At 63.4% G+C, this 46,085-nt stretch carries 49 protein-coding genes; 16 read left to right on the forward strand and 33 right to left on the reverse strand.

The genetic code is table 11. The features are described 5' to 3' along the window. The first annotated feature begins 46 nt into the window (after positions 1 to 46). Together VIM98_RS02255 and ppk2 are read left to right on the forward strand one after the other, a co-directional pair. Positions 47 to 2,146 (forward strand): tetratricopeptide repeat protein, encoded by a 2,100-nt coding sequence (locus VIM98_RS02255; RefSeq protein ID WP_331991464.1) that lies wholly within the window; start codon positions 47 to 49, stop codon positions 2,144 to 2,146. Beyond that, positions 2,143 to 2,934 carry a polyphosphate kinase 2 gene (gene ppk2, locus VIM98_RS02260; RefSeq protein ID WP_331991465.1) on the forward strand — a complete coding sequence of 264 codons (792 nt, stop codon included), beginning with the start codon at positions 2,143 to 2,145 and terminating at the stop codon, positions 2,932 to 2,934. Before VIM98_RS02255 ends, ppk2 begins: the two co-directional genes overlap by 4 nt. On the opposite strand, the gene VIM98_RS02265 is transcribed toward ppk2, so the two are convergent. Genes VIM98_RS02265 through VIM98_RS02275 form a run of 3 tightly spaced genes read right to left on the reverse strand, consistent with a single transcriptional unit; the run spans position 2,924 to position 4,970 of the window. After that, positions 2,924 to 3,190 (reverse strand): acylphosphatase, encoded by a 267-nt coding sequence (locus VIM98_RS02265; protein ID WP_331991466.1) that lies wholly within the window; start codon positions 3,188 to 3,190, stop codon positions 2,924 to 2,926. The two genes, ppk2 and VIM98_RS02265, sit on opposite strands and share 11 nt — an antisense overlap. Position 3,191: 1 nt before the next feature. Then, complete coding sequence (locus VIM98_RS02270) at positions 3,192 to 3,674, reverse strand: TlpA disulfide reductase family protein (protein WP_331991467.1); 483 nt, start codon at positions 3,672 to 3,674, stop codon at positions 3,192 to 3,194. A gap of 15 nt (positions 3,675 to 3,689) precedes the next feature. Beyond that, complete coding sequence (locus VIM98_RS02275) at positions 3,690 to 4,970, reverse strand: YihY family inner membrane protein (protein WP_331991468.1); 1,281 nt, start codon at positions 4,968 to 4,970, stop codon at positions 3,690 to 3,692. A 286-nt stretch (positions 4,971 to 5,256) separates the two neighbouring features. On the opposite strand from VIM98_RS02275, the gene wrbA reads away from it, so the two are divergent. Both wrbA and VIM98_RS02285 read left to right on the forward strand, forming a co-directional pair. Beyond that, positions 5,257 to 5,859: an NAD(P)H:quinone oxidoreductase gene (wrbA, locus tag VIM98_RS02280; protein ID WP_331991469.1), complete on the forward strand. Its 603-nt coding sequence runs from the start codon at positions 5,257 to 5,259 to the stop codon at positions 5,857 to 5,859. Then, positions 5,856 to 6,197, forward strand: coding sequence for a DUF2069 domain-containing protein (locus VIM98_RS02285; RefSeq protein ID WP_331991470.1), 342 nt, complete (start codon positions 5,856 to 5,858; stop codon positions 6,195 to 6,197). Before wrbA ends, VIM98_RS02285 begins: the two co-directional genes overlap by 4 nt. Before the next feature lie 10 nt (positions 6,198 to 6,207). Here VIM98_RS02285 and VIM98_RS02290 read toward each other — a convergent pair whose 3' ends face one another. Both VIM98_RS02290 and VIM98_RS02295 read right to left on the reverse strand, forming a co-directional pair. Next, positions 6,208 to 6,993, reverse strand: a complete 786-nt coding sequence (locus VIM98_RS02290; RefSeq protein WP_331991471.1) for a thioesterase family protein — start codon at positions 6,991 to 6,993, stop codon at positions 6,208 to 6,210. A 19-nt stretch (positions 6,994 to 7,012) separates the two neighbouring features. Next, positions 7,013 to 8,656: an acyl-CoA dehydrogenase family protein gene (locus tag VIM98_RS02295; RefSeq protein ID WP_331991472.1), complete on the reverse strand. Its 1,644-nt coding sequence runs from the start codon at positions 8,654 to 8,656 to the stop codon at positions 7,013 to 7,015. Between the two features lie 120 nt (positions 8,657 to 8,776). On the opposite strand from VIM98_RS02295, the gene VIM98_RS02300 reads away from it, so the two are divergent. Then, the gene (locus tag VIM98_RS02300; RefSeq protein ID WP_331991473.1) at positions 8,777 to 9,262 is read left to right on the forward strand and encodes an asparaginase domain-containing protein; all 486 of its coding nucleotides are present in this window, start codon (positions 8,777 to 8,779) and stop codon (positions 9,260 to 9,262) included. A gap of 162 nt (positions 9,263 to 9,424) precedes the next feature. On the opposite strand, the gene VIM98_RS02305 is transcribed toward VIM98_RS02300, so the two are convergent. Then, positions 9,425 to 11,287 carry a S53 family peptidase gene (locus VIM98_RS02305; protein ID WP_331991474.1) on the reverse strand — a complete coding sequence of 621 codons (1,863 nt, stop codon included), beginning with the start codon at positions 11,285 to 11,287 and terminating at the stop codon, positions 9,425 to 9,427. Positions 11,288 to 11,861: 574 nt separating this feature from the next. Beyond that, entirely contained in the window at positions 11,862 to 12,419 is a 558-nt protein-coding gene (gene sufT / locus VIM98_RS02310; RefSeq protein ID WP_331991475.1) for a putative Fe-S cluster assembly protein SufT, read from the reverse strand. Positions 12,420 to 12,518: 99 nt separating this feature from the next. On the opposite strand from sufT, the gene VIM98_RS02315 reads away from it, so the two are divergent. Continuing rightward, positions 12,519 to 13,106 carry a hypothetical protein gene (locus tag VIM98_RS02315; protein ID WP_331991476.1) on the forward strand — a complete coding sequence of 196 codons (588 nt, stop codon included), beginning with the start codon at positions 12,519 to 12,521 and terminating at the stop codon, positions 13,104 to 13,106. A 9-nt stretch (positions 13,107 to 13,115) separates the two neighbouring features. On the opposite strand, the gene VIM98_RS02320 is transcribed toward VIM98_RS02315, so the two are convergent. Further along, a complete protein-coding gene (locus VIM98_RS02320; RefSeq protein ID WP_331991477.1) occupies positions 13,116 to 14,546 on the reverse strand; it encodes an NAD(P)(+) transhydrogenase (Re/Si-specific) subunit beta in 1,431 nt (476 codons plus the stop codon). Then, a complete protein-coding gene (locus tag VIM98_RS02325) occupies positions 14,546 to 14,854 on the reverse strand; it encodes an NAD(P) transhydrogenase subunit alpha (protein ID WP_331991478.1) in 309 nt (102 codons plus the stop codon). The genes VIM98_RS02320 and VIM98_RS02325 overlap by 1 nt, the downstream gene beginning before the upstream one ends. Positions 14,855 to 14,992: 138 nt before the next feature. Here VIM98_RS02325 and VIM98_RS02330 point away from each other — a divergent pair, with 138 nt between their 5' ends. The 3 genes from VIM98_RS02330 to VIM98_RS02340 are packed head-to-tail and all read left to right on the forward strand — an operon-like array spanning position 14,993 to position 16,499. Beyond that, a complete protein-coding gene (locus VIM98_RS02330) occupies positions 14,993 to 15,580 on the forward strand; it encodes an RNA polymerase sigma factor (RefSeq protein ID WP_331991512.1) in 588 nt (195 codons plus the stop codon). Further along, positions 15,577 to 15,993: a hypothetical protein gene (locus VIM98_RS02335; RefSeq protein ID WP_331991479.1), complete on the forward strand. Its 417-nt coding sequence runs from the start codon at positions 15,577 to 15,579 to the stop codon at positions 15,991 to 15,993. The genes VIM98_RS02330 and VIM98_RS02335 overlap by 4 nt, the downstream gene beginning before the upstream one ends. Before the next feature lie 2 nt (positions 15,994 to 15,995). Continuing rightward, positions 15,996 to 16,499: a DUF3106 domain-containing protein gene (locus tag VIM98_RS02340; RefSeq protein WP_331991480.1), complete on the forward strand. Its 504-nt coding sequence runs from the start codon at positions 15,996 to 15,998 to the stop codon at positions 16,497 to 16,499. Positions 16,500 to 16,571: 72 nt separating this feature from the next. Here the strand turns inward: VIM98_RS02340 and VIM98_RS02345 are convergent, their stop codons facing one another. Then, positions 16,572 to 17,672, reverse strand: a complete 1,101-nt coding sequence (locus tag VIM98_RS02345) for an NAD(P) transhydrogenase subunit alpha (RefSeq protein ID WP_331991481.1) — start codon at positions 17,670 to 17,672, stop codon at positions 16,572 to 16,574. A gap of 129 nt (positions 17,673 to 17,801) precedes the next feature. On the opposite strand from VIM98_RS02345, the gene cdd reads away from it, so the two are divergent. The 5 genes from cdd (at position 17,802) to VIM98_RS02370 (ending at position 20,831) form a co-directional block, all read left to right on the forward strand. Next, positions 17,802 to 18,221 carry a cytidine deaminase gene (cdd, locus tag VIM98_RS02350; protein ID WP_331991482.1) on the forward strand — a complete coding sequence of 140 codons (420 nt, stop codon included), beginning with the start codon at positions 17,802 to 17,804 and terminating at the stop codon, positions 18,219 to 18,221. A 64-nt stretch (positions 18,222 to 18,285) separates the two neighbouring features. Next, complete coding sequence (locus tag VIM98_RS02355; protein ID WP_331991483.1) at positions 18,286 to 18,855, forward strand: nitroreductase; 570 nt, start codon at positions 18,286 to 18,288, stop codon at positions 18,853 to 18,855. After that, positions 18,852 to 19,748, forward strand: a complete 897-nt coding sequence (locus VIM98_RS02360; protein WP_331991484.1) for a 5'-3' exonuclease — start codon at positions 18,852 to 18,854, stop codon at positions 19,746 to 19,748. The genes VIM98_RS02355 and VIM98_RS02360 overlap by 4 nt, the downstream gene beginning before the upstream one ends. Positions 19,749 to 19,781: 33 nt before the next feature. After that, positions 19,782 to 20,333 (forward strand): NUDIX hydrolase, encoded by a 552-nt coding sequence (locus VIM98_RS02365; RefSeq protein ID WP_331991485.1) that lies wholly within the window; start codon positions 19,782 to 19,784, stop codon positions 20,331 to 20,333. Positions 20,334 to 20,468: 135 nt separating this feature from the next. Further along, positions 20,469 to 20,831, forward strand: coding sequence for a hypothetical protein (locus tag VIM98_RS02370; protein WP_331991486.1), 363 nt, complete (start codon positions 20,469 to 20,471; stop codon positions 20,829 to 20,831). 213 nt (positions 20,832 to 21,044) lie between these two features. Here the strand turns inward: VIM98_RS02370 and VIM98_RS02375 are convergent, their stop codons facing one another. The 11 genes from VIM98_RS02375 to VIM98_RS02425 form a co-directional block, all read right to left on the reverse strand. After that, positions 21,045 to 22,391 (reverse strand): hypothetical protein, encoded by a 1,347-nt coding sequence (locus VIM98_RS02375; RefSeq protein WP_331991487.1) that lies wholly within the window; start codon positions 22,389 to 22,391, stop codon positions 21,045 to 21,047. 327 nt (positions 22,392 to 22,718) lie between these two features. After that, positions 22,719 to 23,024: an STAS domain-containing protein gene (locus VIM98_RS02380; protein WP_331991488.1), complete on the reverse strand. Its 306-nt coding sequence runs from the start codon at positions 23,022 to 23,024 to the stop codon at positions 22,719 to 22,721. Between the two features lie 12 nt (positions 23,025 to 23,036). Then, complete coding sequence (locus tag VIM98_RS02385; protein WP_331991489.1) at positions 23,037 to 24,203, reverse strand: methyl-accepting chemotaxis protein; 1,167 nt, start codon at positions 24,201 to 24,203, stop codon at positions 23,037 to 23,039. Positions 24,204 to 24,229: 26 nt separating this feature from the next. Further along, positions 24,230 to 25,327, reverse strand: coding sequence for a chemotaxis response regulator protein-glutamate methylesterase (locus VIM98_RS02390; protein WP_331991490.1), 1,098 nt, complete (start codon positions 25,325 to 25,327; stop codon positions 24,230 to 24,232). Positions 25,328 to 25,405: 78 nt separating this feature from the next. Next, positions 25,406 to 26,050: a chemoreceptor glutamine deamidase CheD gene (gene cheD / locus VIM98_RS02395; RefSeq protein ID WP_331991491.1), complete on the reverse strand. Its 645-nt coding sequence runs from the start codon at positions 26,048 to 26,050 to the stop codon at positions 25,406 to 25,408. Continuing rightward, the gene (locus VIM98_RS02400) at positions 26,047 to 26,925 is read right to left on the reverse strand and encodes a protein-glutamate O-methyltransferase (protein WP_331991492.1); all 879 of its coding nucleotides are present in this window, start codon (positions 26,923 to 26,925) and stop codon (positions 26,047 to 26,049) included. The genes cheD and VIM98_RS02400 overlap by 4 nt, the downstream gene beginning before the upstream one ends. Positions 26,926 to 26,928: 3 nt before the next feature. After that, positions 26,929 to 28,653 (reverse strand): methyl-accepting chemotaxis protein, encoded by a 1,725-nt coding sequence (locus VIM98_RS02405; protein WP_331991493.1) that lies wholly within the window; start codon positions 28,651 to 28,653, stop codon positions 26,929 to 26,931. A 36-nt stretch (positions 28,654 to 28,689) separates the two neighbouring features. Continuing rightward, positions 28,690 to 29,214 carry a chemotaxis protein CheW gene (locus tag VIM98_RS02410; RefSeq protein ID WP_331991494.1) on the reverse strand — a complete coding sequence of 175 codons (525 nt, stop codon included), beginning with the start codon at positions 29,212 to 29,214 and terminating at the stop codon, positions 28,690 to 28,692. Positions 29,215 to 29,427: 213 nt separating this feature from the next. After that, on the reverse strand, positions 29,428 to 31,395 hold the full coding sequence (locus VIM98_RS02415; protein ID WP_331991495.1) for a chemotaxis protein CheA: 1,968 nt from the start codon (positions 31,393 to 31,395) through the stop codon (positions 29,428 to 29,430). Between the two features lie 5 nt (positions 31,396 to 31,400). Then, entirely contained in the window at positions 31,401 to 31,763 is a 363-nt protein-coding gene (locus VIM98_RS02420; protein WP_331991496.1) for a response regulator, read from the reverse strand. Between the two features lie 21 nt (positions 31,764 to 31,784). Further along, complete coding sequence (locus VIM98_RS02425; protein WP_331991497.1) at positions 31,785 to 32,093, reverse strand: STAS domain-containing protein; 309 nt, start codon at positions 32,091 to 32,093, stop codon at positions 31,785 to 31,787. Between the two features lie 181 nt (positions 32,094 to 32,274). Between VIM98_RS02425 and VIM98_RS02430 the strand changes: the two genes are divergently transcribed. Further along, entirely contained in the window at positions 32,275 to 33,447 is a 1,173-nt protein-coding gene (locus tag VIM98_RS02430) for a flagellar hook-length control protein FliK (protein ID WP_331991498.1), read from the forward strand. Then, positions 33,444 to 33,701 (forward strand): flagellar biosynthesis protein, encoded by a 258-nt coding sequence (locus VIM98_RS02435; RefSeq protein WP_331991499.1) that lies wholly within the window; start codon positions 33,444 to 33,446, stop codon positions 33,699 to 33,701. Before VIM98_RS02430 ends, VIM98_RS02435 begins: the two co-directional genes overlap by 4 nt. Positions 33,702 to 33,841: 140 nt before the next feature. Here the strand turns inward: VIM98_RS02435 and VIM98_RS02440 are convergent, their stop codons facing one another. The 12 genes from VIM98_RS02440 to flhB all read right to left on the reverse strand — a co-directional run bounded on the left by VIM98_RS02440 (position 33,842) and on the right by flhB (position 45,933). Next, positions 33,842 to 34,222, reverse strand: a complete 381-nt coding sequence (locus VIM98_RS02440) for a DUF2802 domain-containing protein (protein ID WP_331991500.1) — start codon at positions 34,220 to 34,222, stop codon at positions 33,842 to 33,844. A 3-nt stretch (positions 34,223 to 34,225) separates the two neighbouring features. Further along, entirely contained in the window at positions 34,226 to 34,699 is a 474-nt protein-coding gene (locus VIM98_RS02445) for a chemotaxis protein CheW (RefSeq protein ID WP_331991501.1), read from the reverse strand. Between the two features lie 2 nt (positions 34,700 to 34,701). After that, positions 34,702 to 35,697, reverse strand: a complete 996-nt coding sequence (gene motD / locus VIM98_RS02450; protein ID WP_331991502.1) for a flagellar motor protein MotD — start codon at positions 35,695 to 35,697, stop codon at positions 34,702 to 34,704. Further along, positions 35,694 to 36,434, reverse strand: coding sequence for a flagellar motor protein (locus tag VIM98_RS02455; protein ID WP_331991503.1), 741 nt, complete (start codon positions 36,432 to 36,434; stop codon positions 35,694 to 35,696). The genes motD and VIM98_RS02455 overlap by 4 nt, the downstream gene beginning before the upstream one ends. Before the next feature lies 1 nt (position 36,435). Further along, on the reverse strand, positions 36,436 to 38,319 hold the full coding sequence (locus VIM98_RS02460; protein WP_331991504.1) for a chemotaxis protein CheA: 1,884 nt from the start codon (positions 38,317 to 38,319) through the stop codon (positions 36,436 to 36,438). 11 nt (positions 38,320 to 38,330) lie between these two features. Further along, a complete protein-coding gene (locus VIM98_RS02465; RefSeq protein WP_331991505.1) occupies positions 38,331 to 38,966 on the reverse strand; it encodes a protein phosphatase CheZ in 636 nt (211 codons plus the stop codon). After that, positions 38,963 to 39,370: a chemotaxis response regulator CheY gene (gene cheY / locus VIM98_RS02470; protein WP_331991506.1), complete on the reverse strand. Its 408-nt coding sequence runs from the start codon at positions 39,368 to 39,370 to the stop codon at positions 38,963 to 38,965. Before cheY ends, VIM98_RS02465 begins: the two co-directional genes overlap by 4 nt. A gap of 72 nt (positions 39,371 to 39,442) precedes the next feature. Further along, entirely contained in the window at positions 39,443 to 40,213 is a 771-nt protein-coding gene (locus VIM98_RS02475; protein WP_331991507.1) for an RNA polymerase sigma factor FliA, read from the reverse strand. Then, on the reverse strand, positions 40,210 to 41,169 hold the full coding sequence (locus VIM98_RS02480) for a MinD/ParA family protein (RefSeq protein ID WP_331991508.1): 960 nt from the start codon (positions 41,167 to 41,169) through the stop codon (positions 40,210 to 40,212). Before VIM98_RS02480 ends, VIM98_RS02475 begins: the two co-directional genes overlap by 4 nt. Before the next feature lie 19 nt (positions 41,170 to 41,188). Continuing rightward, on the reverse strand, positions 41,189 to 42,544 hold the full coding sequence (flhF, locus tag VIM98_RS02485; protein WP_331991509.1) for a flagellar biosynthesis protein FlhF: 1,356 nt from the start codon (positions 42,542 to 42,544) through the stop codon (positions 41,189 to 41,191). 144 nt (positions 42,545 to 42,688) lie between these two features. Then, positions 42,689 to 44,779, reverse strand: coding sequence for a flagellar biosynthesis protein FlhA (flhA, locus tag VIM98_RS02490; RefSeq protein WP_331991510.1), 2,091 nt, complete (start codon positions 44,777 to 44,779; stop codon positions 42,689 to 42,691). 14 nt (positions 44,780 to 44,793) lie between these two features. Further along, entirely contained in the window at positions 44,794 to 45,933 is a 1,140-nt protein-coding gene (gene flhB, locus VIM98_RS02495; RefSeq protein ID WP_331991511.1) for a flagellar biosynthesis protein FlhB, read from the reverse strand. Between the last annotated feature and the right edge of the window lie 152 nt (positions 45,934 to 46,085).

The following is a 46,085-nucleotide window of genomic DNA, read 5'->3' on the forward strand; positions in this document are numbered from 1 at the left end:
GGCTTGCGAGCTTGGCGGCGCGGCATCCTTCGGTTAGCTTGCGCGCATGAACCGTACCGCCGCTCCTCTCGACTCCCGCCAGCACCTGGCTGATCTATTCGCACGCGGGGCCGTGGCCGACGCGGCCGTCGCCGCCGAGGAATTGCGCCGACAGTTTCCGGACGATGCCGAGTACGCGCGCCTGCATGGCCTGGCCTTGTTCCAGCTGGGCCGCAAGGACGACGCGCTGGCCGCGCTCAAGCATGCCATCGAACTGAAGCCAGACCACATCGATGCATGCTGCAATCTTGCCACCGTGATGCAGGAAAGCGATCAGGTCAATGCAGCGATCGAACTACTGCGCGGCACGCTGAAAAAATCGCCGGGCCATCCCGCCGTGCTGCTGACCCTCGGCAACGCACTGATGGCCGCCGCTCGCTATGGGCAGGCGCGCGAGTCCTACGCCATGGCCACGCATGGCGCACCGGAGCACCCCGGGCTGCGCCTGAACCTGGCCGCGGCGGAACTGGAATTGGGCAACGCGCCCCAGGCGCTCAAGCACGTCGAAGAAGCCTTGCAGCTGGAACCCCGCTTCGACGGCGCTTATGAACTGCTCGGCATGGTTTATCGCGCGCAGGGGCGTCGCGCCGACGCGGCACAGGCCTTTCTGAAGGCCGAGCAACTCGTGCCGGAGAATCCGCGCTATCCCCTGCAAGCCGGCATCGCCCTCGACGACGGCGGCCAACTGGAAGAGGCCGTGCAGGCCTATACCCGTGCGTTGCGCCTGGATGCCTCCTCGGGCCTGGCCTTGAGCCAGCTGGTATTCGCCAAGCGGCGTCTATGCGACTGGATCGGTCTGGATGAACTGAGCGCGCGCCTGCACCGTGCGGTGGCTGAACAACGACCGGGCATCACGCCCTTCTCGTTCCTGGCCGAAACGGCTACGCCAGCGGAACAGCTGCGTTGCGCCAGCACGTTTGCCAAACAGACCGAATCGCACACCGAGGCCTTGCGGCGTCAACTGGCCTTCAGCTACCCGAGCCTGCGCGCCACGGCAGCATGGCGCGTCGGTTTCGTCTCCAATGGCTTTGGCGATCACCCGATCGGCCGACAGATCGTTGCCCTGATCGAGGCATTGCGAAGCGACGATCTGGATATTCACTTGTTTGCCACTGCGCCCAGCGACAACGGTGCGATTCGCACACGCCTCGAACAAGCCGCAACCGTGCATGATGTCACTCGGCTCGGTGCCGGCGAAACCGCTACGCGCATCCATGCCGCGGATATCGAGATACTGTTCGACCTGCGCACGCTTGGCAGCGGCTCCAACGTCGACCTGTTCGAGCTGCAACCAGCGCCGATCCAGGTGAACTGGCTGGGCTTTCCTGCCACCTCGGGCGCAGCGTGGATGGATTACCTGCTGGCCGATACCGTGGTGCTGCCCACGCACATGCGCAAGCACATCAGCGAAAAAGTGGTTCGTCTGCCGCGCAGCTTTATTCCTTGCGATCCTTCGGCCGACATGGCGCCACCGCTATCTCGCGCCGAATGCGGCCTGCCTGAACGAGGCACCGTATTTGCCAGCTTCAACGGCAGCTACAAGCTCGACCCGGTTACCTTCGCCCGCTTCATGCTCGTACTGCAACACGTTCCGGAAAGCGTACTTTGGCTGCAGGCGGGCCCGGAAGGCAGCGAGCGTCGCCTTCGCGCCGCTGCGCAGGCGCTGGATATCGATCCCGTTCGCCTGATTTTCATGCCACAACTACCGCATGCGGATTACCTTGCCCGCTATGCCCACGTCGACCTGTTTCTCGACACCGCGCCCTATAACGCCCAGGCCACCGCAATCGACGCCTTGCGTGCCGGTTGCGCTGTGCTGACTCTTCCCGGGGCCAGCTTCGCCGGCCGTATCGGCGCAAGCTTGTTGTTCCATGCCGGGCTCTCCGAACTGATCGCCGAAGACGAGGAGGCCTTCGTCGGCATGGCGGCCGAGTTGGGCAACGACCCGGCCGCGCGAGATGTCATTCGCCGCCACCTGAAACAGTCGCACACGCTGTTCGATATCGTGGGTTATGCCGGGGATTTCCGCCGCGCGATTCAGGCCATGAGTGCACGCCATCGCATCGGCCGCCCCGCGGCGGATATCGACCTGGGAGGATTGTTGTGAGCAAGCGCACCAAGGATTACCAGCAGACACTGGACGAATTGCAACTGCAACTGGCCGAACTCAATCGCTGGCTGCGCCGCAATGGCAAACGCGTGGCGGTGATCTTCGAAGGGCGCGACGCGGCTGGCAAGGGCGGCACGATCAAGCGCATCACCGAAAGCATGGACACGCGCGATTACCGCATCGTCGCATTGTCCAAGCCGACACCTGCCGAAGCTACGCAATGGTATTTCCAGCGCTATATCTCGCACCTGCCAGCGGCCGGAGAATTGGTGCTGTTCGATCGCAGCTGGTACAACCGCGCGGTAGTCGAGCCGGCCATGGGGTTTTGCACGACAGAGCAAACCGAGGCGTTCCTCGAACACGCACCCGTTTTCGAGAAACTACTCACCGACGATGGGATCGTTCTCATCAAGTATTGGCTGGCTGTGGATCAGGAAGAGCAGGAGCAGCGATTCAAAGACCGCGCCAAGGATCCGCTCAAGCGCTGGAAACTATCGCCGGTGGATATTGCGGCGCGCAAGAAATACCGCGAGATCGGCCGTCTGCGCGACACCATGATCGAACGCACGCACACAGTCAACGCGCCGTGGTTCGTGGTGGATTTCAATGACCAGAAACGCGGCCGTATCAATCTGATCCGCCACCTTCTCACGCAACTCCCGCACCACGACGAAAAGATCCCCGCCGTAAAGCTGGACAAGCTCAAGCACAAACCACGCAGCGAGGATGTCACGGACAAGGCATTGTGGGTGCCGGACAGCTTCGGCGAAAAAACTAACGCGTAGCGAATCCCGTCAGGGGTTCGCACGACACGGCGTGCCTCGCCACGGCGCGCACCCGCGCCGCGGGCGGCCCCTGCCACAGCCATCGCTCCAGGGTATCGAGCGCATCGGCCCCGCCGCAGGCCAGCACTTCGACACTGCCATCATCCAGATTCTTAGCGTAACCGGTAAGACCGAGGGCCAGCGCCTGCTCGCGGGTGCTGGCCCGATAGAACACGCCCTGCACTCGTCCACTGACGATGAAGAGTGCGCAGCTCACTTTATTTCTTACCCAGTCCGATCGCTTCGCCGAGCGATTGCTCGTTGACCGTACCGACAAAACGCTTCGCCACCTTGCCGTCCGGAGCGATCAACCAAGTGGTAGGCAGGCCGCGCGGCTCGTCGAAATCGGGAAGCGGCTTGTCCAGTGTCACCTGTGCCACCGGATAGACCACCGGGTGCTTGACCAGGAAGGCCTGGATATCCGCCTTCTCGCTATCGTCGTAAGCCAGGCCGATAGCCGCGACCTTGTCCTTGTGCTCGGCGACGAACTTGGAGATATCCGGCATTTCCTTGATGCATGGCACGCACCAGGTTGCCCAGTAATTGACGATCACCCATTTGCCGCGCTCGGCGGCGAGGTCGAAGGTCTTGCCGTCGAGCGTGGCGACCTTGAGCTTGGGCTGCACCGGCATATCGGCGCGTGCGGATGGCATGGCCGACAGACATGCCGCGGCAAATACGAGGGGGGCAAGCAACTTCATGGAGAACGTGATCCTTCAGGTTTCGGCGTCGATCGCGCAGCACTTCGACGATGGGGATGGGGGGTAGGCCGTTTCAAGTCGGGTGCCCAGTTCGCCCGCCAGCGACTGCGCCACGCGCTCCAGCACCGCAACCAGTTCATCGGGCAGCGCCAGTCCGAGCGCTGCCACTTTTTCCATCGGGCGTAATGGCAACCGATAATTGCTGTGACTATACACCCGCAGCAGGTCGGCACTGTCCAGACTGCGGCTAAGCAGCCAGCCGCCGCTCTCGCTGCGACGAATCAGGTCCGCCCGCAAGAGATCGTCGAAATAATCCGCGATCGCCGTCGTATGGAGATACGGTGCCTGCGCACGAATCGTTGCCGGCTCGACATCGCAACCGCCTCGCTGCGCATCGATGAAGAATTTGAGTACCACCAGCAGGCCGAGGAATTCGTCGCCCTGCGGCAAGGCTTCGCTCGGTTTTTGGTAATCGAACGCAGAAATCGACGCGGCGATCGACGCGCCTAGAATCACGATGACCCAAGAAAGATAGATCCATAGCAACAGGATCGGCAACGCCGCCAAAGCCACACCGTAGATCTGCTGGTAGGTCTGCGCATTACGCACGAACAGCGTGAATCCCCAGCGCACCACTTCGAACAACACAGCGCCGACCAGCGCTCCGATCGCCGCCTTGCGCCATGGCACGCGGCGATTGGGAATGACCGTGTACATCAACAAAAGAATCAGGAAGGTCAGCACGAACGGCAACGTACCGAGCAGGCGTGTGCCGATGTCCTGAAACTGCCCGACTGCACCGTTGAGCAACGGCAGGGCCGTCGCATACGAGATGACCGCTATCGCACCGACCATCAGGATCGGGCCCAGCGTGAGCGCAGCCCAGTACAGCAACAGGCGCGGTATCCAACGTCGCGCGCGTGATACCCGCCATACGCGATTGAGCCGCTCTTCGATGCTGATCATCATCGAGATCGCACTGAACAGCATGACCAGGATACTGATCCCGGTCAGCCCGCGCGCATGGGTGGCGAAGCCTTGCAAGGCACTTTGCACTTCGTCGCCAGCGGCGGGCACGAAATTGCGAAACACGAAATCGAGCAAGGTCTCGCGAGCGCCTTCGAACATCGGGAACGCCGCAAACACGGTCAACACCGCCACCGTCAGCGGCACCAACGAAACCAGGGTCGTATACGACAGCGCGCCGGCAGTTTCGAAGCATTTGTCGTCGATGAAACGCTGCCACATGAAGCGGCCGAAACTCAGCACGTGGGCGCGGTCAATACGGTAGGCCATGAGATGGGTCCTTCATCGATGAACCTTGAACGGTTCGCCTTCTGCGAGAGGACTTTAGGCGATTTGGGATGAATCGCAACCTGGAGGCAGTCGAGAGGCTAGGGATGAGTAGTGGAGGCACAAGCCCGAACAATGGATCCCAGCTTCAATATTGCGACGAACGCTTCGCGGACCTGGCGTTCGCGGTCACCTCGCATTTGTGCGCCGTCGCTACTCGCCCCCTCGTCGCTCCCCTGAACAACCCCGACCGGTACACTAGTCCATCGATCCCGCACGACACACAACCATGAGCCAAGAAATCCTGGTGCTTTACTACAGCCGCAGCGGCCATACCGCGCAGTTGGCACGCCTTATCGCCCGCGGCGTGGAGGAAGTTCCCGGCATGCGGGCGCGGTTGCGCCAGGTACCGCCCGTGGCGCCGGTGACCGAGGTGGCCCAGCCACCCGAGCCGGAAGATGGCGCACCTTACGCCAGCCGGCAGGATCTGCACGATTGCGCCGGCCTGGCCCTTGGCAGCCCCACCCGCTTTGGCAATATGGCCGCGCCGCTGAAGTACTTCCTCGATAGCACCGGCGCCGAATGGGCCAGTGGCGCCCTGGTCGGCAAGCCGGCTGCGGTGTTCACCGCGACAAGCACCATGCATGGCGGACAGGAGTCCACCCTGCTTTCGATGGCGCTTCCCCTGCTCCATCACGGGATGTTGTTACTGGGTCTGCCGTTTACCGAATCGGCATTGAACGCCACGCAAAGCGGCGGCACACCGTATGGCGCAAGCCATGTCTCCGGCGCACAAGGCGAACGTGGTATCAGCGAGCACGAGCGCGAGCTGGCGCGTGCGCTCGGCCGCCGCCTGGCCGAGACCGCGCGCAAACTGGCAGCATCGGCATGAGCCCCTTGCCGGCGACGTATCGTGTCGGCTTGGCGGCATGGGCCGGCCTGCTCGTGCTGCAACTGGCATGGTATTTCTGGCTGTTTCCGCCACAAACCATGCCGCTATGGCTGGTTGCCTGCCTGACGGCGCTGCCTTTGCTGCTGCCCCTGCTTGCCCTGAGGAATGTACGGCGCGCGCTCTTATGGACAGGCATCCTGAGCCTGTTCTATTTCAGCCACGGCGTGGCCGAAGCGTGGAGTTCGAGCACCGAACGCTGGCTGGCATGGCTGGAGATCGCGCTCACGCTGCTGTTGATCGGCACGCTTGGCGCCGGAGTACGACGCAAGCGTGCATGAGCGCCGTGCGTCAGCCGAATACCAACATGCTTTGATGTCCCAGCGCGACCGGCTCGCCATCCGGCCCCCACAGCACCAGGCTCTGGCTGGTATAGCCGTCCATCGCCGCATCCAGCCGTGCATCGACCAGCCAGCCCTCACATGAGTAATCGCGTCGATCGCTGACCAGTTCCAGCATCCACGTCAACGAGCTGCCGGGTGCGGGCTGCTTCAACATGGAAAGCCCGATCGGTGGCATGAAGTCGGCGAATACGACAATGCGCGTCTCGTCGACTGGGCCTGCATCCTTCAAGTCCAGCGCAACCGAGCTTTCTGTGCTGCTGCCACCGGAGAACGGCAGATCGCCTCGAAGCCAGCGCGCGTTGAAATGCTGGGTGAACTGCGGCGTGACGCCAGGTACGAAAGGCAGCACGGCGGCGCGGGAAGACGCATCGCGCGCCATACGCCGAGGCGACTCACGCACAATGGACTGGCGCGCCATACCGAACACCGCGATCGCGAGGCATAGCGTCTGCTCGCCCTCGACAATACGCCCTTCGAGTTGCAAGGTGTTTTTGCCGGCGCGCAGCAACCGTGCCTGAATCGTCACGCCTCCAGCCGGGACCGGAGCAAGAAAAGTTGCCTGCACCGTGCGCAGCGGCATATCGGCAGGCACCTGCTCGCGCATCGCGCGCAAGATCAGCGCGACTTGCAAACCGCCGAACGCGCTGCGGCCCTGCAACCAGCTTTCGTCGAACTCGGCTACCCACCGGTCGCCGCGCTGCACGACCGTTTGCATGACTTCATGGAAAAGCATTGGTCTGTTTCCTTCAGGATCAGGTCCAGGCACGTTCGATCAAATCGACCACCGGCAATCCGCGTGGCAGGCTGCCGTACGCGCGTCCATCCTCCCCATCGAGCCGACTGGCCAGGAAGGCTTCGGCCACCGGCGTATTTCCTGCCGACAGTAGCAAGCGCGCCTGCAAAGCCAGCGCCATATCCTGCGTAATCTGCCGGGCTCGATAAGCCAGATCCGCCGGATCGGCCAACGCGGCTTTCAGACGCGCCACCAGCGCTACCAGACGGCGATCGCCATGCCCGCCGTCGAGTTCGTCGAACAGCGCGTCAGCCACGCCGGGCTCCTTGGACAGCGCGCGCAACACGTCCAGGCATTGCACGTTGCCCGAGCCTTCCCAGATCGAATTGACCGGCGCCTCGCGATACAGGCGCGGCAGGATGTTGTCCTCGATATAGCCGGCACCGCCCAGGCACTCGGCCGCTTCGTTGATCATCGCCGGGGCGCGTTTGCAGATCCAATACTTGCCTACTGCGGTGACAAGGCGCGCAAAACGGTGTTCGCGCTCATCGTCCTGACGATCCAGCGCCTGTCCCATGCGCAAGGTCAGGGCCAACGCCGCCTCGCTTTCCAAGGCCAGATCGGCCAGCACATTCTGCATCAGCGGCAAATCGCGCAGCCGCTGCCCGCCGACATGGCGATACGTGCAGTGATGCACGGCCTGCGTCAGCGCCTGGCGCATCAACGCGCTGGAGCCGATCATGCAATCGAAACGAGTCATCGCCACCATCTCGATGATGGTCGGCACGCCCCGCCCCTCCTCGCCGACCATCCAGGCCAGGGCGCCACGAAACTCCACTTCGCTCGACGCGTTGGATCCATTGCCGAGCTTGTTCTTCAACCGCTGGATATAGAACTGGTTGCGCGTGCCATCGGGGCGGTGTCGCGGCAGCAGAAAACACGTCAGTCCCTTGTCGGTCTGTGCAAGGGTCAAGAAGGCATCGCACATCGGTGCCGAACAGAACCATTTATGACCGAGCAATTCATAGGGCTGGCCGCGGCCTGGCGTGCCGACGGGATAGGCGCGCGTAGTGTTCGCTCGTACATCCGTGCCGCCCTGCTTCTCGGTCATGGCCATGCCGATGGTGACGCCGGCTTTCTCGTTCATGGGCACATTGCGAGGATCGTACTGCCGGGTGAGGATCTTCGGCACCCAGGCCTCGGCCAGCTCCGGCTGCAAGCGCAACGCCGGCACGCTGGCGAACGTCATGGTCAGGGGGCAACCGCTACCGATCTCCGCCTGGGCATGCAGGTAATACAGCCCCGCGCGGGCTACTTGTCGCGCCGGTTGCGGCTCATCCCAGGGAATGGCGACCAGACCGTGCTCGATCGCCGTGCGCATCAACTCATGGTAGGCGGGATGGAATTCGACCAGGTCGATACGGTGACCGTAGCGGTCGTGGCTCTTGAATACCGGCTTGTTTTCATTGGCCAGAAAACCCGCTGCCATCAGGGGTCCGCCGGCGAGTTCGCCATAATGCCTTAGCTGCGGCTCGGCCCACCCTGCGCCGTAGCGCAGCAGCCACTCCCGCAGGGCGGGATCGCGACTGTACAGGTTGCTGCCATCGAGCGGCGGCACCTGATTGATGACTTCGTGCGTCTCGGCATAGCGGTGCAGATCCATCGCGGACTCCTGAAAGGACAGGCAATACCCGGGAGTTTCCACGATTGCGCCGGCATGGCAAGCAAAGCCGGGCCGGGGCCGCTAAAATACTCCGGTTTCCTTTAGGCCTGGATCGCGACCATGCAGCATCTCACCATCGTCACCACCGGCGGCACCATCGACAAGATCTATTTCGACGACAAGTCGGATTACAAGATCGGTGCACCGCAGATCGGCGAGATCCTCAGCCAGCTCGGCGTCGCCTTCCAGTTCGACGTGATCCCGATCCTGCGCAAGGACAGCCTGCATATGGGCGACGAGGATCGCGTACTGATCCGCTCCACCATCGAAGCGCAGCCGCATCGCCACGTGCTGGTGACCCACGGCACCGACACCATGGTGGAAACCGCGCGCGAATTGGCCCAGATCAAGGGCAAGGTGATCGTACTGACCGGCGCGCTCAATCCCGCGCGCTTCCAGGGCTCCGACGCCGTGTTCAACATCGGCTGTGCCGTGGCGGCTGTGCAGACCTTGCCGGATGGTGTCTACATCACGATGAACGGCCGCGTGTGGGATCCGTCCAAGGTGCGCAAGAACCGCGATGCCAATCGCTTCGAAGAAGCATAAGTCATAGCAAAAAAATCGCTAATTTGGCGGTTTCAACCGCGACCTCGCCGTGACGCCATGGTCGATCGCGGCTGAATCCGATCGCTAAAAGATAGGCGGACAATTGTTGAAGCCCCTATGGCCGCTCAGCCACTGCAGCTGAGCGGCCGCTGTTGCATGGACTTACCAATACTGCCCGACGTACGTGTTGAACTTCGAGATATCCAGGCTGCCCCATCCGGTGGTGTTGTCCCAACCGGCGGCGGCGTTGTACCCGTAACCGTTGTAGCCGTTATTGCCCGAAGTTACGTCGTGCACCGGCGCCGGTGCATGGGTGGAGAAGTTCGCGTACATGCTCTGCGTCGGCAAGCCATAAGCATTGCCGTGTGCAGACTGGATTCGCGCCCACACGCCCACGAAGATCGGCGAAGCCAGGCTGGTGCCGCCGATCTGGTACTGCTGGCCGTCGATATAGATGATCGCACCGGTCGACTGCGCGGCATCGAAAGCGATATCCGGCACTTCGCGCTTGGTCACGGACGAGCCCAACGCCGCGGTTTGCCAGGAGGGTGCCGTCTCGAACGAGCTCACGCCACCGCCGGTCGCCCACAGGCGTTCGTTGTTGTCCACGCCCGGATCGATCTCAGCCAGACCTTCGTTCCACACCGTCTCGTTCGACCACGTCGTACCGCTGGTGCTCAGCGTCGTGCCGCCCACGGCCACCACGTTCGGTGAACTGGCCGGCTCGCTGACGGAGTAGTGGCTGAGCGTGATCTTCACCGTCCCGCGCGAGTTGGCCACATAGCCTGGCGAGCCTTCTAACGGGTCGCTCGACCACTGGTACACACCGGCATCGCCGGAGGCGACCGAGAACGTCTGCCCCTGTGCGGCAGCCTGCGCGAAGATGGCATCGTCCGCCGACTGGGTTCCGGAGTTGTGCGCGGCAGTCTCGTCCTCGCCGAGCGAAACGTTGATTACCTTGGCCACATCGTCGGTCACGGCACGATTGTACGAAGCGGTAATCGCCGCATCGGTCAGGCATGAATCGTTCGAGCAGTTCGGCGTGGCGTAAAAGATCAGCTGCGAAACGCCACCGGAGGTGCCCACGATCGTCTGGCTATCGAGATTCCATTCGCCGTCGCCATTGGGATCGTCGACATAGGCCTGCGAACCGGTCTTGACCACCAGCGTATTGGCCGTGGCCATGCCGGCATTCGTGGTGAAGGTCTTCAGGTCCGCGATCGTCTGGGTCATGTCGCCCCAGGTGATGATGCCCACCTTGGTGCTCGATGCCGCCGGGACCGTGCCTACGTCATAGATCGCCGGGAACTGGGACGGGCTGTGCGCTACCTGCGACGCCGCCGCCTGCGGCTGGGCATGGCCGTCGGTGCGCGCAAAGTGATACATCGGGTGCGGTACGTTGACGTCCTGCAGGCCGAGCACGGCGTTGACGATGCCGTTCAGTTCCTGCGGCACCATCGCCGGCGAATCGTTGGCGATGTGCTGGCGCCCGTTGTAGTTGAAGGTCTTCATGCTCGCGTTGAACGCGGTAGCCACCGTAGCGGCGTTGCCGTCGGCTTCGATCAGCAGGTTGTTATCCGCCACTGTTACATTGCCGAAGCCCGAGCGCTTCAGATGCGCCACGACCTGCTGCACCTGCGCGTCGGTCGGTGCGTACTGCGCCTTGAACTCCTCCGGCGTCAGGAACTGGCGATAGCGAGGATTGCCCGGCTGATTTACATCGTGCAGGAAAGCCTGCAGCTGCGCTTCGTTGCGCAGATTCAGGCTGAGCGCCACGTGCAGCGGCCTACTGGCCTCTAGCGGCGACACGGTAGCATCCCCCAATGCCGGCATGTCGTGCATGTTGAGTGCCCAACCGGCAGCGCCAGCGGTGGGCGACTTGAGCAGGGCCGCATCGGTACGCGTCGACGACCAGCTTCCCGCCGCATGTGCGGACAACGACAACACGCTCAGCGTAAGCGCCAGCGGCAACACCGCCTGACGCAGCTGCAAACCTTTACCCCAAAAGCGTTTGCTAAGAATCATGCTTGCTCCAGATTATTTTTTGGACGAAGCCTTCCCCGCGGCCGGTAACCTTCGTTACGGTCGTTAGTCAAAACGAGGGGGATGGGACGATGGACTTGCTTCTTCGGTACAACACCCTCAGGTCGTTCGCGCGCACCTCTCCCCGCCGGCCCTCACGACCGGCCACGCGCTAAACGTGTGCGATGGATGAAAGAAAACGACCGGACCGAATGGCCCTCGGGGCGGCCCGCATACTGCGGACACCTGCAAGCTAAAGCTGCATGCGCGCGTCGTCAACACAAGTGAAGCCGCGATGTCTTCGCATCGTCATGTCGAAAAAATCTGCGCGCACGCACGCGGCATCACATGGCCTTCACCGATTCGATCAGTAAAACGCATGTAACGCGCCATACGCACCTCGTTATCGAACGCGCGAGGCACATATGAAGCGCAAAAATTTTCGCGCGGGCGCTGTGCAGAATGGATTGCGCGATTAAACAACGACTGAAGGCAAGGCCCGCGCAAGCGATACAACGACGCTTGCATCCAATTCGCTTCGCCATCGCGACAGCGTGACGCAAGCGCCGCGATTTGCTTAGAGCATGCCTGTTTCGAGCTTGGCGGCATCCGACATCATGGAATGATTCCACGGTGGGTCGAACACCAGATCGACATCGGCTTCGGCGACGGTCGGAATCAGTTCGAGCTTGGTGCGTGCATCGTCTACCAGGATATCGCCCATGCCGCAGCCAGGTGCGGTCAAGGTCATCTTGACGTAAACCTTGCGTTGCTGATCGGCGGCCGGCTCGACGTTGACATCATAAACCAGGCCCAGCTCCACCACGTTGATCGGAATCTCCGGATCGAACACCGTGCGCAGTTGCTGCCACACGAGTTTCTCGACGTCGGCATCGGACGCATCCTCAGCCAGCTCGAGCGGCGGAGGCGGCTCCTTGCCCAGCGCATCGGCATCGTTGCCGGCGATGCGGAACAGATTGCCTTCCACGTAGACGGTAAAGCTGCCGCCCAGCGCCTGGGTGATATAGCCGATCTGTCCGGCCGGCAGCACCACTGGCTCGCCCTGCGGGACCATGATGGCCGCGCAATCGCGCTCCAAGGTGAAAGGTTCGCTGCTTACACTGAAACCGCTCATGCCGACCCTGTCGATACTCTCGTCCGACGCGGTCGGATGCCGCGCCAAGCCGCCTATTATGCGCCCGACGACCGGGACCTGCCCATGGAAATCGGGCCGATGAGCAGCTTTCTCAAGCGGCACAGGTTCCAAACCTGCCATGCAAGCTATTATCGCGGTTTTGCCCCAGGACAACCGGATGTCGGATTCTACGCTTCAGCTCGCCGCGGCCTCCTGGGCACCACTGGCACCATGAGCCTGCGTCATTTGCTCGGCCTGTTTTTCGGGCTGGTTTGCACGCTGATGGTCGGATTGGCTGCTGGAGCGATCTGGTTGGTGCCGACGGTCATGGTCGGACGCCTGATGCCCTGGTTGGCCCTGCCGATCGGCTGGGTGCTGGGGCGTGTGATCAGTGGCTGGGTCTACCAGGGCGGACGCGTCAGCGCTGCCGTGCTGGCAGCGCTTTCTATGGCGTTGGCGGCCACCTACCTTTCCGTCCTGATCGCTGCCGCTCGCATCGCCGGCTCGCTGGGCCTGGGTTTCTTCGACACGTTGCGTATGTCAGGCCTGGCGCTGCTTGGCGACATCGCGCGCCTGACGATCACGCGCGGCGATCTTGCCTGGTACGCGCTGGGCATCGCGGCGGCAGCCATCGCCGCATCCCGTCTGCGTCATCGCGCCGCGCCGACGCGCCCACCCGGGGCCTGAACCGTTCCCTCATGCGTCGAGTGTCTTGACCGCCGCGACCAACGCGGCAGCCGCAGCCTGTCCATCGCCGTAGAGCATGCGCGCGTTGTCGGCATAGAACAGCGCATTCTCGATGCCGGCGAAACCCGTGCCCTTGCCACGCTTGACCACGATGACCTGGCGCGCGTCCGCGACATCGAGGATCGGCATACCGTAGATCGGTGAGGCAGGGTCGGTCCTGGCCAGCGGATTGACCACATCGTTGGCACCGATCACCAAGGCGACGTCGGTAGCGGGAAATTCCGGATTGATATCGTCCATATCGGCGATCAGGTCGTAGGGCACGCCTGCCTCGGCCAGCAGCACGTTCATATGGCCCGGCATGCGACCGGCCACGGGATGGATCGCAAACTTCACCTTTACGCCACGCGAAATCAGCAGCTGCGCGAGCTCCCAGACTTTGTGCTGGGCCTGGGCCACAGCCATACCGTAGCCGGGCACGATCACCACGCGCTCGGCATAAGCCATCATCACCGCGGCGTCGGATGCCTCGATCGGCTTTTGGCTGCCGCCGATCTCCTGCGCGGCTCCCGCGCCGGCGCCGAAACTGCCGAACAGCACATTGCCGATCGAACGGTTCATGGCCTTGGCCATCAGTTGGGTCAGCAATGTACCGGCCGCGCCGACGACGGTACCGGCAATGATCATCGCCTCGTTCTGCAGAACGAAGCCCTCGAACGCCACCGCCAGGCCGGTAAAGGCGTTATAGAGGGAAATAACCACCGGCATGTCCGCGCCGCCGATCGGCAAGGTCATCATCAGGCCAAAGAGCAGGGCCAGGCCGAAAAACCCGGCGATCACGCTCAGCGACAGATTTCCCGCCACCAAGGCGGTGCCCAGGGCGATCGCTACCAGCAAGACCAACACGTTGACCGTGCGTTGGCCCGGGAACACGAACCGGCGGTCCAGCCAGCCCTGCAGCTTGGCAAAGGCAATCAGGGAGCCGGAGAAGCTCACCGCGCCGATCAGCGCCCCCAGCACCGCCAGTGCAAGCTGGGCCACCGAGGGCGCGGAGCCGCCGTCGGCGGTGAACTGACCGCCATCCAGCAGGACGATCGAGTGCCCGGCGTAGCTGACCAGTTCACACGCGCCGATCGCCGCCGCCGCGCCACCGCCCATGCCGTTATAAAGCGCCACCATCTGAGGCATGGCGGTCATCGCCACCCGTCGCCCCGACCACCAGGCGGCACCGACGCCGATCAATACCGCCGCCAACATCAAACCGCGATGGTTAAGGTCCGGCAACGCAAAGGTCGCCACCACGGCCAGCAGCATGCCCACCCCGGCCCAGACGATGCCGCCGCGGGCCGTCCTAGGCGAGCTCATGCGCTTCAGGCCCAGGATGAACAACAGTGCGGCAATGAAATAACAGGCTTTGATCAACTGCGGCAGCCAGGCCATCACTTGGTGCCCTCGCCGCCCGCTTGGGGCTTGCTGGACTTGAACATTTCCAGCATCCGCTCGGTAACCACATAGCCGCCTGCGGCATTACCGGCGCCCAGCAGCACCCCGAGGAAACCTATCGCGATTTCGAATGAAGTTTCGGCATGGCCTAGCGCAATCATGGCCCCGACCAGCACAATGCCGTGTATGAAGTTAGACCCAGACATCAGGGGCGTGTGCAGGATCACCGGTACCCGAGCGATGATCTCGTAACCGGTAAATGCGGCAAGCATGAAGATATACAGCGCCAGAAACCCGTCGATCATGACCCCTCCGTGCCCCGCCCATGCGTTCGGGCCATCATACGGTCGCAGGTCAACCCGCGCGAGTCTGCCGCGTTGATGTCGGGGGAAGAACCAATGGAGTCTCAGGATGCGCGATCCGGCGACGCGGACGACGACGCCATGAACAGCGTGGTCTCCACTCTCGATACGGACCTGATGGCCGAGGACACCCGTGCGGTGCCGGCCACGATGGATGCTTTCCTGAGCCATGTGGAACGGCGGGCTTTTCGCCTGGCCGAGCTCAATCTGGGTAACCGCGAGGATGCCCTGGATGCCGTGCAGGACGCCATGCTGCGGCTGGTCAAGCACTATCGCGACAAGTCCGCGGAGGAATGGTCGCCGCTGTTCTGGGGCATCCTTCGCCGGCGCATCGTCGACCTGCAGCGCCGCCGCAAGGTGCGCTCGATCATGGTGGGCTGGCTGGGCGGCGGCCGCGATGACGATGGCGATGAGTTACCGTCCTGGGACCCGGCCGATGCCGGCCCGGGTCCGCTGGACCGGCTGCAGGACGCGCAGTCGTATGCAGATATGGCCGCGGCAGTGAAAAAGCTGCCGCAGCGCCAGCGCGAAGCCTTCATGCTGCGCGTGCTGGAAGGCCTGGATGTCGCTGAAACGGCACAGGCCATGGGCTGTTCGGAAGGCAGTGTGAAAACCCATCTGTCGCGCGCAATGCAACATCTGCGCGATCAATTGGAGGCATGGCGATGAATGCGCCAAAACAATCCGTCGACAATCGGACCTTCGAGCGCCGCGCCCGTGCGCTGTACCGCGAGGCGGCACAGCACATCGAACCGGCCATGGCCGGCCGCCTGCGCGCCGCTCGACGCACCGCACTGGAAGCGCTGGCCAAGCCGGCACGTCCTCATGGCGCACGCATGCTGCTGCCATCCGGCGCGCTAGCGGCGATCGCCCTGGCGCTATTGCTGGCCTGGTCGCCCTTGCAGAACCGTTCGAGCGAGACGCTGCAAGCACAGATGAGTGTGGCCGGCGTGATCGATACCGCCGATGGCGAGCTACCGCCCGATCCGGACAGCGCCGACCCGGGCATGGTGCAGAACCTCGACTTCTACGGCTGGCTGGCCACCAACAACACTAACAACGCGTCCCAGGCTAATCGCTGAGCATGCTCTTGCGCCGTTTCGCCCATTCGCTATGCCTGTTCACGTTGCTTGCAGGCATAGCCGCCCCCTCATGGGCGCAATCCCCGCCGCCTTCCGGCGAGTCGGCGCCGCGCGCCTGGAGCAGCCTGTCGCCTGCCGAGCGCGACATGCTGGCGCCTTTGGCATCGCAGTGGAACACCCTCAAGCCGGAGCGTCAGCAGCATCTGCTGGATCGTGCGCAACGCTGGAACAAGCTGCCGCCCGATCAGCGCCAGGAAGTGCGCGATCGCATTGCGCAGTGGCAACAGATGACGCCCGACCAACGCCAGCAGGCGCGAGAGAACATGCGCCGCTTCCAGCAGCTGCCGCCCGAGCAACGCCAGCAGTTGCATAACGCCTTCAAGCGCTTCCAGGAGCTGCCGCCGGAGCAGCGCCAGCAATTGATCCGGCAGTTCCAGCAGCAACGCCCGGGAAGCTTCGCGCCGGGGGGGGCTGGACGCCTCGGTGGCGGTCCGCCGCATCATTAAAGCGCGCATTCCTAGAGACGGTGGCTCACCCCCCTCGTCCCTGTTGGAGTTCCTGCCAGGCGTGGATTGCCGCTACTGTTCGAACCGCGGCTGCCCCGCCTGCACGATACACGTCTTGCCAACCAGCTCGTCGCTGAAATCCGGCTGCAAAGTACCGTCGCGGACCAGCAGTTCGAGGAAATTGAACACATTGCGCGCATACATTTCCGAGGCGTGCAACGGCGCCCCGGCGGGCAGGTTCAGCGGCCCAAGAATGCTCACGCTACCGTGCTCCACCCGCTCGCCAGGACGCGTCAGCTCGCAATTACCGCCGCCCTCGGCCGCCAGGTCGACAATCAACGCGCCGGGCTTCATGCCCTCGACCATTGCTGCCGTAAGAATTTTCGGCGATGGCCGGCCCGGCACCGCCGCGGTGGTAACGACGATATCGATAGTCTTGAGGTGATCGGCCAACGCTTGCTGCTGCGCGGCGCGTTCTTCTGAAGAAAGCTCGCGCGCATAGCCGCCGGTGCCCGAGGCGCTGACGCCAAGCTGGAGAAATTTCGCACCGAGCGATTCGACCTGCTCGCGCGTCTCCGGACGTACGTCATAGCCTTCGATCTGCGCGCCCAAACGGCGTGCCGTGGCAATGGCCTGCAAGCCTGCGACGCCGGCACCGATCACCAGCACACGCGAAGGTCGAATCGTGCCAGCCGCCGTTGTCAGCATGGGGAAAAACTTCGGTGCCGCTTCGGCCGCGATCAACATGGCACGATAGCCGGCTACTGCGGCCTGCGAGCTGAGCACGTCCATCGCCTGCGCGCGCGTCGTGCGCGGCAACAGTTCCAGCGCGAACGCGGTGATGCCTTGCTTGCCCATCGCTACGATGCGCGCCGCGGCACCGTAGGGACGTAACTGGCCGACCAGCACGCTACCGGCACGCAACCCCGCAAGTACCGTCGGCTCGGGCGGCAAAACACAGCCAAGCAGGTCGGCCTGCGCAAGTACATCGGTCGCCGTGGCAAATTCGGTGTCGGCATAGGCGTCGTCGGGAAACCCTGCCGCCCTGCCCGCGTCGCGCTCCAACAGTACACGCAGGCCTTTGGCGTGCAGCTTGCGGGCAATCTCCGGCGTAATGGCGACACGTCGCTCGCCGGCAGCGGTCTCGCGTAATGCAGCCACGGTGATGGGCATCTTCAAGGACTCCGTCGCAGGTGGTTCGGACCATCATAGCCTCACCCTTGTACCGGATGGGTACCGCGGGAGTAGACTGGCCCACCGCGACATCGATGCCGGCGGGGTGAGACGAGCTGGAGATCCTCGATGTCCGTGCAAGTGAAAGTCGATCCACTGTCGGCTAACGCCCTTTTGACCATGGCGCGCGCCGCACGCGAGCGGGCGTACGCGCCCTACTCCCATTTCCTGGTCGGCGCCGCGCTCACGACACGCGACGGACGCCATTTCGACGGCTGCAACGTGGAGAACGCATCCTACGGCCTGTGCAATTGCGCAGAACGCACCGCGCTGTTCTCAGCCGTCGCCGCTGGCTATCGCCCCGGCGATTTCGCCATGCTGGCGGTCATTGGCGACACGCCCGAGCCCATTGCGCCCTGCGGCGCCTGCCGCCAGGTCATGGCCGAGCTGTGCCATCCGGACATGCCGGTGCTGTTGTCCAACCTGCGCGACGAGGTGCGCCACAGCACCGTCGGGCAGTTGCTGCCTGGCTGGTTCCGTCTCCCATAAGACTTTCTCACGAGCCCTGACCGGGCAAGCTGCTAGCATGAGCATTTTCGTATCGAGTTTTCTCATGCTTTCTGCCCTGGAACTGCTGCAGCAACGGCACTCGGCACCTTCGCGCCAGCTTCGCGAACCGGCACCTGACGAAGGTACGCTGCGCACTCTGCTGGAGACAGCTATCCGCGTGCCCGACCACGGCAAGCTGGAACCCTTCCGCCTGATTCTGTTGCGCGGCGATGCCAAGCTGCGCTTTGGCGAACGATTGACTGACATCGCCCTGCGCCGCCATCCGGATCTGCCCGAATCCAAGCGCGAGAAAGAGCGCTTGCGCTACACATTCGCACCGCTGGTCGTTGCGGTAGTCGCGCGCATCCAGAGCGATAGCTCCGTACCCGCCATCGAACAACAGCTCTCTGCCGGCTGCGTTGCCCACAACCTGCTGTTGGGCGCCTATGCGCTCGGCTTCGGCGCGCAATGGCTCACCGGCTGGGCAGCTTACGATCGCGAGGCCGGCGCCCTACTCGGCCTGGCCGAGCACGAACATATGGTCGGCTTCGTGCATATCGGCACGCCCGACATCGACATCCCCGATCGCGACCGCCCCGACCTCGATAGCCTGCTGTCGACCTGGACGCCATGAACGCCGACGGTCCCATCGCCCACCTGGTCGACGGCAGCCTGTACGTCTTCCGCGCCTGGCATTCGATGCCGGACGAATTCACCGATGCCGAAGGGCATCCGATCAATGCCGTGCATGGGTTCACCCGCTTTCTCTGCGAGTTGTTGGAAAAGACCCGGCCCGAGCACATCGCCGTGGCATTCGACGCCTCGCTGACCACTTCATTCCGCAACGCGATCTATCCGCATTACAAGGCCAACCGCGAGTTGCCGCCGCCGGACCTCGAGCGACAATTCGTACTGTGCCGCGACATTGCCGAAGCCTTGGGCATCGTCGTGCTGATCGACCATAGCTACGAAGCCGACGATCTGATCGGCAGCACCCATTGGGGTTTGCGTGCGCATGGTTTCCGCAGCGTCATTGTTTCGGCCGACAAGGATTTCGGGCAACTGCTCGGCGAGCACGACGAGCAATGGGACTATGCGCGCAACCTGCGCTGGGGACCGAGCGGCGTATTCGAGAAGATCGGCGTGCATCCGCATCAAGTGGCCGACTTTCTGGCCCTGAGCGGTGACGCGGTAGACAACATCCCTGGCGTTCCAGGCGTGGGTGCAAAAACCGCCGCCGCCCTGCTCGCCCATTTCGGCAGCCTGGATGCACTGCTGGAGCGCGTCGATGAAGTGCCATTCCTGCGTATTCGCGGTGCAGCCAGTTGCGCGGCGAAACTCAAGGAGCACGCCGAACTGGCGCGCCTGTATCGGCAACTTACCCGCATTGCGCTCGATGCGCCTGTGGTCGCCCATGCCGAGGCGTTGCTGCGGCAACGCGCCGAGTGGGCGCGACTGGAAGAGCTCAGCGAACGGCTGCGCTTCGGACCGATGACGCGCAGCCGCCTGCGCCAGCTTTGCAGTTGACGTGCTTGCCCCCATCCTCCCCAAGGACATTCGATGACATCTACCACGCTGCCCCATGACTCGAGCGCGCCCGTCGAAACCCTCTACCAGGGTCGTTGGCTCAGCCTGCGCAAACGTGGCCGCTGGGAATATGCCGAGCGCAACAATGCCGGCGGCGCGGTGATCATCCTGGCCGTCACGCCCGAAGACAAAGTACTGTTCGTCGAGCAATATCGTGTAGCGATCCAACAGCGCACGATCGAAATGCCGGCGGGCCTGGTCGGCGATCTGGCCGAACAGCCCGACGAGAGCGCGCTGCTGGCAGCGCAGCGCGAGCTGGAAGAAGAAACCGGCTATCGCTGCGAACGCGTCGAGTTCATCCATGAAGGCCCTTCGTCTTCCGGCATGAGCACCGAAATGATTGCTTTCGTTCGTGCTCGTGGCCTGACCCGGGTCGGCCCGGGCGGCGGTGACGAGAGCGAGAACATCGTCGTCCACGAAGTGCCACGCGCCGAGGCCGGACAGTGGCTGTTTGCCCGAGTGCGCGAGGGCTATTCCGTCGATCCGAAGCTATTCGCCGGCCTCTGGTTTATCGAGCACGCCTAAAAACCTCGACTACCCAAGGACTTGAGTCCTCAGACCGTGATCGAGCTCAAAAAACGCTAAAGATATTGCGGCGCCAGCCGATTCCCTCCCTGACCCCGTTACGGGATTTACTTTGACTTTGGAGGAAGTCCGCCGATGAAGCGCCTTGCCCTTTGCGCCGCCCTGATGCTGGCCCCCCTGGCCGCCCATGCTGCTTGCAGCGCCACCGATTTCGCGATCCAGGATTTCAAAATGAAGGCCATGGGCTCCGGCCAGGGCGTTCGCCTGAGTCTGAGCGGCCAACTGGTCAACCACTGCGCAGAAGCCGCCGCCGCGCAGGTCAAGATCGAAGCCAAGGATGCCGATGGCAAGGTCCTGCAAGCCAAGCAGGGCTGGCCGGCCGGTACCACCAATATTGCGCCGGGCCAGTCGGTCGAATTCGACTTGGGCCGCCTGTTCCGCTACCAGAGCGACATGCAGAACTACTCCGTCGGCGTGGTCGACGTGCGCACCTGGTAAAGATTCGATCCCGCAAGTAATTAGGCCCCGCGAGGGGCCTTTTTTTTGCCGGGTTCCAATGTGGATATTGCTTGGGCAGTGGCTTGTAAAAACAAGAGCCCCTTCACCCCAACCCTCCCCGGGCGGAGTCGGAGCAAAGGGTTGGGGTGAAGGGGCTCTTGTGTCAGATAGCGGCGAGGCACAACGCCCCGCCGCCACCCCACATTTAATCCATCAGTGCAACTGCTCCAGCACCGCATCGCGCTCGATCTTGTAGACCTTCGGCGGCGGCGTCGTCGACTTCATCAACTTCAAGCGCAGATTCTTCGCCTGCTGGCAAGCATTGGGCGCGTTGTAGAACACACCGCCCTGATCGCACTTCCATTGATAGAAGTTGGCTATACCGGCAGCCAGCTGCAGGCTGTAGTCAGTGCTCAATGCACCCTTGTCGAACGGCACACCCGCTTCCTCGTTCTGGAACCAGCGCATCCACGCAGGCGACCCTACCGGCGGCACCTTGCTCGGATCCTGGAAGGTTGGGTTCATCGGCGACAACTGCGGACTTTCGGCAGTCATGTGGCAGCTCATGCAAGCGCTGACCGGATTATCCACCGGGCCGTCGAGACGACCGTCCCAACCCAGGTGAGTCGGCGGCAGCTCGGGCTTGGCATTGATCGCCGACTGCTTGATGGCCGGGTTGATCTTGGTCACCGACGGCGTCGGATTGGTGTAATCGTTGCCCGTGACTTCCGGATCGTTACCCCACATCACACCCACCGGCACCAGGTTGTCCCAGCCAGGCTTGCCGGTCTTGGCACCGTTGTACTGGAACGTACCGAAGATCCAGCCGGTACCCGGAACACGGGAATCGCGCACGGCGAAATCCATCTGGATCAGCGCCACCTGCTTGATCGACCGATTGGAGCTTTCATAGCTATCGGTGATATAGGCCTGCCACAGCACCGGGTTGACGAGGAAGGGAACCTGCTCCAGCTTGACATCGACGAACAGCGGCTTGCACACCACGGTGCCGTCATGAAAGCTGTTCGGTTGCGAAGTAAAGGACGGATCGGGATTCTGCGGGTCCTTCCACACCTGACCGAAGGTATAGCCGCCCACATCGTTGTAGATACCGACGGCGTAGGTCTGACCAGGATCTTTCTGGCTCGTCGCCAATTGTTGCACCTGGACTTTGGCTTCCTTGGTCAAGCCATGAATACCCTCGCGACCGGACGGCCCATAATGCTGCCACGGCGCGTGATACCAATGACGCACAGTGTTCTTCTCGACGTACCAATCGTTCTCGACGTTACCCTCCAAGCAGTAATGCTTGACTGCCTCGGCATAAGGACGCCACTTCTCGAAATCGTTGGTCAGCGGGCTGGGCAACAGCTTGAAGAAATCCGGCGGCGTGCTGGCGGGCTTCGCCTTCGGATAATCCTGGCTCAGCTTGAAAATAGGCCCTTTGTAAGTGCTCGGCGGTTGATATCCGAAATCCGGAAACGTTCCTGCATTCGCTGCACCGGCAAGTAATGCCAGCGCGGCGGCGATCCCCCAAACTCTACCCCTTGCGAACTGCATGATCGACCTCCTTGAACCATTGAATTATTCCTCGTGCCGCCCGCGTTCTCGGCACGGCGATTTATCCGGACGGACTGCCAGCCCCGGATCGGCCACGACGCGGCCTCCAGCGCCCAAAGCACCGGCCCACGACGGTTACGTGAAATTGAAGTGAAACCCCTTTTTGCAGTCGATCTCGTCGACCCTGAAGCCTGCATGCAAACAGGCCTCCCCTCCGCCGATAATAATTAAACCGGGCTTTGAAATAAATAGAGCCATTTCAAAAAAGTAATGGCCGGAATATAGAAATTCCGGCCATTAATCGATTGATTTTGAAGCTCAATTAATTCAATGAAGGACAAATAGCTTGTCGAAGCCAGCCACGCGCAAGGTGCCGCGCAGCTCGGTACCTGCATTGACAATTCGGATCTCCGCGCGCTCGCCGCCTGCATGTTCGCGCAGCAGTAGCAACATCCCCAAGGCGGAGCTGTCCATACTGCTGACCTCGCCCAGGTCGATCACATAGCTGCGCGACGGTGCACGGCCACCCAGGCAGGCCTCGTGGAATTCGCGATGCACGGAGAAGTCGAAGTTCTCACCCATCTGCAAGGTGAGGCAATCCAGCTCGGTGTCGTGATGAATGGTCAGGCTCATGACTGGGTTCCTTTAAAACAGTTCGATCTCGCCGGCGTCCATCGTGCTCTGCAGGGCCGGGCCGCGCGAACGCAGCTTGGCCTTCTCGCGCTGTACCGCCAGGCGTGCACGGACGCGTTGTGCGCGCTCGGCCAGCACGTGCATGTCGATCGGATCGCAAGCAAGCGCTTCGATATCGCGCGTGCATTCGGCCGTTACTTCCTGCAACTCGACCAGGCGGGTGCGGGTCTGGTTGAGCAACTGGCTCAGGATGTCTTCGAACTGGAGCGAACGAATCGTGGTAGATACGTCGTTGCCGAGGCCGCGGTTGATCTCCACAACCTGATCGGCGACCAGGCTGGTGCGCGCATCGCTTTCGGTCACATGCGCCATCATCGCGTCGATACCGCCCTTTGCCGACAGTGCCACGTTGAGGTCCTGCGAGGCCATGGTGCCGACCAGTTCGCGCAAATGATCCATCGCGGCGCGGGCACGCTCGACGTGGCTGCCGATCTGCTCGTTGAACTGGTTGGAATGGCTGGCCAGATTGCGGATTTCGCCGGCGACCACCGCGAAGCCGCGACCGGCCTCGCCGGCGCGCGCCGCTTCGATCGCCGCATTCAGCGCCAGCAGGTTGGTTTCCTCGGCAATGGTGTTGACGTTCTTCAGCAGGCCGAACACCGCGTCCATTTCCTTAGCCATGCCATCGATGCGATAGACGATGCGCAGACTTTCGCGCGAGAGCTGCACGATCAGGCCAACAAAGTGCTCCAGCAGATCGCCGGTACGCGCGGCGAAGTCCTGCACGGATACGCCTCCGTTCTGCACATCGATGATCTGCTTGAGCAGCGACTGCTGCATGCCGGTCTTCTTCGACAGGCCGTCGAAGCCGCCACCGAGCTCGGAAACCGCGTCGCGCAGCAGATCCATCGCCTGATGCAGCTCGCGCGATGCATGACCCATTTCGTCGACCAGGGCGCCACGTACGTCTTCCAGCGCTTCGCGCACCGGCGCCGAATCGATCGCTGCCGGCTCCGAAGCTACCGGCGCGGTGCGCCGCATCTCTACGATCCATACAGCCGTCACCAGGATCAACAGCACTGGCGCCAGCCAGACCGGGTGCCAGAACAGGCAAAGCAGCAGCGCCGCGGCGCTGGCGGCAAAGCCATAAAGCGGGCGCGAAGCGAGTGAAGAAGGCATAACTGACATGGCTTGTGTCCGAACGATCAGGTCACCGCGCGGGCAGCGCGTACGACGGGTTGACGCGCCAGTTCCAGCAAGCGCGTAGCAATATTTTCCAACGGCAACATCTCGGCGGCAGCGCCCATCTTCCAGGCGGCGCCCGGCATGCCCCAGACCACTGAACTGGCCTCGTCCTGTACCACGGTGGGCGCACCGCACTCGCGCAGCTCGGCCAGCCCGCGCGCGCCATCATCGCCCATACCGGTCAGCAAGGCGGCGATCGCCGGCGCGCCGACACTCGCCGCAACCGAACGAAAAAGCACGTCCACGCTGGGCTTGTGCCGATTGACCGGCGGACCGTTATGCAAGCGGCAGACATAGCGCGCGCCGTCCCACATCACCAGCAAGTGCTGGCTGCCGGGAGCGATGTACGCGTGACCGTGCTGGATGGGCTGGCCGTCGCGCGCTTCGCACACGCGCATCGCCGAACAATTGTCCATGCGTTGCGCGAACGGGCCGCTGAAGGCGGCAGGAATATGCTGGGTAATCAGGATCGGCGGCGCATCCGGCGGCATCGATTCGAGCACCACGCGAATGGCCTCGGTACCGCCCGTAGATGCACCGATGGCAATGATGCGCGTGCCGCCACGCGAATCGGCCGTCTGCGCGCGTGGCAGCACCGCATCGGCGGACAGCCGCGGCGGCACCTCCAGCTTACGCACCGCGCTGCGCACGCGCGGACGCGCCAGCGCGGCAAGCTTCACCTTGGCGCAAATCTCTTGCGCGCCTTCGGCAAACGTACTGGCCAGGTCGTTGCTCGGCTTGGTGAAGAAATCCACCGCGCCCAGCTCCAACGCCTTCAGCGTGACTTCGGCGCCCTGCTGGGTCAACGACGAGACCATCACCACCGGCATGGGCCGGAGACGCATCAGGTTTTCCAGGAACGTCAGGCCATCCATACGCGGCATCTCGACGTCCAACGTCAGTACGTCCGGTTCGAGCTGCTTGATCTTTTCGCGGGCGATCAACGGATCGGCGGCCACGCCTACCACCTCGATCCCCGGATCGCAGGCGAGCATGGTCGACAACAGCTTCCGCACCAGGGCGGAATCGTCGACGATTAGTACGCGCACTCTAGCCATTAATGCTCACTCGCCATAGCTGCTGGTGTGAAAACAGGTCGCGGAATCGGGTAGCTGCCACATGCCTTGCCACGCCTCCTAGAACAGTTCCACCTCTCCCTTTATCGGATCGTTCGCCAAACGCTTGAGATAGTGCTTCTCGGTATCGACCAGGCGGCTCTCCTGCAAGCCATGCATCAGACGCACACGCACACGCCCGGTGCGCGGGAAGTACTGCACCTGGCGCGGATGTACGTCGCCGACATCCTCGGCCACCAGGTTGAGTTTTTCGGTCTCGATATAGCGGCGCACGAAAGCGATATTGCGTCGTCCGATATCGGTCATCTGCGCCAGCACACGGCCGCCGCCGAAGATCTTCACTTCCAGGTCGGCGCGACTGCCGCCAGCCTTGAGGATGCGGTTGATCAGCTGTTCCATCGCATCGTTACCGTAGCGTGCCGCACGGCTGACCGTGGACGACCAGCTATCGCGCTCGCCGACCGGTTCGGGCAGCATGAAGTGGTTCATGCCACCGATTTGCCGCTGACGGTCGCGAATACATGCCGAGACGCAGGAGCCGAGCACAGTGGAGATCATCTCGTCCTGATCGCTGACGTAGTACTCACCCGGCAGGATCTTCGCGGTCATGCATGCCTGGGTCGGGTCCCAGTAGCGACGCACATGCTCGAAGCCCGGCAAGACCCCGGCGGCAGGAGCCTGGCGACTGGCGAAGACTTCGCTCATGTGCCGCGCTTCCGATAGATAGTACGACCCACCAGATCGAAATCGTCGCTCAGTCCATACATCGATTCGGAATGGCCGAGGAACAAGTAGCCTCCCGGCGGCAACAGGCCGGCATAGCGCGAAAACAGGCGCTGCTTAGTCGGTTTGTCGAAATAGATGACGACGTTACGGCAGAAAATCGCGTCGAACGGACCCTGCATCGGCCAATCGTGCAACAAGTTCAGGGGCTGGATGGTGACCAGTTCGCGCAGGCGCGGGTGCACGCACGCCAACCCGCTGTAGGCACCTTCGCCACGCAGGAACCAGCGCCGCAGGCGCTCCGGGCTGACACCGGCCAGCTTGTCGACCGAATAGACACCTTTGCGCGCGGCTTCCAGCGCCTGCGGCGAAAGATCGGTAGCCAGGATCTTGGCATCGACCTGCGAACCGTAAGCTTCGAGCGCCTCGGCCAGCACCATCGCCAGCGCGTACGGTTCTTCACCGGTGGAGCAGCCCGCCGACCAGATGCGCAGACGTCCCCCGTTGCGCTTCTGCTGCAGCCACAGCGGCAGCTGCGTTTGGATCAGGAAGTCGTAATGGTGCATCTCGCGAAAGAACGAGGTGACATTGGTGCTGATCGCACTGGCCAGTTCACCCAGTTCGCTATCCGGATCGTCACGCAGGATCTGGCAATAGCTTTCGAACCCCCTCAACCGCAGCGCGCGCAAACGACGCAGCAGGCGTCCCTGCACGAGCTGGCGCTTGTGCTCGCCGAGCGAGATGCCACAATGCTCCAGCACGAACTCGCGCAAGAAGCGGAACTCTGCGTCGCCCAGGCTCGGCCCACCGATGCCGCCTGCATTGGCAACGCTATCGTCGGTGGCCGGTGCGGACATCGATCAGAACTCCTTCCACACACCGTTATCGGCCGCTTCGCTGCTTGCCTGGCGCATGGCCGGGCGGCTCGGCGCCGCATTGCGGACCGCTGCGAACACCGCTTCGGTTTCTGCAGCGACCGCAGTGGAACGCGCAGCGTGCGTCGGAATTGGCAACAATTCGCCTTCGTCGCCCAGCTGGAAGAAGCCCACCTGACGGGTCAGTTCGGTGGCCTGCTCCTGCATTGCACGCGCAGCGGCGGCGGCTTCTTCGACCAGGGCAGCGTTCTGCTGGGTCATCTCGTCCATCTGCAACACGGCGTGATTGACCTGGTCGATACCTGCCGATTGCTCCTGGCTGGCAGCAGCGATCTCGGCAACGATGTCGGTCACTTTCTTCACGCTGTCGACGATTTCCGCCAGTGCCTTGCCCGACTGGTCGACCAGCTCGGAACCGGTACGCACCTTGGCCGCACTGTCATTGATCAGGCCCTTGATTTCCTTCGCCGCGCCCGCGCTTCGCTGCGCGAGGTTACGCACTTCGGTGGCGACCACGGCGAAGCCGCGGCCTTGCTCGCCGGCTCGCGCAGCCTCGACCGCTGCATTCAGTGCCAGCAAATTCGTCTGGAAAGCGATTTCGTCGATCAGACTGACGATATCGGCGATCTTGCGGCTGGATGCATTGATTTCGCGCATCGCACCGACCGCTTGCGCTACCACTTCGCCGCCGCGTTCGGCTTGCTCGCGCGCACCGCGGGCGAGCTGGTTGGCGTGGCTGGCGTTCTCGGCATTCTGCTTCACCGTGGAGGTCATTTCCTCCATCGACGAGGCGGTTTCTTCCAGGCTGGAGGCCTGCTCCTGCGTACGCTGGCTCAGATCGTCGTTGCCGCGCGAAATTTGCTGCGCCGCCGTGCTGACCGAACCCGAACCATGGCGCACTTCGTTGACGATGGTGCTCAGACGCTCGTCCATGGTGCGGAAGGCTTCGAGCAACTTGCCCAGTTCGTCATTGCGATTAACCTGGATGTTGTGACCCAGCCGGCCTTCCGCGATCGCGTGGGCGATGCCGACGGTGCGGTTGAGCGTGGCAATGATCGAACGCACCACCAGGACTGCGATCAGCAGTGCCAGGAACAAGCCGGCGATCAGCGAGACCAGGCTCACTGCGCGAATCCACTTATAGCGAGTCACTTGCTGCTGATAGATGGTCATCGCCTCGGCACGCTGCATTTCGCCGAGCTTGGCCATCTGCGCCTGACGGTCCATCAATAGCGGGCGAAGCTGCATTTCCAGAATATCCGACGCACCGGCATCGCCCTGTTTCAGGGCGTCGAGCGTATCCTGCTTGGCCTGCTGATAGTCGGCGTCGTTCGTGTGCATCAGCTGGTACTGCTTGGCCAGCTCCGGAGACATCGGAATGCTGTCGAAGCTCTTTCGCAGATCCCCGAAACCGACTTGCAACTTGTCGTACTCGGCCAGCTTTTGCTTCAACGCATCCGGCTTGCTGACGACATTGGTACCTTCGCCCAGCACGATGAAGGACATCAGCGCCTGCTGGCTGATACGGCTGAGCAATTGCGCCGGCACCACTTCCTGTTCGTAGATCTGGCGCATGCCTTCGTTTTGCAGGCTCATCGAGCCCAGACCGATCACGGCGCCGCCAATCAGCATCACCGCAAGCAGACCCAACACGCCGTAGAGACGGGCGCGAACCGAGAGGGAGGGGATTTTGAAAGTGAACTTCTTCATTGCTGATCCAATGGGTGACCGGTACGAAGTACGGTGTTAAGCAACGGCTTTCACGTCGCCGGCCGCAGGCAATGCGGCCTCCAGCATCTGCGCATCCTGCGGCTGCAACAGCTTGTCCACGTCCAGCAGCAAAACCATGCGCTGCGCGACCGAGGTCAATCCCTTGAGATATTCGGTATCCACCGCTGTACCCATGTCGGGCACCGGCTTGATCGCCGTCGCCTCCACGTCCAGCACGTCCGATACACCGTCGACCACCACGCCGAACTGGCGTCCGGCGACGGTGATGATCACGGTGACCGTGGTGGCGTTATATTCCTCGCGCGCCAGGCCAAAACGCAGACGCAGATCGAGCACCGGTACGATCGCACCACGCAGATTGAGCACGCCCAGCACATAGGACGGCGCTTGCGGAATGCGTGTCACCGGCGTCCAGCCGCGGATTTCCCGCACGGCCAAAATGTCGATCGCGTATTCCTCGGCACCGAGGTTGACGGTGAGGTATTGCGTAATCGCCGCAGCAGCGGCTTGGGCGTGGGCAAGGCTGGCTATTTGGCTCATGTGCGTTCCAGGACGGGACCCCTCTATGGGGTGGGTATCGGCAGGGAATCGGGGAGCTTGAGGGGGTAAGGCCTGCCGCTGGTGCGGCCGGTGAGGAGTAAAGAGGAAAGCGGGAAAAAAAGCCCACAGCTCCGGGAGCTATGGGCTTTAGGTCTCTTTACTCTTTACAGCGAGCGACCTCACAGGCCGCGACGCGGCCGGCCTCGCCCCAAGTCAGGCCGCCTTCTTGCGCCCTTGCAGGCGCACCAATCCCATCACATCCACGATCAGCGCGACCGAGCCATCGGAAAGAATCGTCGCGCCGGAGATACCGTTGACCCGGCGATAGTTGGCCTCCAGCGACTTGACCACGGCCTGTTGCTGGCCTATCAGTTCGTCGATGAACAGACCCACGCGAGTGTCCTCGCCCTCGACGATGACCACCAGGCCGTCGTCGATCTTGGTACGTGCGCCTTCGATGCCGAAAACCTCGTGCAGCCGGATCACCGGCAAATAACCATCGCGGAAGTGGAACAGTTCACCGCCGCCAGCGACGCTGCGAATGGCGTCGCTGCGCAACTGTATGGATTCGACGATCGACACCAGCGGCACGATATAGCGTTCTTCGCCCACGGCCGCGGTCAAGCCATCGATGATCGCCAAGGTCAGCGGCAAGGTGATGGTGAACACCGTGCCCTGCCCGTCGATGCTTCGGATGGCGACGTTACCGCCAAGGTCGACCACGTTACGGCGAACCACGTCCATGCCGACGCCTCGGCCGGACAGGTCGGTCGTGGCCACAGCCGTCGAAAAACCTGGCTGGAAGATCAACTCGGCGACGGCTTCGTCGCTCAAGCTATCGCCCGACGCGATAAGGCCACGCTGGATCGCCTTGTTGACGATCGCTTGACGGTTCAGGCCGGCGCCGTCGTCACTCACTTCGACAACGATCGATCCACCGCGATGGAAAGCTTCCAGACGCAATGTGCCGGTCTCGTTCTTGCCGGCGGCACGGCGTCTTTCGGGCGATTCCAGGCCATGGTCGATGGCGTTGCGTACCAGGTGCACCAACGGATCGCCGATCTTTTCCAGCACCGTCTTGTCCAGCTCGGTCTGCTCGCCGACCAGATCCAGCTTCACCTGCTTGCCCAGCTTGTTGCCCAGGTCGCGAACCAGGCGCGGAAAACGGCTGAATACCGAACCGATCGGCAACATGCGTATACCCATTACGCTTTCCTGGAGCGCGCGGGTGTGCCGGGCCAGTTGTGCCAGACCCTGCCGCAAGTGCTCCAGCCGCGACATGTCGAAATCGTCGCGGAACGGGTCGAGCATCGATTGGGTAATCACCAGCTCGCCGACCAGGTCGATCAGGCTGTCGATCTTGTCGATGCCCACGCGTACCGAACCGGTCTCGCTATTAGCGGTGACTTCGCGCGCGGCGCGCTGCGGCACGGGCGCTGCCGCGATAGCAACGACGGGCTCGCTGGGCGCAGGCGCCGCGGTCTTCAACGGCTCGACCTTCAGGTCGCACTCGTCTTCCACCCAGTCGAATACACCTGTTACCGCACTGCGCTTGACCCCGCCGTGCAGCGTGATACGCCAGGACAAATGGCATTCGGACGGATCCAGGCGCGACAGTTCCGGCAAGGCATCGCCGTTGGCGATCACATCCAGCCGGCCCAATTCGGCCAGCTCGCGGATCATGCGGATCGGGTCGTTGCCGCCGGCCAGCATGCCCGGGTGCGGGCGAAAATCGATGATCCAGCCATCGGCCTGCTCGCCCGCCGATGCCTTGACCACAGCTTGTTCCGTACCATGCCCCAGCGCCGCGGCCAGTTCCTGCTTCAAGCCCTCGCTGACCGCATCGGCCAACGGTTCGCCGGCCTGGGCGCGATCGAACATGCCGCGCAGGCAATCGACCGTACGCAGCAGCAATTCGATCGTCGGCGAGTCGATCGCGCGGCGGCCGTCGCGCAGCTCGTCCAGCAGCGATTCGGCTTCGTGGGTAAAGGCAGCCATCTCTGGAAAACCGAAGGTCGCCGCACCGCCTTTGATCGAATGCGCCGCGCGGAAGATCCCGTGGACCAGTTCGGCATCGCCGCCCTCATCCAACGCCAGCAACGCCGACTCCATGCTGGCGAGGCCTTCGAGGCTCTCGTCGAAGAATGTCTGGTGAAACTGCGCAAGGCTGACGTTGGCCATGAGGATTAACCGAGTACGCGCTTGACCGTGGCGAGCAGTTGTTCCGGATCGAAGGGCTTGACCAGCCAGCCGGTCGCGCCAGCCGCCTTGCCTTCCATCTTCTTGTCGGTATGCGATTCGGTGGTCAGCATCAGGATCGGCACGCCCTTGTATTCGGTCATGCCACGCAGCTCGCGCACCATGCTGATACCGTCCATCACAGGCATGTTGACGTCCGCCAGCACCAGGTCGAAACGCTCGCCGCGTGCCGCATCGAGCGCCAGCTGGCCGTTCTCGGCCTCGCTCACTTCATGGCCGGCGCCACGCAAGGTGAAAGCCACCATGCCGCGCATCGAGGCCGAATCGTCCACCGCGAGAATCTTTGCCATTGTCTACCTCGTCGAGCCGGCTCAGGCCGGCAGTTGCAATGTCTGTTCAAGCCCCAGCAACGCTGCCGCTTCGCGCAGCGGCGCACCGACGCCCTGCCAACGCACGGTTCGTCCGGCGGCGCCCGCGGCACGCTGGAAAGCGACCAGCAGTTGGATAGCCGCCGTGTCGACGCGAGCGACAGCCGTGGCATCGAGCGTGCAGACCGGATGTGCCAGCACCGCCAACAGCTCGGTACGCACCCCGGACAGGGCCGTCATGCGGCAGTCCTCTGGAAGCTGTACCCTCTGTTCGGCCTCGCCCGCTGCCGGTTTGCCGCTCTTGCCCGCCATGACTTCGAACCCGCTGTACGTTGGTCGTTGAGGTGCTTATCGGCGGCTCTGGCGCGAGCTTTAGGCTGAAATAGCGGCGCGGGGAAACGCTGCCTCAAGTTATTGCGTGTTTCGCCGATGCAGTAACCGCAGCCCCTGTGCCATCCGCTTTTTTTGCTTGGAAGCGCCATCCGGAGTCCGCTTGATCATTCAGCCCACCAGCCTGGCCGCCCTCACCTGGGCGGGCGCCGCCGCCGGCAGCACCGCCGATAGCTGGCGGATCGGCAATGTGTTGCTGGCGCGCCCGTTGGGCGTGAGTCCCCAGGGGACCATCGTGCTGCAGATCGGCGCCACCACGGTGGAAACACAGTCGCCTGGCACGCAGCTTCCGCCGCAGTTCCAGGTGCGCGTCCTGAGCCTGGGTGCAGAACCGATGCTCGAAGTGATCCTGCCGCAGACCGCCGAAACGGTGGTCCAGCAGGCCATGCGCGAGCGCCTGCCGCAACAGAACGGCTATGCGCCGCTGCTGGCGACGCTCGCAGCGTTGGCCCAGCGTCCCGCCGCGCGGCAATTGCCACCGACGATCCGTACGGCGCTGGCGTTGCTCGAACATGCCATGCGTACACCCGAGGAAATCAGTTCCGGACCGGGCCTTCGCGAAGCGGTCACCCGCAGCGGCCTGTTCCTGGAAGCACAACTCGCCGACCCGATGGCGCTCGGCAATGCGGTCGGCGAGGAAGACTGGAAGGCCGCCCTCTTACGACTGGCGACCGCGCTCGCCGAAGACGGCTACGCGGTCAAGCCGACCGTCAGCGGACCGGGTTACGCACCCGACACCGCACCGCCGCTGCAACACCGCGGCTTGCAGGCACAACCGCGCGCGGGCGCGCCGCTGGAAGGCGACCCGCTGCTGGGCGAAGAAGACACGCTGGATCTCAAACCTCTGCTCGAACGCCTCACCGCCGATGTCCACGCGGCATTGGCCCGACTGGAAGTGGCACAGCTGGAGACGGCAACCACCTCGGTGTGGATGGTCGAAATTCCCGTGCTCAGCCACGATGGCCGCGACGTACTGCAACTGCAGCTCGAACAAGGTACGGCGAGCGACGATCCTGGCACCTGGACCCTGGGCTTCGCCTTGGAGCTGCCCAGCCTGGGACCGGTACAAGGCGAAGTACAGCTACGCGGGCAACGCCTGAGTGTGCGGCTTTGGGCGCACATGGCTGCCACCGTGGAAAAAATCGAGCGACGCTTCGATCAGATGCGCGACAGGCTCAACGCCAGCGGCCTGATCCTCGACCAGCTCATCTGCATGCACGGCCTGCCGCAAACCGGTCAGTCGCGCAGCGCCGTGCTCTTGAAGACCATCGCATGAATCCGTCGCTGCCCGCTCCCCGCCGCAAAGTCAGCCTGCGCTTGACCCATAGCGAAACGGCTGTGCCGGCCATGGCGCCGGAATCGCTCGAGCGCCTGCTGGCCCGCGCCCGCGATGCCGGCGTGCCCTTGCATCACGATCCGCAGATCGCTGCGCTGCTGGCGGCATTGCGTCTGCGCGACGACGTGCCGATGCCGTTGTATGCGGCGGCGGCGGCGTTGCTCGGGTGTATTTACGATGCCGCTGGGGAATGACGAGCGAGGGACGAGGGATGAGTAGCGAGGGCGTACTGCTGGATGCCACCGCGAACTCCAAGTCCACGAGAGCACCATCGCGGAATTGAACACCGGCACCCGTCGCTCGGACTTGCGCCCTCGCTACTCATCCCTCGCCCCTACTCCACGTCGCCGGAGCCATGCATCCGCCGCACCAATTCCGCCTCATCGCGCGACAAACCGCAGCGCCGCACCAGTTCGTCCACGCTCACGCCTTCGCGGGCCAACTGCTGCGCCAGCACGAACATCTGCGCCGACGGCGGCGGTAACGGAATGTGGGCGCCATGGCGCTCCAGATGGCGCTCGACGCCATCGAGCCGACGCTCCAGGCGCCCGAGCATCATCACCAGCATCGAGGTCGGCACGTCGGTACCGGCGGCAGACAGGCATTGGGCCAGTTGCACGCGCAGACGCAATTGCTGACGCCAGATCCAGTACAGCAGCACGCCCTGTGCAGTTACCAGCAAGATCAGCGCGATCAGGCCAATCTCCATCCCCATCGATCACTCCCCAAGTACCGCCCCCTGCGGCAAGCGGCATAGTTTGCGCACATCCAGCAGCGCAACGAAACCCTGTTTCCAGGGCACCACGCCACGAACGGGGTCGTCCGCACGCACGGCGCGCCCGGCGGGAGGGGCGGCCATGTCCGATTCGTTGACCGAAAGCAGCTCGTCGACGGCATCGACACGCACGCCGACCTGATGGGAATCATGGGTCAGCACAACGATACGTCCCTGGGCAGGACTGGACGTCTGTTCGTCCAGCCCGAGGCGCTGGCGGCCATCGAGTACGGGCACGATCTGGCCTCGCAACAGACGGATGCCGAGCAGGTCTTCGGCGGAACCGGGGACCGGCGTCACCGCGCCGTCGCGCACGATTTCATTGACCTGGGTCAGGGGTGCGGCATAGGCCTGGCCGGCCAGGAAGAACACCAGCCATTGAGATGCCACTACGGTGTCCTGAGCTACTGCGCTCATGCTTATCCCTTGTTGTCCGGTTGCGGCGTGGGCAATGCGATGACGGCGGCGGCCGTTGGCGTCGGCGGGAACGGTTTGTCGCCGATCAAGGCGGGCAACGCCGGCAGCGCTGCCGCCGATGCCGCGGTCGCCGGCGCGGTGCCGGGCTCGCGATCGGCCAGCGGATGCTCGGCGTCGGTATAGAAGCGGCTGGGCGCATTGCCATCGCTCAACACCACGACCAGTACACGGCGGTTACGATTGCGCCCCTCTTCGGTGCCATTGTCGGCCGCCGGGCGGAATTCGCCCCAGCCGATGATGCCTAGCCGCCCTGGATCCACACCCTGGTCTGCGAACAAACGCGCCACACTCGCCGCGCGCGCCGCCGACAGCTCCCAATTGGAAGGAAATTGCGCGGTGTTGATCGGTTTGTCATCGGTATAGCCCTCTACCCGCAGTGGGTTCGGAAAGGGCGAAAGGATCTGGCCGATCCGGCTCAGCACCTCATCGGCCGAAGTGGACAGCTTGGCCACACCGCTAGGAAACAGGATATCGGTGCGGATCTCGATCTCCAGGTAGCTCTCGGTGCGCCGCATGGTGATCAGGCTCTTGTCGATCAGCGGCTGCAACGCGTGCTGCACTTCGCCCTGGATGCGTTCGAGATTCTGTTGCTGCCCGCCCGTGCGTTGCACGGTCGGCTGCTCGCCACGGCCCGGCACCGGCTGACGACGCAATGGCAGTTCGATGCGACGCTGCGATGAAGTCGCCGTCGAGGACGCACCGGCATCGGGCACTGGCGCCAGCACGGATGGGGTACGGCTGGGGGTCGCCTCGAGGCGTTTGCTATTACCGTTGAACGCCTCGATGATCGATTGCGACAACACGCGGTATTTGCCTTCGTTCACTGCGGACATCGCATACATCACCACGAAGAACGCAAGCAACAACGTAATCAGATCGCCGTACGGAATCGCCCAGCGCTCATGATTGACGTGTTCTTCGTGGCGCCGGCGCCTCATGCCAGATAGCCCTGCAACTTACTTTCGATCTGGCGCGGGTTATCGCCTTGTGCGATCGACACCAGGCCTTCGATCACGATCTCACGCATTTCGCTTTGTTTGTGCACCAGGCCCTTCAGGCGCGCGGCCATCGGCAGCATCAGCAGGTTGGCCAGACCGATGCCGTAAATCGTCGCAACGAAGGCGGCGGCGATACCGTGACCGAGCTTGCTCGGATCGGCCAGGTTCTGCATCACCGCCATCAGTCCCATGACCGCGCCGATGATGCCCAGCGTCGGCGAATAAGTGCCGGCGTTCTCGAACACCTTGCTCGCGTCCAGATCGATTTGCTCGCGCGTGCCCAGCTCCACCTCCAGCACGCTGCGGATCGCTTCCGGTTCGCTACCGTCGACGAGCAACTGCAAGCCCTTGCGCACGAAGCTGTCCTGCTCGGCATCGATCTGTGGCTCCAGGCCCAGCAGGCCTTGCCGGCGCGACAGCTCGCTCCAACCGACGATACGACTGATCAGGTCCGCCGCCTGGTGACGCGGCGGTTTGTAGACCAGCGGCAGCATGCCGCCGGCGCGCTTGAGTACTTTGCCGGGCGTCTGCACCAGCAAGGCGGCAACGGTGCCAAGGAATACGATCACGAACGCCGCCGGATTCCACAGCGCTTCCAACGAGGAACCCTTGAGGATCGTCCCGGTGATGATGACTACGAAGGCGAGAATCGTGCCGATGATGCTTACCAGATCCATATCAGGCACTGTCCTTCAAGAGTTGGGGACGCGCGGCTGTCGCCAGCAAGGCGCCGTCCTCATCGGCAAGACCCGCCAGATCGAGCACCAGCGCCAGGCGGCCGTCACCGGTCACGGTCGCGCCGGCGATGCCCGGCGTACCGGCGAACAGCGGACCGAGCGGCTTGACCATCACGTCCTCCCGGCCGATCACCGCATGCACCAGGCAACCGATACGCCGGTGCCCGATATGCACGACCACCACCTGCCGCGGCGGCGATGCCGCGGCGACGCGCGACCAGACCGCAAGATCGCCCAACGGCAGTGCCCGGCCACGATGCGCGGCGATGCGGCGGCCGTCGAGCCATTGATCCTGTCCGGCAGCCAGCTCGAAGACTTCGCTCACGTTGGTCAGCGGCAAGGCGAACAGGCGATCGCCCACGCCCACCATCAGCACCCGCTGGATCGCCAGCGTCAACGGAACCGCCAGTTCCAGTTCGCTGCCCTGCCCCAGGCGCGAATGTACCTGCAGCGTGCCGCCCAGCTCGATGATGCGTGTCTTGACCACATCCATGCCCACACCGCGCCCGGAAATATCCGAGACCGCGGCCGCGGTGCTGAAACCGGGACGGAAAATCAGTTCGAGCGATTCGGCATCGCTCAGGCGATCGGCCTGGGCCTGGTCGATGACACCTTTCTCGACCGCCTTGGTACGCAGTACCTGTGGATTCATGCCGCGACCGTCGTCGGAAACGACGATGACGATGCGTTCGCCGCGCTGGCTGGCCGACAGGCGTACGCGTCCCTTGCGAGACTTACCGGCACGTTCGCGATCGTCGGGCATTTCCAGACCGTGATCGACGGCGTTGCGCAGCAAATGCACCAACGGATCGGCCAGCGCTTCGACCAGGCCGCGATCGAGCTCGGTATCCTCGCCCTCGGTGACCAGCTCGATATCTTTCCCGAGCTGCCGTGCCAGATCGCGCACAATGCGCGGAAAGCGCTGGAACAGACGGCCCACCGGCTGCATCCGCATGCCGATGACCGCGCCCTGCAATTCGTCGGCGACACGATCGAGATCGCCCGCCGCAACACCCAAGGTTTCGTCGCCGCTACGCGCGGCCAGACTGATCAGGCGGTTACGCACCAACACCAGCTCGCCAGCGCGATTGACCAGATCGTCCAGCCGGCCGGTATCGACACGCACGGTCTGTTCGGCCTGCGCAGGCGCGCGTGCCGCCTTGGCCGGCGCGGGTTTCTCTGCGACGGGAGGCGCCCTGGGCGGCTGTGCTGGAGCGGCGGGCACGCCGCCCTGCCCATGCAGGCTGTCCAGCAACGCTTCGAATTCGTCGTCGCTGATCGTGTTCGGGTCTGCCGGTGCGGGCGCGGGAGCGCCGGGTGCGCCGCTGCGACCGTACAAGCTGTCGAGCAGCGCCTCGAACTCGCTGTCATCGATGGTGCCGCCGGCACCTTCCTCCGGCATGGGCGCGGCCAACGGTACGGGCTTGGCGACCGGCGCGGGCTTGGCCTTGTGCTGCAGCCGCGCGAGCAGGCCCGACGGCGGCATCGGTAAAGTTTCGCCGGCACCGAGTGCATCCATCTGCACATTGAGCAGATCCAACGCCTCCAGCAATGCGTCCATCTGCGTCGAATCGAGCACGAACACGTTGTTGCGCGCGTCGTTGAGCAGATCTTCCGCCTGATGGCACAACTGCACCATCGCTTCGATCGACAGGAAGCCCGCACCGCCTTTGACCGTATGGAACGCACGGAACACGGCGTTGAGCAGGTCGGCATCGCGGGGCGAGGCCTCCAGCTCGACCAACTGTTCGCTCAAGCGTTGCAACAGCTCCCGGGCCTCGACCAGGAAGTCATCGCGCAGCTCGTCGTCCAGGGGAGATGCCATCGAACGTTCCTTCAGAAACCGAACTCGCTGAGCAGACGATCCGCCTCGTCCTGGCTGTTCACCTTGGCCGCAGCTGCCGGCGATTCGCCACCGGCCAATGCACCGGTCAGGCGCACCAGTTCGAGCAAGGAGGATTCGACGCTCTCGATGAAATGCGCCACTTTCTTGATGCGCTGACCGGACAGGTCCTGCCAGGATTGCGCCAGCACCATGTCAGCCAGGCCATCGCGGCAACCGACGGCGAAATCGCGTGCCTGGTTGGCCAGGACGGTGCTCGCTTCATGCTCGCCGCTCCAGGCCAGCACTTCGATCGCGTTGGCTTCCAGTGCTTCTGCCTGCGGCCGCATGCGTTCGACGAAATCGAGACTGCGATGCGCGGCCTGCGAACTCATCTCGAGCACGTCGAGCAGGTTTTTGCGCGCATCGGCCACGCTATCGGGCACACCCTCGACCGCCAGATCGTTGCCCAGCCGACGGACCGCCTCGTGCAGGTCGCGCGCCAGCACACCCAATGCGCGGAACAGATGTTGCTCGCGCTGCCGTGCCAGCGCATCGAGCGCGAGCTCGAAATCGGCACGATCGGCACTGTTGAGCAGTTGTTGAAGTTCGGCAGGCAACGAATCGCCAGAAAGAAGCAAAGTACTCATGCGGTGGCTCCCTGCGCGGCCAGGCGTTCGAAGATCTTGTCGAGCTTTTCCTTCAGCGTGATCGCTGTGAAGGGTTTGACGATGTAGCCATTCACGCCAGCCTGGGCGGCGGCGATGATCTGGTCGCGATTGTTCTCGGCGGTAACCATCAGCACGGGCAACGCCTTGAGCGCGGGTTCGGCGCGAATGGCGCGCAACAGGTCGATGCCGGTCATATTGGGCATGTTCCAGTCGGTGACGACCAGGTCGAAGGGCATTTCCTTGAGCATGCTCAAGGCATTGTTGCCGTCTTCGGCCTCCTGGATCAGCGGATTGGAAAAGCCCAGCTCGACCAGCAGGTTGCGTACGATGCGCCGCATGGTGGAAAAGTCGTCCACCACCAGGATTTTCATGTTCTTGTCCAACTCGCTTTCTCCGCTAAGCGTTTGTAAATCGTTCGGCAGCCAGGCAAGGATCCATGACGGGGTGACTGGCCCCTAGAACCTCGCCCCTTTACGTCCGCGCACGGCGTTATCCGCACCGTCGCGCCAACCGGACATCCGCGCGCGCAACCGCACCAGCGCCTGGCCATGGATCTGGCAGACACGCGATTCGGTTACGCCAAGCACGGCGCCGATTTCCTTCAAGTTCAATTCCTGTTCGTAGTACAACGACATCACCATCTGCTCGCGTTCGGGCAGGCCGCCGATCGATTCGATCAGCGCCTCGCGCATGCCTTCCTGCTCTACGCGATCCTGCGGCTCCAAACCTTCCTGGTCGGCTACGTCGAGCGCGCTACCGCCTTCGTCGTCGTCCGGCGCGGTCAGGCTGAGCAAGCGCGCGCTGGTCGCATCGGCAAGGATCTGGTGATACTCCTGCGAGCTGATCCCAAGGCGCCGAACCACTTCGGCATCCGTGGCATCCGCACCGGTCTCGTTTTCGATCTGCCGCACCACCTCGGTGACTTCGCGCAACTTGCGATGTACCGAACGCGGAGTCCAATCGGTCTTGCGCAGCTCGTCGAGCATGGCGCCGCGGATGCGTATGCCGGCATAGGTCTCGAAGCTGGCCGAGCGATCGGTCGCATAGTTACGCGCCGCCTCGAGCAAGCCGATCATGCCGGCCTGCACCAAGTCGTCCACATCCACGCTCGAGGGCAACCGGCCCATCAGGTGATAGGCAATACGGCGCACCAAAGGCGCGTGCTGGCGCACCATGTCTTCAGTGCTTTCGCGTTGGAGTTGCAGGTATTCGGAAGCCACGCTCATCTCGCCCACCCATCCCCCGCCAGGTTCGGCTCCAGCGCCGCCTGACTGCCAAAGAAGGCGATCCGGTCGTGGTTGGGGTACTCGGGTTCACCCCATGTATCGACCGCACCTGCCAATTGCTTAAATGCCTGTGCCGACCGGCTGCCCGGCGCGGCATCGACCACCGCGCACTGGCGGCGGATCGCCCGGCGCAGGTACTCGTCGTGAGGTACCAGGCCCATGAAGTCCAGGGACACGTCCAGGAACCGGTCGCTGACCCGGGAAAGCTTTTCGAACAAATGCTTAGCCTCGCCGGCATGGCGCACCATGTTGGCCACCACGCGGTAGCGACGTACACCGAAATCGCGACTGAGCACCTTGATCAGGGCATAGGCATCCGTCAGCGAAGCCGGCTCGTCGCAGACCACCAGGATCACGTCGTCGGCGGCCGCGGCGAACATCGCCACGCCGTCGGACACCCCTGCAGCCGTGTCGATCAGCAGATACTTGGGCGGCTGGGCCAGTTCGTCGAAGGCACGGATCACCGCGGCATGCTCGCCATTGCTGAGCTGCGCCAGCCGGCGAGCCCCCGATCCGGCCGGGATGATCTTCAGGCCATGCGGCGCGGTCACCGCCAGTTCCTCGATGGTGCAACTGCCGTCGAGCAGATGACCGATATGCCGCGCCGGCGTCAGGCCGAGCAGCACGTCGACATTGGCCAGGCCCATGTCCGCATCGAGCAACATGGTCTCGTGCCCGGCCATCGACAGCGCCATGCCCAGGTTCACCGCTACGGTGGACTTACCCACACCGCCTTTGCCGCCGGCGATAGTGATCGCCCGACTGCGATGCCGCTTCAGTCCCGTGCCGAGGCCCATCGCCTGATCTGTCCGCATATGCTCACCCACATGCGCGTCGCGCGCGCGCAACGCCGCCAAAGCAGGAAACATCTGCCGCAGGCCCCACGCTTGATTCATCGCCAAGGTTCCCATTGCGTTATGCGCTCGCCATGCCGAGGCCAAAACGTTCGGCCATCGTGCTGTCTTCGGTGGCACCGCCACTCTTGAGCGCTTGCGCGGCACGGCATACCAGTGCGCGGGCGTCTGCGGCGGCGATGTCTTCAGGTACGCGCTGGCCGTCGGTGACGTAGTCCAGCGGCAGGTGATGCCGGATCAAGGTGGATAGCGCACCGCCCAGATTGGGCGTCTCGTCAAGCTTGGTCAGGATGCAGGCCTGCGGTTTCAACGGCAGGTAGGCGCGAATTGTCGCGTCCAACGCCTGAGCTTGGGTATTGGCTGCCATCGCCACGCATACGCGCACCTCGCCGGCATCTTGCAGCAACTCCATCTGCTGTTGCAGACGTGGATCGCTGCCGGCAACGCCAGCGGTATCCACTAGTACGGCCTGGCGGCCTCGCAGCGACGTGAGTACCTGACGCAGGCTGACAGCATCGTGTGCCGGATAGACGCGCACACCGAGCAAGCGGCCATAGTGCTCCAGCTGCGCTGCCGCACCGATGCGATAGTTATCGGTGCTGATCAGCGCGACCTGCTGCGAGCCGTGGCGCAACACCGCACGCGCGGCCAGCTTGGCGATCGTCGTGGTCTTGCCCACGCCGGTCGGGCCGACCAGGGCGATCACACCGCCGGTGGCAGCCAAGTCACGCCCGCTCACCGCAAGACTGCGGCTCAGCACACCCAGCGGCAGATAACGCGCCTGTTCGGCGTTGATCTGTTCGGGTAGTTCATCGATCAGCTTGCGCGCCACATCCGCTTCGATACCGAGCTTGGTGAGGTCGCGCAAAATGCGCGCCCGCAGCGGATTGCGGCGCTCCATATCGTTCCAGGCCAGGCTGGACAACTGCGTTTCCAGCATGGTGCGCAAATCGCCGAGTTCGGCGCGCATACGCGCGCTATCTTGTGCTGCGCGCTCAAGCATGGACTGGATCGGCGCCGGTTCCACGCGCGTGACAGGCGGCGGAGGCGGCAAAGCTTCACGTGCAGGTTCAACGGCGCGAACGGGCGCTTGCTCCACCGGCGGCGCACTCGGCGCGGCTACCGGCGCCGCATGTGTCGTTCCCGCCATCGCCTGCTTGGCGCGCGTCAGCAGCGGCGTGCGCTCGGGCTTGGCGGTTGTCGTGGAAACGGGTGCCTCGGGCTTGGCCGAAGGCAATGGCATGCCATGGCGGGCGGCCTCGCGCACCAGTGCTTCGTCGTAATCGACGGCGGCGATGATCTCGATGCCTTCATCGAGCCTGCGCGTGGACAGGATCACCGCGTCGGGCCCCTGCTCCTCGCGCACCTCGCGCATGGCCTGGCGCATATCCGCGGCAACGAAACGTTTGATCTTCATGCTTGCATACCCAAAGCATAGGGAAGAGGGGCGAGTAGCGAGGGCGCACGACGATGCGCCTGGTGCGGACATACCGTCTGTGCGGAAGCACGACACGCATTCATGATGACGCCCTCGCTACTCATCCTTCGCCCCTCATTCGATTCAGCGACCCAGCGCCTGCACCAGCCGCACACGACGGTTGTCAGGCACCTCGTTGTAGGCCAGTACGTGCAGGTTCTGTGCCACATGGCGAGTGAAGCGCGCGAGCCATGGACGCAGCTGGGGCGGTACCAGCAATACAGCCGGTTCGCCGCTCTGATCCTGCCGGCGCGCGGCATCCGCGACGCTCTGCTGCAGGCGATCTGCCAGGCCAGGTTCGACCGCGGCGCCCGCCGCGCCAGCGTTGCCCAGCGATCCGAGCAGGATCTGCTCGAGCTCCGGCGCCAGCGTGATGACCGGAATCTCGGTACCCAGTCCGGCGATCTCCTGGACGATCTGGCGGCCCAGGGTGACGCGGACGGCAGCGGTAAGCGCGCCGGGATCCTGACTCTGGCCCGCATGCTCCGCCAAGGATTCGACGATGCTGCGCATATTGCGGATCGGCACCCGCTCGGCGAGCAGGTTCTGCAGCACCTTGACCACCACACCCAGCGACAGGCGCTTGGGTACCAGGTCCTCGACCAGCTTGGGCGCGCTGGCAGCCAGGCGATCGAGCAGCTGCTGCACGTCCTGGTGGCTGAGCAGTTCGTGCGCATGTCCACCCAGGATGTGCGAAAGATGCGTGGCGATCACCGTGGCCGGATCGACCACGGTATAACCCAGGCTCTGCGCATGATCGCGCTGGCCGGCTTCGATCCACACCGCTTCCAGGCCGAAGGCCGGATCGGTGGTGGCGATACCTTGCAGGGCACCGTGCACGCGGCCCGGATTGATCGCCAGCAGACGCTCGTTGTAGACCTCGGCCTCGCCCATCGGCACGCCCATCAGGGTGATGCGATACGCGTTAGGCCCAAGATCGAGGTTGTCCCGAATATGCACTGCCGGCACCAGGAAGCCGAGCTCCTGCGACAACTTGCGGCGCACGGATTTGATCCGGCCCATCAGCTCGCCGCCTTGTGCCTTGTCGACGAGCGGAATCAGGCGATAACCCACTTCCAGACCCACCGGATCGACGCTGGTCACATCGTCCCAGCCAAGCTCCATCTTCTCGCCCGAAGCCGGCGCCGGTAGCGCTTCCACGGGCACGGCAGCCAGACGCTGCTCGGCTTCGCGCTTGCGCTTGACCATCAACCACGCAGCGCCGCCGCAGGTTGCGCCCAGCAACAGGAAAGCAATGTTCGGCATGCCCGGAATCAGACCCATGACACCGAGCACCGCGCCAGCGACAGCCAGCGCGCGTGGCTGGCCGAACACCTGGCCGATCAGCTGCTTGCCCATGTCCTCTGAGCGCGACACGCGGGTAACGATCACTGCAGTGGCGATCGACAGCATCAGCGACGGCACTTGAGCCACGAGACCGTCGCCGATGGTCAGCAAGGTATACGTGCGCGCAGCTTCGCCAGCAGAAAGACCGTGCTGCATCACGCCGACGAAAAAGCCACCGACAATATTGATCAGCAAGATCAGGATGCCTGCCGTCGCATCGCCGCGCACGAACTTGGAAGCACCATCCATCGAACCGTAGAAGTCCGCTTCCTCACGAACTTCCTGGCGGCGCTCGCGCGCCTGCTCCTGCGTGAGCAGACCGGCATTGAGATCGGCGTCGATCGCCATCTGCTTGCCGGGCATCGAATCCAGGGTGAAGCGTGCAGTAACTTCCGACACGCGGGTCGCGCCCTTGGTGACCACCACGAAGTTGATGATGGTCAGAATCGCGAACACCACCAAGCCTACGGCGAAGTTGCCGCCGATGACGAACTCGCCGAACGCCTCGATCACCTTGCCCGCCGCGCCAGGGCCGTCGTGGCCATGCAGCAATACCACGCGCGTAGAGGCAATGTTCAGCGCCAGTCGCAACAACGTGGCCATCAGCACTACGGTGGGGAATGCTGCGAATTCCAGTGGCCGCATCACATAGATCACCGCCAGCAGGATCACCAGCGACAAGGCGATGTTGAAGCTGAAGAGCATGTCCAGGATGAATGGCGGCAGCGGCAACATCATCATCGCCAGCATCGCCAGCATGATGATCGGTGCGCCAGCGCCACGGCGCCCGACCTGCTTCAGATTTTCCAGTGCGCTAACGGCGGCCATTCGTCATCCGTCAATCAATTGTCGCGGTAAGGCCCCATCAGATCCGGATCGACCTCGGGGCGCGGTGGCTCGGGGGGCGTCACGCCATGCGCAACCGCCTGTTTCAGCTGATAAACGTAGGCAAGCACCTGGGCCACGGCCACGTACAGCGAAGCAGGCACTTCCCGCCCGATATCGGTAGTCGCATACAAGGCGCGTGCCAACGGCGGCGCCTCCACCAGCGGAATGCGATGACTGCCGGCGACCTGTCGGATTTGCATCGCCAATACATCGACACCTTTGGCGATCACCTTCGGCGCGCGCATGCGGCCATCGTCGTATTGCAGGGCGACGGCGAAGTGCGTCGGATTGACCACCACCACATCGGCCTTGGGCAGCTCCTGCATCATGCGTCGGCGCGACATCTGGATCTGCACCTGGCGGATGCGCCCCTTCATTTCCGGGCTGCCTTCCGATTCCTTGTGTTCGTCGCGTAGTTCCTGCTTGGTCATGCGTTGCCGGCGGTTGTGGTCGAAGCGCTGCCAGAGCGCATCCACGCCGCCGATCAAGCCCAGCATGACGCCGAAGATCAGCCCCGCGCGGCCAAGCAGACCGAGCGACTGTGCGATGCCGGCGCCGACCGAGCCACGGCCGGTCTGCATCATTTCCGGCTGCCAATTGCGGATGAGCGCGATCAATGCGATGCCGATCAATGCAAGCTTGAGCAATGACTTGCCCAGCTCGACCAGGCCACGCATCGCGAAGATCTTGCCCAGGCCGGCAATGGGGTCGAGGCGCTCGAACTTCGGCTGCAGCGCTTCGGCACTAAAGTTCAGGCCGCCAAGCAGCGTGGGTGCGGCCAATGCGGCCAATAGCGTCGCCGCAGCGATCGGCGTGAAAATGCCAAGCGCTTCATGCAACGCGCCGAACCACACTCGCCCCGGCAAATTGCCAGCGAACAAGGCATCGCGCGAATAGCTCAGCCCGAGGCGATAGATCGAGCGCACATGCTCCATCGCATCATGGCCAGTGGAAATCAGTGCTGCCACTCCCGCCAGTACTACCATCGCGCCGGATAGATCGCGCGATCGGGGAACATCGCCCTTCTCCCGCGCTTCGCGCAGGCGTTTTTCGGAGGGTTGTTCGGTTCGGTCTTCCTGTTCCTGATCCGCCACCGGCCTAGCCTCCGACCAGTTCGCGCATCAGCGACCAGGCCGATTCCTGGATCGCTTCGAACGTACCGTGCAGGCCGCTCAGCGACAGCCATAAGGCCACGAAGCCAAGCGTCACCGTGATCGGGAAGCCCACCGCGAACAGATTCATCGAC

The sequence above is a fragment of the Dyella sp. genome, assembly GCF_036568765.1.
In the GTDB taxonomy this organism is placed as follows: domain Bacteria; phylum Pseudomonadota; class Gammaproteobacteria; order Xanthomonadales; family Rhodanobacteraceae; genus GSA-30.

Excerpts from the sequence above, each read along its gene's own strand:
- VIM98_RS02255 (WP_331991464.1), top strand. The coding sequence starts at position 47 with ATGAACCGTACCGCCGCTCCTCTCGACTCCCGCCAGCACCTGGCTGAT.
- VIM98_RS02270 (WP_331991467.1), bottom strand. The coding sequence starts at position 3,674 with ATGAAGTTGCTTGCCCCCCTCGTATTTGCCGCGGCATGTCTGTCGGCC.
- VIM98_RS02275 (WP_331991468.1), bottom strand. The coding sequence starts at position 4,970 with ATGGCCTACCGTATTGACCGCGCCCACGTGCTGAGTTTCGGCCGCTTC.
- wrbA (WP_331991469.1), top strand. The coding sequence starts at position 5,257 with ATGAGCCAAGAAATCCTGGTGCTTTACTACAGCCGCAGCGGCCATACC.
- VIM98_RS02285 (WP_331991470.1), top strand. The coding sequence starts at position 5,856 with ATGAGCCCCTTGCCGGCGACGTATCGTGTCGGCTTGGCGGCATGGGCC.
- VIM98_RS02290 (WP_331991471.1), bottom strand. The coding sequence starts at position 6,993 with ATGCTTTTCCATGAAGTCATGCAAACGGTCGTGCAGCGCGGCGACCGG.
- VIM98_RS02295 (WP_331991472.1), bottom strand. The coding sequence starts at position 8,656 with ATGGATCTGCACCGCTATGCCGAGACGCACGAAGTCATCAATCAGGTG.
- VIM98_RS02300 (WP_331991473.1), top strand. The coding sequence starts at position 8,777 with ATGCAGCATCTCACCATCGTCACCACCGGCGGCACCATCGACAAGATC.
- VIM98_RS02305 (WP_331991474.1), bottom strand. The coding sequence starts at position 11,287 with ATGATTCTTAGCAAACGCTTTTGGGGTAAAGGTTTGCAGCTGCGTCAG.
- sufT (WP_331991475.1), bottom strand. The coding sequence starts at position 12,419 with ATGAGCGGTTTCAGTGTAAGCAGCGAACCTTTCACCTTGGAGCGCGAT.
- VIM98_RS02315 (WP_331991476.1), top strand. The coding sequence starts at position 12,519 with ATGAGCAGCTTTCTCAAGCGGCACAGGTTCCAAACCTGCCATGCAAGC.
- VIM98_RS02320 (WP_331991477.1), bottom strand. The coding sequence starts at position 14,546 with ATGGCCTGGCTGCCGCAGTTGATCAAAGCCTGTTATTTCATTGCCGCA.
- VIM98_RS02325 (WP_331991478.1), bottom strand. The coding sequence starts at position 14,854 with ATGATCGACGGGTTTCTGGCGCTGTATATCTTCATGCTTGCCGCATTT.
- VIM98_RS02330 (WP_331991512.1), top strand. The coding sequence starts at position 14,993 with ATGAACAGCGTGGTCTCCACTCTCGATACGGACCTGATGGCCGAGGAC.
- VIM98_RS02335 (WP_331991479.1), top strand. The coding sequence starts at position 15,577 with ATGAATGCGCCAAAACAATCCGTCGACAATCGGACCTTCGAGCGCCGC.
- VIM98_RS02340 (WP_331991480.1), top strand. The coding sequence starts at position 15,996 with ATGCTCTTGCGCCGTTTCGCCCATTCGCTATGCCTGTTCACGTTGCTT.
- VIM98_RS02345 (WP_331991481.1), bottom strand. The coding sequence starts at position 17,672 with ATGCCCATCACCGTGGCTGCATTACGCGAGACCGCTGCCGGCGAGCGA.
- cdd (WP_331991482.1), top strand. The coding sequence starts at position 17,802 with ATGTCCGTGCAAGTGAAAGTCGATCCACTGTCGGCTAACGCCCTTTTG.
- VIM98_RS02355 (WP_331991483.1), top strand. The coding sequence starts at position 18,286 with ATGCTTTCTGCCCTGGAACTGCTGCAGCAACGGCACTCGGCACCTTCG.
- VIM98_RS02360 (WP_331991484.1), top strand. The coding sequence starts at position 18,852 with ATGAACGCCGACGGTCCCATCGCCCACCTGGTCGACGGCAGCCTGTAC.
- VIM98_RS02365 (WP_331991485.1), top strand. The coding sequence starts at position 19,782 with ATGACATCTACCACGCTGCCCCATGACTCGAGCGCGCCCGTCGAAACC.
- VIM98_RS02370 (WP_331991486.1), top strand. The coding sequence starts at position 20,469 with ATGAAGCGCCTTGCCCTTTGCGCCGCCCTGATGCTGGCCCCCCTGGCC.
- VIM98_RS02375 (WP_331991487.1), bottom strand. The coding sequence starts at position 22,391 with ATGCAGTTCGCAAGGGGTAGAGTTTGGGGGATCGCCGCCGCGCTGGCA.
- VIM98_RS02380 (WP_331991488.1), bottom strand. The coding sequence starts at position 23,024 with ATGAGCCTGACCATTCATCACGACACCGAGCTGGATTGCCTCACCTTG.
- VIM98_RS02385 (WP_331991489.1), bottom strand. The coding sequence starts at position 24,203 with ATGCCTTCTTCACTCGCTTCGCGCCCGCTTTATGGCTTTGCCGCCAGC.
- VIM98_RS02390 (WP_331991490.1), bottom strand. The coding sequence starts at position 25,327 with ATGGCTAGAGTGCGCGTACTAATCGTCGACGATTCCGCCCTGGTGCGG.
- cheD (WP_331991491.1), bottom strand. The coding sequence starts at position 26,050 with ATGAGCGAAGTCTTCGCCAGTCGCCAGGCTCCTGCCGCCGGGGTCTTG.
- VIM98_RS02400 (WP_331991492.1), bottom strand. The coding sequence starts at position 26,925 with ATGTCCGCACCGGCCACCGACGATAGCGTTGCCAATGCAGGCGGCATC.
- VIM98_RS02405 (WP_331991493.1), bottom strand. The coding sequence starts at position 28,653 with ATGAAGAAGTTCACTTTCAAAATCCCCTCCCTCTCGGTTCGCGCCCGT.
- VIM98_RS02410 (WP_331991494.1), bottom strand. The coding sequence starts at position 29,214 with ATGAGCCAAATAGCCAGCCTTGCCCACGCCCAAGCCGCTGCTGCGGCG.
- VIM98_RS02415 (WP_331991495.1), bottom strand. The coding sequence starts at position 31,395 with ATGGCCAACGTCAGCCTTGCGCAGTTTCACCAGACATTCTTCGACGAG.
- VIM98_RS02420 (WP_331991496.1), bottom strand. The coding sequence starts at position 31,763 with ATGGCAAAGATTCTCGCGGTGGACGATTCGGCCTCGATGCGCGGCATG.
- VIM98_RS02425 (WP_331991497.1), bottom strand. The coding sequence starts at position 32,093 with ATGGCGGGCAAGAGCGGCAAACCGGCAGCGGGCGAGGCCGAACAGAGG.
- VIM98_RS02435 (WP_331991499.1), top strand. The coding sequence starts at position 33,444 with ATGAATCCGTCGCTGCCCGCTCCCCGCCGCAAAGTCAGCCTGCGCTTG.
- VIM98_RS02440 (WP_331991500.1), bottom strand. The coding sequence starts at position 34,222 with ATGGGGATGGAGATTGGCCTGATCGCGCTGATCTTGCTGGTAACTGCA.
- VIM98_RS02445 (WP_331991501.1), bottom strand. The coding sequence starts at position 34,699 with ATGAGCGCAGTAGCTCAGGACACCGTAGTGGCATCTCAATGGCTGGTG.
- motD (WP_331991502.1), bottom strand. The coding sequence starts at position 35,697 with ATGAGGCGCCGGCGCCACGAAGAACACGTCAATCATGAGCGCTGGGCG.
- VIM98_RS02455 (WP_331991503.1), bottom strand. The coding sequence starts at position 36,434 with ATGGATCTGGTAAGCATCATCGGCACGATTCTCGCCTTCGTAGTCATC.
- VIM98_RS02460 (WP_331991504.1), bottom strand. The coding sequence starts at position 38,319 with ATGGCATCTCCCCTGGACGACGAGCTGCGCGATGACTTCCTGGTCGAG.
- VIM98_RS02465 (WP_331991505.1), bottom strand. The coding sequence starts at position 38,966 with ATGAGTACTTTGCTTCTTTCTGGCGATTCGTTGCCTGCCGAACTTCAA.
- VIM98_RS02475 (WP_331991507.1), bottom strand. The coding sequence starts at position 40,213 with ATGAGCGTGGCTTCCGAATACCTGCAACTCCAACGCGAAAGCACTGAA.
- VIM98_RS02480 (WP_331991508.1), bottom strand. The coding sequence starts at position 41,169 with ATGAATCAAGCGTGGGGCCTGCGGCAGATGTTTCCTGCTTTGGCGGCG.
- flhF (WP_331991509.1), bottom strand. The coding sequence starts at position 42,544 with ATGAAGATCAAACGTTTCGTTGCCGCGGATATGCGCCAGGCCATGCGC.
- flhA (WP_331991510.1), bottom strand. The coding sequence starts at position 44,779 with ATGGCCGCCGTTAGCGCACTGGAAAATCTGAAGCAGGTCGGGCGCCGT.